54 protein-coding genes and 4 tRNA genes (1 of these 58 cut by a window edge) are annotated in these 57,671 nt (G+C 39.1%); 18 read left to right on the plus strand and 40 right to left on the minus strand.

Annotated elements, in window-relative coordinates; translation table 11 throughout:
• Positions 1 to 368: 368 nt before the first annotated feature.
• From JET18_RS11820 to JET18_RS11840, 5 genes are all read right to left on the minus strand, one after another.
• Positions 369 to 1,784 (minus strand): aminotransferase-like domain-containing protein, encoded by a 1,416-nt coding sequence (locus JET18_RS11820; protein ID WP_202091282.1) that lies wholly within the window; start codon positions 1,782 to 1,784, stop codon positions 369 to 371.
• A gap of 41 nt (positions 1,785 to 1,825) precedes the next feature.
• Entirely contained in the window at positions 1,826 to 2,191 is a 366-nt protein-coding gene (locus JET18_RS11825; protein ID WP_202091284.1) for a hypothetical protein, read from the minus strand.
• Positions 2,192 to 2,621: 430 nt separating this feature from the next.
• Complete coding sequence (locus tag JET18_RS11830) at positions 2,622 to 4,385, minus strand: outer membrane protein assembly factor BamD (protein WP_202091285.1); 1,764 nt, start codon at positions 4,383 to 4,385, stop codon at positions 2,622 to 2,624.
• Between the two features lie 169 nt (positions 4,386 to 4,554).
• Positions 4,555 to 5,310 carry a helix-turn-helix transcriptional regulator gene (locus tag JET18_RS11835; protein WP_202091286.1) on the minus strand — a complete coding sequence of 252 codons (756 nt, stop codon included), beginning with the start codon at positions 5,308 to 5,310 and terminating at the stop codon, positions 4,555 to 4,557.
• A gap of 56 nt (positions 5,311 to 5,366) precedes the next feature.
• Entirely contained in the window at positions 5,367 to 6,314 is a 948-nt protein-coding gene (locus tag JET18_RS11840) for a tetratricopeptide repeat protein (RefSeq protein WP_202091287.1), read from the minus strand.
• Between the two features lie 449 nt (positions 6,315 to 6,763).
• Between JET18_RS11840 and JET18_RS11845 the strand changes: the two genes are divergently transcribed.
• From JET18_RS11845 to JET18_RS11875, 7 genes are all read left to right on the plus strand, one after another.
• Positions 6,764 to 11,515: a beta strand repeat-containing protein gene (locus tag JET18_RS11845; RefSeq protein ID WP_202091288.1), complete on the plus strand. Its 4,752-nt coding sequence runs from the start codon at positions 6,764 to 6,766 to the stop codon at positions 11,513 to 11,515.
• 121 nt (positions 11,516 to 11,636) lie between these two features.
• Positions 11,637 to 12,077, plus strand: a complete 441-nt coding sequence (locus JET18_RS11850; protein ID WP_202091289.1) for a transposase — start codon at positions 11,637 to 11,639, stop codon at positions 12,075 to 12,077.
• A gap of 169 nt (positions 12,078 to 12,246) precedes the next feature.
• Positions 12,247 to 12,468 carry a hypothetical protein gene (locus JET18_RS11855; RefSeq protein WP_202091290.1) on the plus strand — a complete coding sequence of 74 codons (222 nt, stop codon included), beginning with the start codon at positions 12,247 to 12,249 and terminating at the stop codon, positions 12,466 to 12,468.
• Positions 12,440 to 12,757: a helix-turn-helix domain-containing protein gene (locus tag JET18_RS11860; protein WP_202091291.1), complete on the plus strand. Its 318-nt coding sequence runs from the start codon at positions 12,440 to 12,442 to the stop codon at positions 12,755 to 12,757. Before JET18_RS11855 ends, JET18_RS11860 begins: the two co-directional genes overlap by 29 nt.
• A gap of 615 nt (positions 12,758 to 13,372) precedes the next feature.
• Positions 13,373 to 16,651 carry a tail fiber domain-containing protein gene (locus tag JET18_RS11865; RefSeq protein ID WP_202091292.1) on the plus strand — a complete coding sequence of 1,093 codons (3,279 nt, stop codon included), beginning with the start codon at positions 13,373 to 13,375 and terminating at the stop codon, positions 16,649 to 16,651.
• Between the two features lie 190 nt (positions 16,652 to 16,841).
• Positions 16,842 to 17,057, plus strand: coding sequence for a hypothetical protein (locus JET18_RS11870; RefSeq protein WP_202091294.1), 216 nt, complete (start codon positions 16,842 to 16,844; stop codon positions 17,055 to 17,057).
• A 322-nt stretch (positions 17,058 to 17,379) separates the two neighbouring features.
• The gene (locus JET18_RS11875; RefSeq protein ID WP_202091295.1) at positions 17,380 to 17,814 is read left to right on the plus strand and encodes a hypothetical protein; all 435 of its coding nucleotides are present in this window, start codon (positions 17,380 to 17,382) and stop codon (positions 17,812 to 17,814) included.
• 296 nt (positions 17,815 to 18,110) lie between these two features.
• Here the strand turns inward: JET18_RS11875 and JET18_RS11880 are convergent.
• The 4 genes from JET18_RS11880 to JET18_RS11895 all read right to left on the minus strand — a co-directional run bounded on the left by JET18_RS11880 (position 18,111) and on the right by JET18_RS11895 (position 18,605).
• A tRNA-Leu gene (locus JET18_RS11880) sits at positions 18,111 to 18,192 on the minus strand.
• A gap of 162 nt (positions 18,193 to 18,354) precedes the next feature.
• Positions 18,355 to 18,438 (minus strand) — tRNA-Leu (locus JET18_RS11885).
• A 5-nt stretch (positions 18,439 to 18,443) separates the two neighbouring features.
• Positions 18,444 to 18,519 (minus strand) — tRNA-Gly (locus JET18_RS11890).
• Between the two features lie 4 nt (positions 18,520 to 18,523).
• Positions 18,524 to 18,605: transfer RNA gene (locus JET18_RS11895), tRNA-Leu, on the minus strand.
• A gap of 174 nt (positions 18,606 to 18,779) precedes the next feature.
• Between JET18_RS11895 and JET18_RS11900 the strand changes: the two genes are divergently transcribed.
• From JET18_RS11900 to JET18_RS11910, 3 genes are read left to right on the plus strand one after another with little or no spacing between them, the layout of a single operon-like run.
• Positions 18,780 to 19,157, plus strand: a complete 378-nt coding sequence (locus tag JET18_RS11900) for a DUF3127 domain-containing protein (RefSeq protein WP_202091297.1) — start codon at positions 18,780 to 18,782, stop codon at positions 19,155 to 19,157.
• Positions 19,158 to 19,217: 60 nt separating this feature from the next.
• Positions 19,218 to 19,871, plus strand: coding sequence for a leucyl/phenylalanyl-tRNA--protein transferase (aat, locus tag JET18_RS11905; RefSeq protein WP_202091299.1), 654 nt, complete (start codon positions 19,218 to 19,220; stop codon positions 19,869 to 19,871).
• Positions 19,858 to 20,748, plus strand: coding sequence for a DMT family transporter (locus JET18_RS11910; protein WP_202091300.1), 891 nt, complete (start codon positions 19,858 to 19,860; stop codon positions 20,746 to 20,748). The genes aat and JET18_RS11910 overlap by 14 nt, the downstream gene beginning before the upstream one ends.
• Positions 20,749 to 21,209: 461 nt before the next feature.
• Here the strand turns inward: JET18_RS11910 and JET18_RS11915 are convergent, their stop codons facing one another.
• The 8 genes from JET18_RS11915 to JET18_RS11950 form a co-directional block, all read right to left on the minus strand.
• Positions 21,210 to 21,614, minus strand: a complete 405-nt coding sequence (locus JET18_RS11915) for a GNAT family N-acetyltransferase (protein ID WP_202091302.1) — start codon at positions 21,612 to 21,614, stop codon at positions 21,210 to 21,212.
• A gap of 64 nt (positions 21,615 to 21,678) precedes the next feature.
• Entirely contained in the window at positions 21,679 to 23,061 is a 1,383-nt protein-coding gene (locus JET18_RS11920) for a tetratricopeptide repeat protein (RefSeq protein ID WP_202091304.1), read from the minus strand.
• Positions 23,062 to 23,564: 503 nt separating this feature from the next.
• The gene (gene glmM / locus JET18_RS11925) at positions 23,565 to 24,947 is read right to left on the minus strand and encodes a phosphoglucosamine mutase (RefSeq protein ID WP_202091306.1); all 1,383 of its coding nucleotides are present in this window, start codon (positions 24,945 to 24,947) and stop codon (positions 23,565 to 23,567) included.
• Between the two features lie 270 nt (positions 24,948 to 25,217).
• A complete protein-coding gene (locus tag JET18_RS11930) occupies positions 25,218 to 26,246 on the minus strand; it encodes a DUF4421 family protein (RefSeq protein ID WP_202091307.1) in 1,029 nt (342 codons plus the stop codon).
• Positions 26,247 to 26,314: 68 nt separating this feature from the next.
• Positions 26,315 to 26,467 (minus strand): hypothetical protein, encoded by a 153-nt coding sequence (locus JET18_RS11935; protein WP_202091308.1) that lies wholly within the window; start codon positions 26,465 to 26,467, stop codon positions 26,315 to 26,317.
• Complete coding sequence (gene feoB, locus JET18_RS11940; protein WP_202091309.1) at positions 26,467 to 28,500, minus strand: ferrous iron transport protein B; 2,034 nt, start codon at positions 28,498 to 28,500, stop codon at positions 26,467 to 26,469. Before feoB ends, JET18_RS11935 begins: the two co-directional genes overlap by 1 nt.
• On the minus strand, positions 28,500 to 28,754 hold the full coding sequence (locus tag JET18_RS11945) for a FeoA family protein (RefSeq protein WP_202091310.1): 255 nt from the start codon (positions 28,752 to 28,754) through the stop codon (positions 28,500 to 28,502). Before JET18_RS11945 ends, feoB begins: the two co-directional genes overlap by 1 nt.
• 134 nt (positions 28,755 to 28,888) lie before the next feature.
• Positions 28,889 to 29,803, minus strand: a complete 915-nt coding sequence (locus JET18_RS11950; RefSeq protein WP_202091312.1) for a GLPGLI family protein — start codon at positions 29,801 to 29,803, stop codon at positions 28,889 to 28,891.
• Positions 29,804 to 30,112: 309 nt separating this feature from the next.
• On the opposite strand from JET18_RS11950, the gene JET18_RS11955 reads away from it, so the two are divergent.
• Positions 30,113 to 30,610 carry a DinB family protein gene (locus tag JET18_RS11955; RefSeq protein WP_202091314.1) on the plus strand — a complete coding sequence of 166 codons (498 nt, stop codon included), beginning with the start codon at positions 30,113 to 30,115 and terminating at the stop codon, positions 30,608 to 30,610.
• A gap of 56 nt (positions 30,611 to 30,666) precedes the next feature.
• On the opposite strand, the gene JET18_RS11960 is transcribed toward JET18_RS11955, so the two are convergent.
• Positions 30,667 to 33,342 (minus strand): Plug and carboxypeptidase regulatory-like domain-containing protein, encoded by a 2,676-nt coding sequence (locus tag JET18_RS11960; RefSeq protein WP_202091316.1) that lies wholly within the window; start codon positions 33,340 to 33,342, stop codon positions 30,667 to 30,669.
• A gap of 496 nt (positions 33,343 to 33,838) precedes the next feature.
• Between JET18_RS11960 and JET18_RS11965 the strand changes: the two genes are divergently transcribed.
• The gene (locus JET18_RS11965; protein ID WP_202091319.1) at positions 33,839 to 34,720 is read left to right on the plus strand and encodes a cupin-like domain-containing protein; all 882 of its coding nucleotides are present in this window, start codon (positions 33,839 to 33,841) and stop codon (positions 34,718 to 34,720) included.
• A 32-nt stretch (positions 34,721 to 34,752) separates the two neighbouring features.
• Here the strand turns inward: JET18_RS11965 and JET18_RS11970 are convergent, their stop codons facing one another.
• From JET18_RS11970 to JET18_RS12050, 17 genes are all read right to left on the minus strand, one after another.
• Positions 34,753 to 35,163, minus strand: coding sequence for a hypothetical protein (locus tag JET18_RS11970; protein ID WP_202091321.1), 411 nt, complete (start codon positions 35,161 to 35,163; stop codon positions 34,753 to 34,755).
• On the minus strand, positions 35,153 to 35,434 hold the full coding sequence (locus tag JET18_RS11975) for a hypothetical protein (protein ID WP_202091323.1): 282 nt from the start codon (positions 35,432 to 35,434) through the stop codon (positions 35,153 to 35,155). Before JET18_RS11975 ends, JET18_RS11970 begins: the two co-directional genes overlap by 11 nt.
• A 383-nt stretch (positions 35,435 to 35,817) precedes the next feature.
• On the minus strand, positions 35,818 to 37,542 hold the full coding sequence (locus JET18_RS11980) for a M14 family metallopeptidase (protein WP_202091325.1): 1,725 nt from the start codon (positions 37,540 to 37,542) through the stop codon (positions 35,818 to 35,820).
• Between the two features lie 324 nt (positions 37,543 to 37,866).
• A complete protein-coding gene (locus JET18_RS11985; RefSeq protein WP_202091327.1) occupies positions 37,867 to 38,622 on the minus strand; it encodes a metallophosphoesterase in 756 nt (251 codons plus the stop codon).
• 2 nt (positions 38,623 to 38,624) lie between these two features.
• Positions 38,625 to 39,167, minus strand: a complete 543-nt coding sequence (locus JET18_RS11990; protein WP_202092556.1) for an RNA 2'-phosphotransferase — start codon at positions 39,165 to 39,167, stop codon at positions 38,625 to 38,627.
• A 17-nt stretch (positions 39,168 to 39,184) separates the two neighbouring features.
• Positions 39,185 to 39,985 carry a DUF2971 domain-containing protein gene (locus tag JET18_RS11995; protein WP_202091328.1) on the minus strand — a complete coding sequence of 267 codons (801 nt, stop codon included), beginning with the start codon at positions 39,983 to 39,985 and terminating at the stop codon, positions 39,185 to 39,187.
• A gap of 51 nt (positions 39,986 to 40,036) precedes the next feature.
• On the minus strand, positions 40,037 to 40,723 hold the full coding sequence (locus JET18_RS12000) for an SIR2 family NAD-dependent protein deacylase (RefSeq protein ID WP_202091329.1): 687 nt from the start codon (positions 40,721 to 40,723) through the stop codon (positions 40,037 to 40,039).
• Complete coding sequence (locus tag JET18_RS12005) at positions 40,720 to 41,757, minus strand: DUF2971 domain-containing protein (RefSeq protein ID WP_202091330.1); 1,038 nt, start codon at positions 41,755 to 41,757, stop codon at positions 40,720 to 40,722. Before JET18_RS12005 ends, JET18_RS12000 begins: the two co-directional genes overlap by 4 nt.
• A gap of 20 nt (positions 41,758 to 41,777) precedes the next feature.
• Positions 41,778 to 42,596 (minus strand): TIGR02452 family protein, encoded by an 819-nt coding sequence (locus tag JET18_RS12010; protein WP_202091331.1) that lies wholly within the window; start codon positions 42,594 to 42,596, stop codon positions 41,778 to 41,780.
• A 14-nt stretch (positions 42,597 to 42,610) separates the two neighbouring features.
• Positions 42,611 to 43,084 (minus strand): macro domain-containing protein, encoded by a 474-nt coding sequence (locus JET18_RS12015; protein ID WP_202091332.1) that lies wholly within the window; start codon positions 43,082 to 43,084, stop codon positions 42,611 to 42,613.
• Entirely contained in the window at positions 43,081 to 43,500 is a 420-nt protein-coding gene (locus JET18_RS12020; protein ID WP_228728542.1) for an ADP-ribosylation/crystallin J1, read from the minus strand. Before JET18_RS12020 ends, JET18_RS12015 begins: the two co-directional genes overlap by 4 nt.
• A gap of 53 nt (positions 43,501 to 43,553) precedes the next feature.
• On the minus strand, positions 43,554 to 44,624 hold the full coding sequence (locus JET18_RS12025) for an adenylosuccinate synthetase (RefSeq protein WP_202091333.1): 1,071 nt from the start codon (positions 44,622 to 44,624) through the stop codon (positions 43,554 to 43,556).
• Positions 44,625 to 44,627: 3 nt separating this feature from the next.
• A complete protein-coding gene (locus tag JET18_RS12030; protein ID WP_202091334.1) occupies positions 44,628 to 45,482 on the minus strand; it encodes a hypothetical protein in 855 nt (284 codons plus the stop codon).
• Between the two features lie 2 nt (positions 45,483 to 45,484).
• Positions 45,485 to 45,820 carry a hypothetical protein gene (locus JET18_RS12035; protein ID WP_202091337.1) on the minus strand — a complete coding sequence of 112 codons (336 nt, stop codon included), beginning with the start codon at positions 45,818 to 45,820 and terminating at the stop codon, positions 45,485 to 45,487.
• A 75-nt stretch (positions 45,821 to 45,895) separates the two neighbouring features.
• Positions 45,896 to 46,444 carry a prolyl hydroxylase family protein gene (locus JET18_RS12040; protein ID WP_202091338.1) on the minus strand — a complete coding sequence of 183 codons (549 nt, stop codon included), beginning with the start codon at positions 46,442 to 46,444 and terminating at the stop codon, positions 45,896 to 45,898.
• Between the two features lie 29 nt (positions 46,445 to 46,473).
• The gene (locus JET18_RS12045) at positions 46,474 to 47,016 is read right to left on the minus strand and encodes an NADAR family protein (RefSeq protein WP_202091339.1); all 543 of its coding nucleotides are present in this window, start codon (positions 47,014 to 47,016) and stop codon (positions 46,474 to 46,476) included.
• A 355-nt stretch (positions 47,017 to 47,371) separates the two neighbouring features.
• Positions 47,372 to 48,049: an NUDIX hydrolase gene (locus JET18_RS12050; RefSeq protein WP_202092560.1), complete on the minus strand. Its 678-nt coding sequence runs from the start codon at positions 48,047 to 48,049 to the stop codon at positions 47,372 to 47,374.
• Between the two features lie 141 nt (positions 48,050 to 48,190).
• Here JET18_RS12050 and JET18_RS12055 point away from each other — a divergent pair, with 141 nt between their 5' ends.
• Both JET18_RS12055 and JET18_RS12060 read left to right on the plus strand, forming a co-directional pair.
• Entirely contained in the window at positions 48,191 to 48,823 is a 633-nt protein-coding gene (locus tag JET18_RS12055; RefSeq protein ID WP_202091340.1) for a DUF1579 domain-containing protein, read from the plus strand.
• A gap of 98 nt (positions 48,824 to 48,921) precedes the next feature.
• Positions 48,922 to 49,131 carry a hypothetical protein gene (locus JET18_RS12060; protein ID WP_202091341.1) on the plus strand — a complete coding sequence of 70 codons (210 nt, stop codon included), beginning with the start codon at positions 48,922 to 48,924 and terminating at the stop codon, positions 49,129 to 49,131.
• 38 nt (positions 49,132 to 49,169) lie between these two features.
• Here the strand turns inward: JET18_RS12060 and lepA are convergent, their stop codons facing one another.
• From lepA to JET18_RS12085, 5 genes are all read right to left on the minus strand, one after another.
• Positions 49,170 to 50,966, minus strand: a complete 1,797-nt coding sequence (lepA, locus tag JET18_RS12065) for a translation elongation factor 4 (protein WP_202091343.1) — start codon at positions 50,964 to 50,966, stop codon at positions 49,170 to 49,172.
• A gap of 71 nt (positions 50,967 to 51,037) precedes the next feature.
• A complete protein-coding gene (locus tag JET18_RS12070; protein WP_202091345.1) occupies positions 51,038 to 52,075 on the minus strand; it encodes a hypothetical protein in 1,038 nt (345 codons plus the stop codon).
• Positions 52,076 to 52,170: 95 nt separating this feature from the next.
• Positions 52,171 to 52,698 carry a hypothetical protein gene (locus JET18_RS12075; protein ID WP_202091347.1) on the minus strand — a complete coding sequence of 176 codons (528 nt, stop codon included), beginning with the start codon at positions 52,696 to 52,698 and terminating at the stop codon, positions 52,171 to 52,173.
• 6 nt (positions 52,699 to 52,704) lie between these two features.
• Positions 52,705 to 53,238: a hypothetical protein gene (locus tag JET18_RS12080; RefSeq protein ID WP_202091349.1), complete on the minus strand. Its 534-nt coding sequence runs from the start codon at positions 53,236 to 53,238 to the stop codon at positions 52,705 to 52,707.
• A gap of 18 nt (positions 53,239 to 53,256) precedes the next feature.
• Entirely contained in the window at positions 53,257 to 53,808 is a 552-nt protein-coding gene (locus JET18_RS12085) for an RNA polymerase sigma factor (RefSeq protein WP_034724476.1), read from the minus strand.
• Positions 53,809 to 53,999: 191 nt separating this feature from the next.
• On the opposite strand from JET18_RS12085, the gene JET18_RS12090 reads away from it, so the two are divergent.
• The 4 genes from JET18_RS12090 to porW all read left to right on the plus strand — a co-directional run.
• Positions 54,000 to 54,749: a Rossmann-like and DUF2520 domain-containing protein gene (locus JET18_RS12090; RefSeq protein ID WP_202091351.1), complete on the plus strand. Its 750-nt coding sequence runs from the start codon at positions 54,000 to 54,002 to the stop codon at positions 54,747 to 54,749.
• Complete coding sequence (locus tag JET18_RS12095; protein WP_202091353.1) at positions 54,739 to 55,257, plus strand: KdsC family phosphatase; 519 nt, start codon at positions 54,739 to 54,741, stop codon at positions 55,255 to 55,257. Before JET18_RS12090 ends, JET18_RS12095 begins: the two co-directional genes overlap by 11 nt.
• 8 nt (positions 55,258 to 55,265) lie before the next feature.
• Complete coding sequence (locus tag JET18_RS12100; protein WP_202091354.1) at positions 55,266 to 55,820, plus strand: Maf family protein; 555 nt, start codon at positions 55,266 to 55,268, stop codon at positions 55,818 to 55,820.
• Positions 55,821 to 55,905: 85 nt separating this feature from the next.
• On the plus strand, positions 55,906 to 57,671 hold the 5' portion of the coding sequence (gene porW, locus JET18_RS12105; RefSeq protein WP_202091355.1) for a type IX secretion system periplasmic lipoprotein PorW/SprE. It continues 796 nt past the right edge of the window; 1,766 of the gene's 2,562 nt are visible here — the first part of the coding sequence; the start codon lies at positions 55,906 to 55,908; the stop codon falls past the right edge of the window.

Genomic DNA, 57,671 nt, shown 5'->3' on the forward strand with positions numbered 1-57,671 from the left:
ACTTTTGTGGTTGATTATTTTTTTAAACCACAGATTTCGCAGATTTTCGCAGATGATTGCGCATAGTTTTGAAACATTAAGATTTGTGAAGGAGGTAAGGATAGTTAAGGGAAAATCTAAAGATTTTTTTAGCTCTATACCTTAAAAGCGAAGCTCTCTTAATAATCTTAAAAACTTAATCTTACTTAATGGTTCAAATAGTATCCATAAAAATCTTTGATTTTTTTAAAAGCTTATGTGCACTTCTTATGCTCACTGCTTTTAACTTAAGTGTTTAAAAACTTTTGTGACTTTTGTGGTTTATAAATTTTTTTAAACCACAGATTTCGCAGATTGCCACAGATGATTGAGGATATTTTTTGGTTTTATTAAATTCTTTTTTTCACCATTTTGGATAATTTTTCCAGATCACTTTCCACTCTGTCCGTCCATTCCAGGGCATAGTTCAGGCGCATACAGTTCTGGTACTGATTGTATTGCGAGAACATTCTTCCTGGGGCAAAATTTATTTTCTGACTCATGGCTTCATCAAATAGGTCTTCTGTACAGATCTTTTTATCCAGTTCCAGCCAAAGCATAAAGCCGCCTTTCGGTTCTGAGATTTTGGTATTGTCTGGAAAATATTCTGTTACCGACTTCTGGATCTGAAGATAATTCGCGTATAATTTTTTTCGAAAGGTTCTCAGATGATGGTCATACCGTCCGTGTTCCAGGAAATCTGCAATCACATCCGGATAGATGGACGGGCTGCATACCGTCTGCACCAGTTTCTGCCGGATCACCTGTTCTTTAAATTGTCCGGGAGCCACCCAGCCGACCCGATACCCCGGAGCAAGCGTCTTGGAAACCGATCCTATCCACATTACAAGTCCTGCCTCATCATAAAATTTACACGGTTTGGGCCTTTCTGCCCCAAAATACAGGTTTCCGTAGATATCATCTTCAATCAATGGAACATTATATTCTGTGATCATCCTTACCAGTTCTTTTTTGTTCTCATCAGGCATCTGGAAGCCTAACGGATTGTTGAAATTGGTTACAAAACAGCAGGCAGAAAGCGTGGGAATCACTTTTTTCAGCGCATCCAGATCCACTCCGTAAATTGGATGGGTCGGAATTTCCACTACTTTTAGTCCCAACTGTTTGATAGCCTGAAGAACTCCGAAATAAACGGGGCTTTCCACCGCTACAGAATCGCCGGGCTTCGTTACCGCCATAAGGCAGGTATACACCGCATTCATCGCTCCCGAGGTGATCACCAGATCATCTTCCGAGATTTTTCCTTCCAGCACAAGAGCCCATTTGGCCGATTCCCTGCGCAGATATTCGTTGCCCTGTACCGGTTCATAATCTGTTCCGCTGTCCGCTTTTCTGTTAATCACATTGATCATGGATTTCTTCAGTTTGGCCAAGGGAAGAAAGCTTTTCCCTGGGATTCCCAATGCAAACTGCGTAACATCCGTCCCGTCAATGGTTCCAAAGACTTTATCGATAAGAACCTCAGCGGTATTTTCCCGTTCTGCCAGTTTCATAGGCGCTACAGAAGGCAGGGCCAGTTTTCTTTGGGAAGTCTGGCTCACAAAATAGCCGTATTTCGGGCGTGATTCTACCAGCGAACGGCTTTCCAGTTCCATATAAGCCTGCTTTACCGTATTCAGGCTGACATTATACAATTTCTGGGCACTTCTGAGCGAAGGCAGTCTGTCGCCGAACTGCAGCGTATCACTTTTAATCTGCTCGGTGACAGATTTTGCTATTTTAAGGTAGAGAACGTCTTTGGACATGCAATCTGGGTTTTAAGTAAATGTACAAATTTCCTTCCGTGTTATCCAATCTCCAGCCAGCCTATCATTCTGCTGATGCTGCTTTTCAGCTGCTCAGGATTGCGGAAATTCGGGGTGTTGTTTTTCTTGAAATAGTTTTCTGCACGCTGGGTAAAATCTCTTTTCTCAGCATTGGAAAGACTGTTTTCATAGATCTTAAAAGCAATTTGTCCTTTTTCATTCATCACAAGACTGGCAAATGCGGCTATTTCTTCCTTTTTTTTAGCCAAAAGAAAAGGAACTCCGAAATTAGGATTCAGCTTTTTGAGGGTCTGCGTCTGCAAAAAAATATTTTTCAGAGACGTCATATCTGAAATATAGGCTTCAGCATAAACAAGCTGAGCTTTATTCTGAACGAAGGTTTCCATAATACTCTGTTTTAGTATAGCAAAATTATGGAGTATTTAAGTCTGGATACAGATACAGAAGTTACTATTATCTTGGGTACAGATTATGAAAAAGATGGAAAGGATGGAGGTTATTGTTGCTACCCATATCCTTGTCAAGGTTTTGAACCTTGACAAGGATTCCCGAATATAGCGACTTAAAGCGGAGCCCCTTAATGATCTTAAAAACTTAATCTTACTTAATGGTTCAAGTATTACCCCTAAAAATCTCTGATTTTTTTTAAAGCTTAAGTGCACTTTTATGCTCAACGCTTTTAACTTAAAAAGAACTAACGTGTTTAAAACTTTTGTGACTTTTGTGGTTTGTATTTTTTAAACCGCAGATTTCGCAGATTTTCACAGATGATTGTGGATATTTTTTTCTAACCACAGGTCCTGATCTCCTGCCCAATTAAATCGTTTTCAGGAAAGCATTCAGGTCAGTATCTTTTCCTATATCCATTTTAGTTTTTATTTTGGTTTTGTAGACCCGGGCACTGCCTTCGGTAATATTTTCGAGCAGGGAAATTTCTTTAGAAGAGAGTTCTAGCTTAAAATAGACACAGTATTTCAGGTCCTGCTGGGTAAGCATGGGAAATCTGGCAGAAAGCTTATCTACAAATTGTTTGTTTTCCAGAGAGCTTTCGTTGATCAGGTCATAATTTTTCCTGTCGATCTGGATCAGGTTATTGATTTTAAAAAAAAGATCACTGATAGTCTGTTCCGCGTCAGCATTTTTGGATCTTTTTACTTTTTTGATGTGTTCCAGGAACTCTTTTTCGGTTTCTATTTTAAGATTCAGATTCAGGTGGAGGCTGCTGATTTTATCTTCCTGAAGCTTGATGTTATTCTCAAGAATGGTTTTCGTCTTCTGCAGGATTATTTTTTCTTTGCCGGCCAGCTCCTTATCTTTTCTGTATTTGTTTCTGATGGTGACAAAAACAAAGCAGAATATAATGACCAGTAAGAGGATGACAATAAACATGAACTGGTTTCTTAATTTCTGGTCTTCCAGCTTATGCGCATACCTCTGGTTGATATTTTTAATGATATAGTCATTGAGGGCATTGGAGACCCGGGTAAATTTCGTTTCAGATTCTTCATCCTGTTTTTCGTGCAGACCCATAAGTTTAAAAGACAGTTCCTTTACCTTAGTATCATTCCCTACATAGGCGTAATAGGACTGTATAATCTCATCCACTTCAATCTGGTTCGCAATGTCCTTTAATCCTGGTTCTATGGTATTGATCACACTTAAAACTCCCTGAATCTTATCCAGCTGGTTGTTATCTTTATAAATATTGAACAAGTACCGGAGACATACAATGGTTTCATACTGGAGTTCAGGGTGCTTTCTGTAAAACCTAAGCTGTTCCAATAAAATGTTTTCCGCTTCAGCATATTCCTTAAGCTTGTAATGATAGTAAGCTTTATCTACTTTTACCTGCGCCAGGAAATAGATCACTTCAAGCTTTGGTCTGGGAATATTTTCAAGAATTTTCACTACAATATCCACTTCCTGTACAGCCTTTTGCCGCTGATTCATTTTATCATAGCACATAGCAAAATTATTATGCATGGAAGCGATATAGAGCTGATCTTTTTTCGGATCATGTGTTTTCAATGCTTTATCAAAGTAAACCATGGCATTTTTATAATCTTCCGCATTGTAATACAGTCTTCCTTTAAAATGATAAAGATGGGGCAGAAAATACCTTCCCCCGGATCTTACTTCGGCAGCTATGGCCTTATCCAGAAACTGCATCGCAAGCTTTGGAGAGTTTTTTTCAAATTTAACGGCCAGATTAAAATTGCATGATGCCGTTACAAAACTGTATTGTCCATTGCTAAGCTTCAGCAGGTCATATACAATAGGGAGCTGGAACAGTCCCAGCTCATCTGATGCATTGCCGGTCTTTTTTAAATCTACAAATGCTTCTGTATATTTGCTGCTGATCAGGAATTTTTTATCTCCGGTCTCTTTATATTTTTTAAGCTCTTCTGCAACGCGGGCTCTGATCTCTGCGGGCTTATCCAATCTGGCTCCTCCCCATTCAGCCAGATTTTTAAAATAATCATAATCATCTTCTCTGGAAGTTGTGCACGACAGAATAAAGGTCAGAAAAAACAATAAAGTCATAATGGGAACAATTCCCCGAAGTATATTCTTTTTCATGTGGGAAGATCAATATACGGTTAATAAAAAATTGCTGCTCTTTTGAAATCAGAAACATCAGCTGCTGCTAACTTCTGTACCCTAAATTGTTATTAATTAATAGCATTAAAAGATAATTATAATCATCTTTATTTTATAAAATTTCTGCAAAAATTAATCTTCTTTCCGGCTAAATCGTTTTCAGGAACGAATTCAGGTCAGTGTCTTTTCCTAAATCCATCTTCGTTTTGATCTTGGTTTTGTATACCCTGGCGCTTCCTTCGGTGATATTTTCAAGCAGCGAAATTTCTTTGGAAGACAATTCAAGCTTAAAATAAACACAGTATTTCAGATCCTGCTGGGTAAGTCCCGGAAACATGGCCGAAAGCTTATCCACAAACTGCTTGTTTTCCAGAGAGCTTTCATTGATCAGATCATAATTTTTCTTGTCGATCTGGATCAGGTTATTGATCTTAAAAAAAAGATCACTGATCGTCTGCTCCGCATCAATATTTTTGGCTCTTTTTACTTTTTTGATGTGTTCCAGGAATTCTTTCTCCGTTTCTATTTTCAGATTTAGATTCAAGTGCAGATTACTTATTTTATCTTCCTGAAGTCTGATGTTGTTCTCCAGAATGGTTTTGCTCTTCTGAAGGATTATTTTTTCTTTTGCCGCCAGCTCTTTACCCTTTCTGTGTTTGATTCTCAGCATGACAAAAATAAAGCAGAACAGGCTCACCAGTAAGAATATTGAAATAAACATCAATCTGTTTCTTACTTTCTGATCTTCCAGCTGATGGGCATACCTCTGATTGATACTTTTGATGACATAACCGTTCAGAACATCAGATACATCCGCAAAATTCTTTTTATTTTCTTCGTCTGCCCTTTCATGCAGTTCCAGTAATTTATAGGATAATTCTTTTATTTTTTCATTATTATTCACATAGGCATAGTAAGACTGTACCGTCTCATTGATATGAATTTTATCATCAATATCCGTTAAATGAGGTTCAAAGTTTTGGATAAAGCCCAGAATGCTTCCATTTTATAAATCTGTCCCGTATCTTTATATATATCAAACAGATAGCGCGAACAGGTAGCCGTCTCATTGCGAAACTTCGGATTGTCTTTATAAAATTCAAATTCCTTTGCAACAATACTTTCTGCAACGGAAAAGTTCTTTAATTTATAATGATAACGTCCAAGATTTACATTCACAGACTGGTAAAACTCATTTTCTGCAATACTGGGATTTTTAATGGTTTTAAGAATACTGACCGCCTTTTCTGCTTCCTGCAGTGCGGATTCATAACGGCCCATTTTATTGTAGCACATCCCGAAATTATTATGCATAGAAGCTGCGTACAGAACATCCTTCTTTTTCAGAGCGGCCAAAGATTTTTTAAAATAAATCAGGGCATTTTTATAGTCTTTTGCATTATAGTATAACCTGCCTTTCAAGTGGTACAGATGGGGAAGAAAATACTGTTTTCCGGGCTTCAGTTCTTCTGTGATTCCCTGATCCACAAACTGCATTGCCAGGTTAGGAGAATTATGCTCAAAGGAAAAAGAAAACCCGTAATTGCATATGATATTGATATACTTGTACTTTCCGTTGTTGATGCTTAAAATCTCATACAGCAGAGGGAGCTGCCTCAAAACAATCTCATCCTGATTTGTGCTGTATTTTGCAAAAATTGAGTATAAATCGGTGTATTTACTGCCGATCAGAAACTTATCATCCCCCGTCTCATGATATTTCTCCAGCTCTTTTCTGCTGATTGTGCTGATTGCCTTAAGGTTGCCCTGTCTGGCTTCTGCCTGCTTAACAAGTCTTTCAAAATAGGCGCTTTCCTCGTCCTGCGAAGCGGTGCACCCCCAAATAAATGGGAGAAGCAATAATAAACAAAGAAAGGGGATCGCAGCCCGGATTATATTTTTTTTCATGAGGGGGAACAAAAATACAAGGTTAATAATTTTTTTTCAAAATATTGTGAATTAAAAATCTACGCTTAAAAAGCACAATAATCAATAAATACCAATTATTATACCACCTCTCTACAAAATATTAACAAATACTTTTCATTTTATGTTTAAAAAGCACAAAACAGATCAATAAAACCTACTTTTTATTTTCATAAAATTTAATTAAAATGTTAAAAAAACGCAAATAAATTATTTTTTACCTAATTTTTTTTATTCATTCTGTCAAATTCGTAAAGTTAACACTTTTTAAAATTTAAAACAATGAAATTCAGCGTATTAACATTTTTAAATATAACAAAATTAATACAAAAAAACAGGGGTAATTAACAACTAGTTAACTAAAATATTGAATAATCCGATGTGCCCGTCTCTACATTTGCCAAAAAACAATTCAAAAAAATACTAAGCAAATGAAAAAGATTATTTTACCCATTGTCGCTGCCGTGTCTTCTATTGCACTGCACGTTCATGCACAGGTAGGTGTAAATACCGAACAGCCCGCCTCTACTTTTGATATTACCGCAAAGAATGCTACAGGCACCACAAAGAATGTAGACGGCCTTCTTATTCCAAGAGTAGACCGGGAGAGAGCGCAGAATATGTCTGCCGTTCCTACCTCTACGTTAATCTACATCAACAGTGCTGCTACAGGAACCCAGACCGGAACAGCCATTAACATTGATGCGGCAGGCTACTACTATTACAACGGCACTGCCTGGACGAAACTTACCTCTGCAGGATCCAACAACATCTACAATACCGACGGTACCCTTACCGGAAACAGGATTGTAACCCAGGGGGCCAATACCCTTGCCTTTACCGGGTCTGCCGTGAATGCATTCTCTGTAGATGGTACTACACTTTCTGTGGATGCGGCCAATAACAGAGTCGGGATAGGAACCAACACCCCGACTGCTCAATTACAGCTGGGTAATACAACCGCAAACAGGAAAATAGCACTGTACGACAATTCTAACAATGACAACCAGTTTTACGGTTTTGGAGTCAATGATTTCTTATTACGTTACCAGACGGATGGTGCAGGAGCGGATCACGGATTCTTTTCCGGAATCAATGCTACTTCTTCCAAAGAGCTTATGAGGATCAAAGGAAACGGAAATGTAGGGATCGGAACTTCTACTCCTCAAAAAATGTTTCATGTGACCGGAGCCTCACAATTTGGTAATGAAATTAACGTGGGAGGCACTGCAACTACAGCGGGAAGCCCGGGTACAGCAGGACAGATACTTACCTCTGCAGGAGCAGGAGCTGCCCCTACATGGACCACTCCGGCAGCCGTAACCAGCACCAATATCTATAATGCAGACGGTACCCTTACCGGAAACCGGATTGTAACGCAAGGGGCTAATACTTTGGCTTTTAATGGTACAGCCGTCAATGCATTCTCCGTAGACGGAGGCACACTTTCTGTGGATGCGGCCAATGACAGAGTGGGGATAGGAAAAACGGCGCCCCAATTCTTATTGGATTTAGGAAATCAGGAGGGTAAAAAGATCTCTCTTTATAATGACAGCGGCTCCAATTTCTGGGGATTCGGACTGGGAAACAACGCGTTGGATTTATACACCGCTAATAATAAGCTGATGACCCTTGGAACAACCAACTTAGGGATAGGAACCAGTACTCCACAGAAAAAGCTTCATGTAGACGGAGATCTGCAGATTACCAAAGAACTGAATGTAGGAGGAAGCGGAACCGTGGCAGGAAGTGCCGGTACTGCAGGACAAATCCTTACCTCTGCAGGAGCAGGAGCTGCCCCTACATGGACTACTCCGGCAGTGACAACCAGTACCAATATCTACAATGCAGACGGTACCCTTACCGGAAACAGAACTGTAACCCAGGGAACTAATACCCTTGCCTTCTCTGGGACTGGAAATGTAGGATTAGGAGTGGCTAATCCTGCGCAGAAACTGAGTGTGATAGACGGAACAAACGACAACCAATACTCCGGCATTGCTTCTTTCCTTCCTGCCAATTCCACCCAGGGAATAGGAATTGGATGGGCTGGGATCAGAAAAATAGGAACCCAAACTAATTCTGATTTTAATATAGATGCCGCGGGAACCGGAAATATTGCCCTTCAAACGCAGGCCACAGGAAATGTGGGGATAGGAACCGCAGCGCCTTCTGCTAAACTTCATGTGAACGGAACTGCCCAGTTTAATAATGAGATTAAAGTAGGCGGAGCCGGAAACGCAGGTACAGCAGGACAAATCCTTACCTCATCAGGAGCCGGAGCAGCGCCTACATGGACCACTCCGGCAGCCGTAACCAGCACCAATATCTATAATGCAGACGGTACCCTTACCGGAAACAGAATTGTAACGCAAGGGGCCAATACTTTGGCTTTTAATAGTACAGTTGTCAATGCATTCTCTGTAGACGGAGGTACACTTTCTGTGGATGCAGCCAATGACAGAGTGGGCATTGGAACTTCTACTCCCGGAAATAAATTAGTCGTAAGAGGAACCAACTCACAGCCCGCAGCCGGCGTTCCAACCAATAATGCTCCGTTAAGAATAGACGGCGGAACAGATCATGGTCTGGACATAGGGCCTTTTTCACAGTCTCCATGGGGATCGTTCATTAATTCTGTACAGCTTTCTAATGGGAACGGAATGCCTTTAGTGTTAAACTCAGTGGGAGGAAATGTAGGCGTAGGAACCACAGCCCCACAGAAAAAGCTTCACGTAGACGGAGATCTTCAGGTTACCAAAGAACTTAACGTTGGAGGAACAGGATCTACAGCGGGAAGCGCAGGAACTGCAGGCCAGGTACTTACCTCTTCCGGAGCAGGAGCAGCGCCAACATGGACAACACCGGCAGTGCCAACCAGCACCAATATCTATAATGCAGACGGTACCCTTACCGGAAACAGAATTGTAACCCAAGGCGCTAATACCCTTGCCTTCTCTGGGACTGGAAATGTAGGATTAGGAGTGGCTAACCCTGCGCAGAAACTGAGTGTAATAGACGGAACAAACGACAACCAATACTCCGGCATTGCTTCTTTCCTTCCTGCCAATTCCACCCAGGGAATAGGAATTGGATGGGCTGGGATCAGAAAAATAGGAACCCAAACTAATTCTGATTTTAATATAGATGCCGCGGGAACCGGAAATATTGCCCTTCAAACGCAAGCTACAGGAAATGTAGGGATAGGAACCACAACCCCTTCTGCTAAACTTCATGTGAACGGAACTGCCCAGTTTAACAATGAGATTAAAGTAGGCGGAGCCGGAAACGCTGGTACTGCAGGACAAATCCTTACCTCTGCAGGAGCAGGAGCAGCGCCTACATGGACAACACCGGCAGTGGCAGCCAGCACCAATATCTATAATGCAGACGGTACCCTTACCGGAAACAGAATTGTAACGCAAGGGGCTAATACTTTGGCCTTTAATGGCACCGCTGTCAATGCATTTTCTGTAGACGGAACTACGCTTTCTGTGGATGCTCTTAATAATAAGGTCGGAATAGGAACTACAACGCCTCACGGGCAGCTGCAGTTTGCCAGTGTACTTGACAATAGAAAAGTCGTTCTCTATGAATCGGCTAATAATGACAATCAATACGCCGGATTTGGAATTGGAGCAAGTCTTCTCCGATATCAGGTGGGAGAAACAGGATCTGATCATGGATTTTTTGCAGGAACAGGCGCAACGACATCCAATGAGTTAATGCGTATCAAAGGAAACGGAAACGTGGGGATAGGAACTTCTACTCCGAATAGTAAACTGACCGTAACCGGTGGTTATACCTCTTCATTAACCGCCGGTACTCCTAATACTAGCGCTGTAACAAAGATGGAAGCAGCATCCGGAGGTCAAAAAATAGATTTTGGATTTCTAAACTATTCTCCTTATGCTGCCTATATCAGCTCTGCCGATGCCAACTCAAATGGCTTACCACTTGCCCTTAACACAACCGGAGGAAATGTCGGGATAGGAACCTCAACCCCATGGAATACCTTACACGTTAACGGATCTATCCAGCTTACCAAAGAACTGAGTTTGGGAGGAACAGCCAACAGTACAGGAAACGCCGGTACTGCAGGACAAATCCTTACCTCTGCAGGAGCTGGAGCAGCGCCCACATGGACAACACCGGCAGTGGTAACCAGCACCAATATCTATAATGCGGATGGTACCCTTACCGGAAACAGAACTGTAAATCAGGGTGCTAATACCCTTGCCTTTACAGGAGGTGGAAATGTAGGAATGGGAACCTCTGCACCAGACCAGAAACTGAGCGTGGTAGGCGGAAACGATGCAACTCCCCAAAGTGGTATTGCTTCATTTCTTCCTTCGAACACCACTCAGGGAGTAGGAATAGGCTGGTCAGGAATTCAAAAGATTGGTTCTATGACTAATGCAGATTTAACTGTGGATGCCAAAGGAACCGGAAATATTTCTATGCAGACGGCCACTGGCGTTACAGGGAATGTAGGGATCGGAACCACAGCTCCTTCTGCTAAACTTCATGTGAACGGAACCGCCCAGTTTAATAATGAGATTAAAGTAGGTACAGCCGGAAACGCAGGAACCACAGGACAGGTCCTTATGTCTAATGGTACAGGGGCTGCTCCAAAATGGGGAACCATTGCTGATGTAACGCCTACCTCTACAGGAAGTGTACTGGTCGTGGATGGTAAGTTTATCATTGCTCAGGAAATATCTGTACAAATGACCGGTGATTTCACCTCTACCGGGGCAGCTCCCGTGGCTATAGGAAACCTGACGAATGAAATTATAGATAACGAAAACAGGTTTAACGGAACCGCCTCAGGCAACTCATTTACAGTAAGTGCAAACGGAACCTACCAGCTCACCATGAACGCATCACTTACCGACGTGACGACTGACCTTAATCCTGTTATAGGGATATTTGATGATACCGCAAACCAATGGGTTGCCCGTGTGAATGACCAATACAAATCTACCGGCAGTCCTGGTGTTCCCAAACTGCAGACATACACCCTTATCGTAGCTTTTCCATTGGTAACTTCTCATACCTACTCATTCAGACAGGCCACCCCTACAGGAACAATTACTGTGAAAAGTCATAGTACAGCGTATACAACGCCCGACAATATTACGGCTCCATTTACCCAAATGTCCCTGAAAAGACTGAAGTAATTCATCCGCCGCAGATACGATTTTAAAAACACAAATGATACCATCAGACCTCAGCCGGGCCATTGAAATCCCCTTATTCCAAAGCCCGGCGGGTCTTTTATAAAAAACAAATCTATTTTCCATGCATAATTTTAAAGACATTCATATCGGACAGCTGATTGAGCAGAGAGTGAAAGAGATGGCCACTGATCCGGTACGCATATGTGCTTTTCTAAAATGTACAGAAGAAGATATTAAAGACACCTACCGTTCCGAAAGTCTGGATACCGCTGTCCTGCTCCGCTGGAGCAAGCTGCTGGAATATGATTTTTTCAGAATTTATTCCCATCATCTGATCTTATATTCCCCTTCAGCATCACAGCGTAAGCCACAAAACCGGACTGGGAAAAACACCCCCGTTCTTCCGGAATTCAGGAAAAACATTTATACCATGGAAATCATAGAATTTATCCTGGAACAGATAAGAACCGGCACCAAAACAAAGCAGGACGTGATCCGGGAATACCGGATTCCCAAGACTACGCTGTATAAATGGCTTATTAAGTACAGGAAGGAGGGTTGAGTTGGAGGGTATTAGAGTTGGAGGGTTGGAGGGTGTTAGAGTTTGAGAGTGAGAGTTTAGGTTTTGAAATTGCGGGCAGGGTTTTAAAACTGAGAACAGGCGGCGACGGGATGGTACCCTAAGCTTTTTGACGGATTAAAAAACACGAGACAATTTAAAAAACACAAATATGAAAAAGCCATATGCTGAACTTACCGGTATGACCAAGAATGAGCTGCTGCATGAAATGGGAGATGATTTTAATTTTTATCCCGATCCGGTATGGATCTATCTTCTCCACAAAAATTTTCTGGGCAGGAAAACGTTCCTTATCGTTCATTTCGAAAAAAACATCATTATTAAAACAGCCATAAAAAAAACCTATGGAAACATTGCAAAGACCCGATTATAAGAAAATATATGCAGATCTCCTGAACCTGAAATTCCCGGAAAAAATACCCTCCTGCCAGTCTTTTCTGGCTAAAAAGGAACTTTCCGTACAGGATGTGATCCATATCAACACCATTATATTTCCTAAAAAAACGGCCAAAAACCAGCAGCACCGGTCTTATGACCGGCGTTCAATTCTGGAAATGCTGGATTTTCAGAAAAAAAACAGACTGAACAATACGCAGCTGGCCATTCATTTCCGCCTCAGCAGAAATACGGTCGCCAAATGGAAAAAACTATTCATCGTATAAACAGCTGTACCCTAAAGGATATTAAACTTAGTTTGTGATGTGTTATTGAAGTCAGCAGGAAGGTTTTCAGGTTACTTTTTCACGTTTATTACTCATCTTTTTGTTTAGAAAACTCTTCCTGTCTGATTTTTTATGAAGCCATAAAAACATCATATTTTAACAGCCTGAGCTCATCAACAGGTTACTTTTTTACCATTCTCTGCTTTATAAAAGGATAAAAAACACATTAAAAGCAGACTTTTCAGCATTATTTCCCCTATTCAAGCCCTTATTTTTAAGACAAGCGCTAATACTTAAAACCTGTATTTTTTTTGGATAAAAACATTCTGGTGTAAAAAAATTAAAACAGCACAACGCATACTCAAATTAATATTAAGGTTTTGCGTACAAAGACAAAAAATATTTTTCATCCATAAAATTCCGGGAAAAGAGCAGTGATCCGGTTAACAGAAAACACAAATAAAACACCCTCTATATCAGGTATTTACATTTTAAAAAGTTAACAAATAAACTGCAAAATTCTCCCTTAGGCTAACAAGTATTTAACAGGTTTTGAAAAAAGAAAGAATCACAGGTGTTTACTTTTAGGCCAAAATTCTTTCGAAAAATCAATCTATGAAAAAAATTATTTTACCCCTGGTCATTGCGGTAACCTCTCTTTCTGTACATATGAATGCGCAGGTGGGTGTGAATACCCAAACCCCTGCCTCCACACTGGATGTGCAGGCTAAAACCACCGGCACCTCCGCAGTGGTAGAAGGACTTCTTATTCCCAGAGTAGACCGGCAAAAAGCACAGAGCATGACGGGTGTACCCACCTCTACCATGATCTACATCAACAGCACAGCTACGGGTGCCCAGACGGGAACAGCCGCCAATATCGATGCTGAAGGCTACTATTACTTCAACGGAACAGCCTGGACAAAACTGGCAGGAAACGCACCGCCCGCCAATAATATTTACACTAATGACGGGACACTGGCTGGTAACAGAATCGTAACGCAGGGAGCTAACACTTTAGCTTTTAACAGTACTGCTACGAATGCATTCTCGGTTGATGGAAGCTCTTTCAGTGTAGATGCAGCTAATGACAGAGTGGGTATTGGTACCGGTTCTCCTTTAACAAAGACCCATATAGTGTTAGGTAACAGCACAAACGGTGTTAGTTCTGTTGGCCAGGCTAGCGCATTTAATATGGCACTACGGCTTGAAAACCCCAATAATGGGAAGGCTGTAACGCAACACTTTCTTGCTAAAAACACCAGTGGACAAAACAGAGAATTAATTATGGGTATTAATCCTGAATTGAGTACTTTTGCTTTGAGCCGTGTTGGGCAGGGTGATATCATTTTAGATTTAACCAATGGAAATGTAGGTATTGGTACGGGAACAGCAGGAGGAACCAGACTGGATGTAAATGGAGCCATAACCAATCGCGAAACTAGTTTAGCTGTAGCAAGCAATGCCGCCACGGTGCCGGCCAATACCTCGCAAGTTCAGCTTACCGGAGCTGCCACTGCCGATGTAACAATTACAGCCACTGCCGCACCCAATCCGGGCCAGCGTCTTATTGTTTACAATAATACCACGGGTAACTTTGGTGCAACCCTTAATGGAAACACAGTTCTCAATGGACAGGCGGTTGAATTTATCTATTCAAACGGTGCATGGCGTACTACAGACAATGGTGCCAGTAATCCGACAGCGCCAGTGAGCAACTTTTGGCGTCTTAATGGTAACACCGGCACTAACCCCGCAAACAATTTTATTGGCACTACCGATAATACAGGTTTTGCTATCCGTACCAATAATACGGAAAGAGTAAGGGTTGACCAAACTGGAAATGTAGGTATCGGAACAGCTGCTCCAGGCCAGAAGATGAGTGTAGTAGACGGTACTGATAACAACCAATATAGTGGCATTGCTTCTTTTTTTACCAGAAATCTTACACAGGGAGTAGGAATTGGCTATGCAGGGATACAATCTATTGGATCTAATGGTAATATTGATCTTAACCTTAATCCAAAAGCTGCAGGAAATGTCTTAATGCAAACCAATGGAGCCACAGGAAATGTAGGGATCGGAACTGGTTCTCCACAAAGAAAGCTACATGTAAACGGATCATTACAAATCACCAATGAACTTAATGTAGGAGGAAGCGGAACAGCAGCTGGAAGCGCAGGGACGGCAGGCCAACTGCTTGCCTCTGCAGGAGCGGGAGCTGCCCCTACATGGACCAATGTGACTGATATTAATACGAATATCTACACCAATGACGGATCGTTGAATGGAAACAGAACCGTAGCACAGGCAGCCAATGCATTAGCCTTCACCGGAACAGGAAATGTGGGATTAGGAGTGGCTATCCCGGCGCAGAAACTAAGTGTGGTAGATGGAGTAAATACAAATCAATACAGCGGTATTGCTTCTTTCCTTCCTGCCAATTCTACCCAGGGTGTAGGCATTGGATGGGCTGGAATCAGAAAGGTAGGAACTCAGATTAACTCTGATTTTAATATCGATGCTGCAGGAACCGGAAATATTTTTCTGCAGACACAGGCCACTGGAAATGTAGGGATAGGAACCACAACTCCTGCACAGAAATTTGTTGTAAGAGACGCAGTAAGCAGCAACGTATTCAACGGTATTGCTTCGTTTATCGCTAATGACGGGATAAGAGGAGTAGGAATAGGCTCTGAGGGATTGCAGTCTACAGGAACAGCAACTGACATCAATTTTAACATTAATTCAAAAGGAACCGGAGCTCTCGTACTGCAAACATTTAATGCTGCAGGGAATGTCGGAATCGGAACTTACACTCCACAGAGAAAACTGCATGTAGACGGATCATTACAGCTCACCAATGAACTGAACGTAGGTGGAAGCGGGGCAGCTGCAGGAAGCGCAGGGACGGCAGGACAGCTGCTTGCCTCTGCAGGTGCAGGTGCAGCTCCTAAATGGACCAATGTGACTGACATTAATACCAACATCTATACGAATGACGGATCCCTTAATGGAAACAGAACCGTAGCACAGGCAGCCAATGCATTAGCCTTTACAGGAACAGGAAATGTAGGATTAGGAGTCGCTAACCCGGCGCAGAAGCTAAGTGTAGTAGACGGGACAAATGCCAACCAATACTCCGGCATTGCGTCTTTCCTTCCTGCCAATTCCACCCAGGGAGTAGGTATTGGATGGGCTGGAATCAGAAAGGTAGGAACTCAGGTTAACTCTGATTTTAACATCGATGCTGCAGGAACCGGAAATATTTTTCTGCAGACACAGGCCACAGGAAACGCCATAATTGGAACACGCTTGGGTATAGGAACTGTTACTCCCCATGCTCCCGTGCACATTGGAGGTGGAACTGCTAACCGTAAGATCGTGTTATATGAAGAAGCAGACAATGACAGTCAGTATTTTGGACTGGGGGTGAATAACAGTGTATTCCGTTACCAGACAGGAACTGGCTCTGCCCATGTTTTCTTTGTTACTACTGGTGCCACAACTTCTAATGAACTATTCCGTATCAATGCTAACGGAAATGCCACTTTAGCCGGTTCGCTTACCCAGAATTCTGACATCCGGCTAAAAAAGGATATTGTGGATAATACGTACGGGTTAAGTGAGATTTCAAAACTTCGCACCATTAACTACAGATTTAAGGATGAGCAGAGAGGTACCGACAAAAAGATAGGCTTTATTGCGCAGGAAGTTAAAGCAGCTATGCCTGAACTGGTTTCCACCGCCAATGATGAAATGAAAACACTGTCCGTAAGTTATCCGGAAATGACGGTCGTACTTACGAAAGCAGTACAGGAGCTGCAGGAACTGGTTAAAAACCAGCAGAAACAGATCGATGAACTGAAAGCACAGATCAAGTCTAAACCATAATTTTAGACAATCCATCAAAGGCTTTTATCAACGATTCTAAAACATAAATAGTAGTTTTCCTCGGCTGTGCCTCCTTACTGATCGTTCAGGACACCACAGCTGAGGATTTTTAAAATATCCATACTCCACTTAAAAACGAATATCACAAAAGAGAAATTAAAAATACTATCCAAAAACAACAGATGATGATATGAAAATTCAGTACAGTGATCTTCCGGGAAAGACAAAGAAAGAGGTTATAGACAGATTGGGAGACGAATTTAATTTTTATCCGGACGATATCTGGATCTATCTGCTTCACCGCAATTTTTTAGGAAGAAAAACCTATCTCGTCATTTATTTTGAACATCATATCGTGATCCGGGTCAAAATTAAAAAAACCTACGGCCGCATTAAAAGATCCTGATGGTCAGAAATCATCTATTGCTAATTAAAACACAAATTATTTATACTATGGATCAGCAGGAGGGTTTTCTGTCGTGCTTTAATACATTCATCCCAAGCCCCCTCCTGTCTGATTTTACAGACCCGGAAAAAAGCTCTTGATGCTTACAAAATAAAGTAGAACTGGGAAAAAGCAGAAATTGAGGTGATTTATTTCTGTCTTCTTCAGCTGGGAACTCTTCCTTTACAATCTTCGTTTCTTCCCAGCTGAAGTTTTTATCTCTTTTACCATATAAAACCCGGGTGCTAAGCACCATTTAAATGAAAAACCTTAAAAATTCAATATGATCAGTATCAATAACAAAAACGCCATTCTACTCCGCTATTTTCTGTGGATCTCGCTTCTATTTTTGCCGGTATCAGCAGCAGCCCTGTATTTTTATCAGAGCGAAATCCTGATAATCTGCATTTTCCTGCTATTTGTTATAGGTATCGTCCGGTTTATGTTTACCGGATATGTAGAGATCACCGCCTATCATGAATATATTGCGGTCAAAGAGTATCGGATATCCGGAGGTAAGAACGCGAGGAGCTTTACTCCTATTGCCCTGGAAGATATCAGGGAGTTTTATATCAGGGAAAATACCCTTGTTTTCCATACTGAATTTGAAAGTAAGGTCAGGAATACAAGCTTTTCAGTAAAGTATTTCACGGAAAAACAGAAAAACGAACTCATAACAGCCCTTACAGAACTCATCAGGAAAAGTAAGGCTGCCTGAAAACAAATAGCTGTTCTATGCAAACCCCAGGTTAGGTAAGCCCGAAAGGAATTGTCCTATCAAAATATATTTCAGCAGGAAGGTTTTCTTTCATTTTTCATAAGCCCTATTCTTTTTTTATCTACCGAAAACCCTTCCTGTCTGATTTCTTTAAAGCCGCAGATCCCCGTTTACAGGAAAGAACCTGCAAAGTTTAAATGGAATTGATAACAAATATCTTTAAGGGATTTTCTGCCCGGTATTCAGGCTTAAAAACAAAAAACTCTCTGTACGACGATACAGAGAGTTTTTTTGTGTGCGGATGAAGGGACTCGAACCCCCACGCCTCACAGCACCAGATCCTAAGTCTGGCGTGGCTACCAATTACACCACATCCGCTGATTTTTTGTAGTAAAAGAGCTTGTCTTCTTTTGTGCTACAAATATATAAATTTTTGCCTAAAAACAAAATAAATCTTCGCAAACATGCGATAAATAAACATCTTTTTCAAACCTTCTTAAAAACTAAAAAACTCTCCGTTGAAACAACAGAGAGTTTTAGTACCCCGGGCGGGACTTGAACCCGCACGTTCTTACGAACACAGGATTTTAAGTCCTGCGTGTCTACCAGTTCCACCACCAGGGCTGGTGTGGAGCGAAAAACGGGATTCGAACCCGCGACCCCAACCTTGGCAAGGTTGTGCTCTACCAGCTGAGCTATTTTCGCATAGTGCGGATGAAGGGACTCGAACCCCCACGCCTCACGGCACCAGATCCTAAGTCTGGCGTGGCTACCAATTACACCACATCCGCTGGTTTGTTTGTTTATTTTAAAGAGCTTGCTTCGTTTTTGTGAGTGCAAATATAGGACTTTTTCATTTACCTCCAAACTTTTCAGATAAAAAAATTAAAATTCACATATTTTTTTTCCGCTCCCCCCAATATTACATTTCATTTTCTTACTTTTACAACGTTAATAATTACAATATGGAATTACAAGGAACGGTAAAGAAACTTTTTGATGCTCAGACATTTGCAAGCGGCTTTCAAAAAAGAGAAATGGTTATTTTAACCCAGGAACAGTATCCACAGCCGATAAACATAGAATTTTTGTCTGATAAAATCAGTTTATTAGATAACCTTAAAGAAGGTGAAAATGTAAAAGTGGGAATCAACATCAGAGGAAGAGAATGGGTTTCTCCACAGGGCGAAACGAAATATTTCAACTCTATTACAGGATGGAGAGTAGAAAAAGTTTCAGATATGGCATCTGAGCCTACTCAGGCTTCTCCTTCCCAGTCTGCATCGCCGGTTTCCAATGAGAATCCTTTTGCCGGAGACGATGATGATGATTTGCCTTTCTAATTAAAAGAATAAGATCAAATATAAATCCTGCTTACTCAAGTGGGATTTTTTTTCCAAAATATGGTCCGATTAGACGAAAACGAGATTTCATTCCCCGATCCTGAGCTTTATGACGGGCATGAGGGACTGATTGCTTTTGGAGGTGATCTGTCTATAGAACGTATCTGGTTCGCGTATCAGCTGGGGATTTTTCCATGGTACAATCCGGGAGAAGAGATCTTATGGTGGTCACCCGATCCCAGATTTGTTCTGTATCCTGATGAGCTGAAAGTTTCAAAATCGATGCGGAAGATCCTGAATAAAGGAATTTTCACTTTTTCCGAGAACAAAAGCTTCAGGGAAGTGATCCTGAACTGCCAGCAAGCCAGCAGAAAGGGACAGACGGGAACGTGGCTTTCTGACGAGCTGATGGAATCTTTTATCAAGCTCCATGAATACGGCCTGGCCAAAAGCATTGAAGTGTGGCAGAACGGTGAACTGGTCGGCGGTTTTTACGGCCTTCAGATCGGAAGTGTTTTCTGCGGCGAAAGTATGTTTGCGAAGGTAAGCAACGCTTCGAAAGCCGGATTCATCAATTTTGTAGAGCGCACGAAAGAAAACCTTGACCTCATTGACTGCCAGTCACATACAGAGCACCTAGAAAGCTTAGGTGCGAAAATGATTCCTAAAAAAGAATTTTTAAAAATCTTACACAAAAACAATGAACGCGGATAAAGAAAAATGGATCCTTCTGATTGTACTGACGGTTATCTGGGGATCATCATTTATTTTAATCAAAAAATCGCTGGAGCATTTCAATCCGTATCAGGTGGGAGCCTTAAGGGTTCTGATTGCCGGGATTATTTTAATGCCGATCGCGATTTCGAAATATAAACTGTTTCCGAAAGAGCATTTAAAATGGCTTATTCTGGCAGCATTTACCGGAAATTTCATTCCGATGTTCCTGTTTCCTATCGCGGAAACGGAAGTGAGCAGCAGTATTGCGGGAATTATCAACTCGATGATGCCTATTTTTGTGATTATTGTGGGCGCGCTGGTCTGGAAATTTGATACGACGAAAAAACAGATCATAGGGACCCTGATAAGCTTTGCCGGGGTCTGCCTGCTTGCCTTCGGCGGTGATGGCGAAGGCGGGAAGTTCAAGCTGGTTCCGATCCTGCTTTTACTGCTGGCCACCTTATGCTACGCGATGAGCACTACAACGGTAAAATCTAAGCTTATGGGAGTTTCTTCCACGATTTTATCGGCGTTTGTGTTTTCTTTTGTTCTATTTTTCCCTTCCGTTATTTCTTTGGCATTTACGGGTTTCTTTTCGACATTCACTTTTAATGAAGACAATATGACGGGGCTGATGTTTGTAGGTCTTTTATCCGTTTTTGGAACGGGACTGGCCATGACTTTGAATTACCGTCTTCTGAAGGTGTCTACGCCTTTATTTGCCTCTACGGTAACTCTGCTGATGCCTATTGTTGCTATTATCTGGGGCTTTCTGGATGGTGAAAAACTGAGCGTATTACAGTTTGCAGGAGCAGCCGTTATTATTGGTGGATTAATATTTTTAAGGTCTAAATCCGGCATTGTAAAAAAGTAAGCCTGGCTTTTTTATACTTTCTGCGGATCTGTTTTGACACTAAGCTTTTACTTTAGATGTTGCTAAATGTAAAGGAAAGCGAAGAGTTCTACTACGTCGCTGATGAAGCGAATGACCTTGCGCTTATTAAAACACTAATTTCACAAATGTTTTTCACGAATGACACAATGTCTTTGACATAATGGTAATATTTGTGGTTGTACTTGTGGTAAAAAATAAGAGCTCATTTGACGCAAAGTTTATGAATGATGCTTTTTAGTTTGAGAGAAGCAAAGGGTGGCGATTTCATCGCTGACTAAGCTTGTGGGTAGTGTGGACGCTTCAAGCAAAGTTTGTTATTTCTGTAAACTTTAATGCTTAGCAATATTTAACATCGCATTGTTTTGTTTTAAACATAAAAATCCTGCATCGCTGCAGGATTTGTTATTTTATTTAGTTATTAAGACATACCTATTCCAATATTACTTTTCCCTTTTTATAATAAATGCTGAATCTATTTGTTCCATCCCAATATTTGAATAAAAATTCATGGCATTTGGTGAGGAATGAAGGATTAATTTGCATTCATTACCAGCCAGTTCTTTTGTAATTTTCACCAGCTCTTTCCCGATGCCTTTTTGCTTATATTCATTTCTTACACATAAATCGGAAAGGTAGCAGCAATAACAGAAGTCCGAAATGGATCTTGCCAATCCAACTAATTTGTCTTTAGCCCAAGCTGTTACAACAATATCAGCATTATCGTGCATCTTTTTTATTCTATCTGTGTCTTCCCTATCAGCAATTGGAAAATAATCAGAACAGTTATATAAGTCTATGATCTCTTTAATATCAGGTATACTATCTGTTTTATAAATAATTTTCACTTTTATACTTGTTTTTATGAACTTGATAATAGTTTTCCTGTTATTTATCACAGAACCCGTCTTCCTAAGAATTCTTCTTTTTTACCTTCGCTTTGACTTTTTTTACCTCATCCTTAATGAATGGATATTTCTTCTGCATATCCGTGGCCAGAGATGAATCGATGCTTAAAGCTTTCTGAAGGGATTCGGTTCCTTTATCCGGGTTTCTCAGGTTGAAATAGCAGTTGCTCAGCTGGTAATACAGCTCTGCCCTGTCATGCACCTTAATGGCTTTGTCCAGAATAGTCACCGCTTCTTCATATTCTCCGAGAAGCATCAATACTTCCGAATAGGCATACCAGTTGTAAAATCTTGAAGGTTCAGCATCTACCAGCTTTTTCAGGCAGGCAAGGCTTTCTTCAAATTTCCCGGAATCTATGAAGAGAAACGCCAGTCTTTTCTGATAGTCAAGATTGCTGTCATTAAGCTGGGTAGCTTCTTTTGCAAAATGCAGAGCTTCTTTCATACCGCCCATTTCTTCATACAGATAAGACTGCTCCATCATCGCCAGATAAAACTGAGGGTCTTCTCTCAGCGATTTCTGAAATGCATTGAGTGCCATAATGGACTGTTTCTGTGCTTTGTAGCACAATCCTATCTTATAAAATGTGAATGCTTTGGTATATTCAAGCTCAAGCATTTCCTCATATACTTCCACCGCCTTCTGGTACTGTCCCAGGGCTTCGTAGCAGGCAGCTTTATTGGCATATACTCCTACCGAACTGGAATTGATCGCCAGCAGATAATCATATCCTTTAATGGCTTCTTCGAAGTTCTTTCTGTTGAAGTAAAACTGTCCGTATTCGAACCATGCGGTTTCGGAATAGGCAAATTCATCTAAATATTCATTAAGAAAGGCAATAGCCTCATCGCTCTTATTCAGATCGCTGAAACAGATCATGCAGTTTTCAAGTGAATACTCGTCTGTAGGATCTTCTTTCAGTGCTTTTCTGTAGTGTTTAAGAGCGTTAAAGGGATCTCCCAGGTTTACAAATTCGTCCGCAATAAAGTTGTGAAGGAAGTTCTCTTCTTCTTTCAGTTCTAATGCTTTTTTGCAGATGTCAATGGCTTTTCTGGGGTTTCCCAGGTTCGAATAATACTTCGCATAGCAGACCAGAAAGTCTGTATTTTCCATGGAAGAACCTTTCAGTTCATCTATGAGTTCTTTTGCGGTATTATAGTCTTCCCATTCCAGAAGAATCTCAAGTCTTTTGATCTTGATATCCAATGAATTGGGATGGAGCTTTAGTCCATAATTAACAGCATTGTCTGCGTAGTTAAAATCACCCAGCTCCAGATAATAAACAATGATGTCTTCCAGCTCTTCGGTGTCGAAGTAGAATTCATCATTATTTTCCATCATTTCCTCGAACTTCTTTACAAGTTCATTTCCAAAATACTCTTCCAATAGTGTCGTCTTTGTCAGCCTGATGTCTGAATATGCTTTACAAACCCCGGCAAACTTTTAATTAATAATAACCTCTGAAACTGAAATTCAAATGTTTATGCAAAGTTGCAACTTTTTTTTGAATTAATTTTTCATAAATTTCTATATTAAAGATAGTAAAAAAAGAAAACAGATAAAAGGATTGTGGATAAAAACCGGAAAATGTGATTAAATAACCTGAGTTCGGGGGAAAAAGTTAAGACTAAAAGGCCAGGAAGCTGGAGGATGGAAGAGGGAAGTTACTATTAGACAATGATTTAATCATTTCCTTTTAAATTGATTGATGGAGTTTAAGAAAATTGAATAAAACCACACGGTATTTCTGTTTTGGCTTCAATAACTTCCCTCTTCCATCCTCCAGCTTCCTGACCCTATACCCGAACCCAGATTAAATAATTATGAACTTTTTTCTATCCGTTTTCCACAAAAAAAGAACGGAGCATTTCTGTTCCGTTCCTATTGATTTAAATTAAGCTTTTAATTTTAGCAATGATGTCATCACCCAGCTTATCTGCTTCTTCCTGTGAATGGGCTTCAGTATAGATCCTGATAATAGGTTCCGTATTGGATTTCCTAAGGTGAACCCAGTTCTTTTCGAAATCTATTTTCACTCCGTCAATGGTGGAAACCTGCTCGTTCTGGTATTCCTTTTCCATTTTGGCTAAAATATCATCCACATCGATCTCCGGGGTCAGTTCTATTTTCTTTTTCCCCATAAAGTATTCCGGATATCCGGCTCTTAATTCGGAAACTGTTTTGTTTTCTTTGGCGAGATGGGTTAAGAACAAAGCTGCTCCTACTAAAGAATCTCTTCCGTAATGAAGGTCTGGGTAGATAATTCCTCCATTTCCTTCGCCTCCGATTACTGCATTCTTTTCTTTCATTAAATTCACCACATTCACTTCTCCTACAGCACTTGCAAAATATTCTGAGCCATGGTTTTCTGCCACATCCCTCAGGGCACGGCTAGAAGAAAGATTGGAAATTGCGGCTCCTTTTTTATGTTTTAGCAGATAATCTGCCACTGCGACCAAAGTATATTCTTCGCCGAACATTTCTCCTTTTTCGTCAATAAGGGCTAATCTGTCTACATCAGGATCCACTACGATTCCTAGATCTGCATTTTCCTTTTTTACGAGTTCGCAGATATCTCCCAAATGTTCTTTCAAAGGTTCGGGATTATGCGGGAACTGTCCGTTCGGTTCGCAGTATAGTTTTACGGTTTCACAGCCCAGCTTATCAAGAAGCATCGGAATCGCGATTCCTCCTGTAGAGTTCACGGCATCCAGAACCACTTTAAATTTTTTAGCTTTAATGGCTTCCACATCTACCATCGGAAGATCAAGAATCTGCCGGATATGAATATCAAACGCATCCTCTCTGGTTTCATATGTTCCAAGATCGTCTACCTCAGCATAGTTGAAGTCTTCACTTTCAGCAAGAGCCAGTACTTTCGCTCCGTCCTCTCCATTGATAAATTCTCCTTTGCCGTTCAGCAGTTTCAGGGCGTTCCATTGTTTTGGGTTGTGGGAAGCGGTAAGGATAATTCCTCCGTCTGCATTCAGTTCGGGAACCATTATTTCCACCGTTGGCGTTGTGGAAAGTCCCAGATCCACTACATTGATTCCCAATCCCTGCAGGGTAGCGGTCACCAGTGAAGAAACCATTCCGCCGGAAATTCTGGCGTCTCTTCCTATGACAAGGGTTAAATTCTTTTTATTTTGTGTATTCTGAAGCCAGGTTCCGAATGCAGAAGCAAATTTCACCACGTCCAGAGGCGTCAGGTTATCATTTACTTTCCCTCCGATAGTTCCTCTGATCCCGGAAATAGATTTAATTAACGACATTCTATACTATATTTTTAATTGGTTTTATTCGGGGCAAAGATACTTAAAAGACTTATAAGTTAACCTGCGTTCGTGATAAGACCTTTCTGTTTTTATCATAAGGTCAGGAAGCCCGAAGCGCGAAGAAGGAAGTCATATAAGCCAAAACAGAAATACAGTGTGGTTTTATTAATTTTTCTTAAACTGCTTCAACTGGTTAACTTAAAGGCACCCGTTTTATATGATGTCCGCTAGTAACTTCCATCCTCCATCTTCCTGCTTCTACCCTAGCTATAAAATGGGAATCTTTTTCTGAATCCTGTCATAATTCCTCTCCACCACTTTTGGCGGAGGAAAACGGTAACCTATATACAACAGACCGTAAAGGTTATTATTCTGTACGTTCTGATCTTTTGTTTCATTATAAGCTGAAGCATTCATATTGAATTTTCCACCGAACAGAAAACGGTCTGTATTATATCCTATATGAAGTCCCGTAGCAAATCTGAGGGTCAGGTATTGTTTATTTTCTTTATTTGATTTTGAGCCGTCGCTGTTGATATCCCAGTCGCTGGAAAACATTCCTCCGAACCCTAATGCTATATTAGGCGCAATATTCACTCTTTTTTTGCTGCCCAGCACCCAGTTGTAAAAATACCCCATGCTGGCTCCGAAACTGTACTGCGTTCCTTTGCTTTTCCTGCCATCCAGAATATCCCTGAATACAGAAAGGTCATAATCCAGAATCGGCACCCAGCTTCCACGGCTTTCCTTCTGCCATTCTCCTTGGGTATAAATGCTTTTCAGTGAGAAATTATCTTTCAGAACATACGCGGTAGAGCCTCCGAAACTCTGAACCCTGAGATCAGGAAACTGAAGATACGGATCCCTCCCTTCTTTCCATTCCGGATAAAGATCGCTCATATTTTCTATGTAAAACCCTTTTACATTTTTGTAGTAAACGGTCTGGATAAATTTTTTAGGGAAAAGCCTTAATCTCAGGTCTGCGTAAGAACTGCTGCCTTTCAGTGCATCATCATTATTACCCGGCAGAAAGCCTGGCGTAAATGAAATGGTGGCACTGATGATCCTGTAATCAATGGAAAAGGAAGCTCTTGTTTTGTTATTGATGGTAAGGATGGTTTCCAACGGTTTGTCCTCAGGGCCTTCCGTTAAAACATATTTTTCAATATTGGTATCCAGATTGACGCGCACCATCACCTGATCTGCATAAGATTTGATTTTGGCGGTATCTGTCTGGGCTTTTACCAGAACGGCTGCAAGAGAACACAAAAAGACGATGGCTGATTTCGGTCTCAATTGAAATGGTTTTAGTTTTCAGGATATGAAATTACTATAATTTTTTCAATTAAAAGCCTGTTACAGGATTACGAGCATCCGCAGTCTTTGTCGCAGCTGTTTCTTTTGGAGCTGAATTTTTTCGGCGCAAAGTTTTTTCTGAGTACCTTAAATAAAGAGTAGCAGGCAAATGCAACGATCAGTACGATAATCACGTACTGAAAAATCAGTGAAGTATCCATTATTTTAAAATCTGATAAGCTATCAACGACACAAAATATGCCAAACCGGTCATCATCGCTACCTGAAAGCCGGTCCATTTCCAGCTTTTGGTTTCTCTGTAGACTACTGCAAGTGTGGAGACACACTGCATTGCAAATGCATAGAATAAAAGTACGGAAATCCCGGTTGCAAAGCTGAACACTTTGTCACCATTAGGCTTTACGTCTCTTCTCATTTTATCAATTACTTTCACTTCCGGAGCATCATCTTCCAGGCTGTACAGGGTAGACATGGTTCCTACGAAAACTTCTCTCGCTACAAAGCTGGTAAGGATTCCCACCCCCATTTTCCAATCGTAACCCAAAGGTTCAATAAGCGGTTCGATTCCTTTCCCCATTTTAGCAAGATAAGAGTGATCCAGCTCCACATCGGCTGCCACAAACTGATCCGGCTTCTGTTTAGGCCCAAAATAGCTTAAAAACCAGATGATGATACTTACCACAAAAATGATTTTTCCTGCTCCTGTAACGAAATCCCATACTTTACCCAAAACCATTTTCAGATCATACCCGAAAAGAGGTTTTTTATAGGTCGGAAGGTCCATTACCAGATAGGTTTTACCTTCATTTTTGATAAATCTTTTAAGGATTGCTGCTGAAAATAATGCTACAAGGAACCCGAGAAGGTACATTCCCATCAGCACGAGTGCTTTATATTTAATTCCAAGGAAGGTTCCTTCTGAAATAATAAGTCCTATAATAATACTATAAACCGGAAGCCTTGCTGAACAGGTCATAAAAGGCGTTACCAAAATGGTTAAAAACCTTTCTCTTACATTCTCAATATTTCTCGTGGAGATCACAGCCGGAATAGCACACGCTGTTCCTGAAACCAGCGGCACAATACTTTTCCCGTTGAGCCCGAACGGACGGAGAAGTCTGTCCATCAGGAAAACCACTCTTGCCATATAGCCTGAGTCTTCCAGTAAATAAAGGAAGTACAGTAAAATCCCAATTTGCGGGGCAAAAACTACAATCCCGCCAATTCCGGGAACAATCCCATTAGAAATCAAGGAGTTGACAGGTCCTTCCGGCAGATGTTCAGCGGTAAAAGCTGTTAGCCATGAGAAGAAATCATCGATCCAGTTCATCGGATATTCGGCCAGAAAGAATACGCTCTGGAAAATAATCAGCAGGATCATCAGGAAAACCACGTAGCCCCAGAATTTATGAACGAGTATTTTATCTAATTTTTCGGTCAGAAGTTCTTTGAACTGCGGTTTTTTAGAGATAACATCGGCTAATATTTTATCTACGTTCTGATATCTTCTTACGGTTTCCTGAACCTGAAGTCTTTTGGGAACCAGGCTTTTGGAATCCGGTCCGTTCAATTTGTCGTGTATGGATTCTATTCTTCCCAGATCTGATCCTAAAGAAAGGCTCATCCAGGCTTTATATTCGTTATCAATGCCTTTGTGGGCAGCAATTTTCTGAATAAAATCTTTGTGTTCGTTCGGGGTTTCAAAAGAGCTTTTGTCTGCCTTTACAAAGTTGTTTGTCAGGACAGCTTCTTTGATCTCCTCTATACCCAGCTGTTCTTTAGCATTGGTCTGAATAATTTTAATTCCCAAAGCATCAGAAAACTTCTGAATATCAATCGTAATTCCTCTTCTTTCGGCCTGATCAATCTGGTTCACCACCAGAATCATAGGAACACCAAGGTCCTGTATCTGCTGAAACAGAAGCAATCCTCTCTTTAAGCTCAAGGCTTCAAGAATGTAAATCACCCCTGCATAGTTTTTCTGTTCGTCAATAAGAAATTTTGAAAAAATAGCCTCATCTTCTGAGCTTGGATACACGCTGTAGGAACCCGGAAGATCCACTACCTCAACCTCTTCATTTTTATAGCTATAGTTTCCGGAATGGCTCGCAACAGTAACGCCTGCATAATTTCCGGTTTTCTGCTTTTTGTTGCAAAGTGCATTGAAAACCGTAGACTTCCCCACATTAGGATTCCCGACTAAAAGGACCTGTTTTTTCTTATTTTCCTGCATTAATTCAATTCTTCAACAATGATATAATTTCCTTCTTCTTCACGTAAAGCAATGCGGCTTTTTTCTTCTCCAAATTCCACATACATAGGACCATTAAACGGCGCCTGATACAGGATCCTGAAAATGGTTTCCGGCAGAAGCCCCATTTCGATGATCTTGTTTGGCATCTTAAGGTGATCGTTATCATAACCCAAAATTTTTCCCATTTTGTTTTTTGGGAATCCGCTCAATTTATGTAAGTCCTTATCTTTCAAAACCTGCTTTTTTTGTAAAGGCAAATATACGCTATTTAAATTTAATCTAAATAACGGGAGATATGAAAGAAATCAACCCAAATACATTGCTGTACCTGGGTTGATTTTGAATATAATTTAGTTGATATGAATGCTTATTTTTTCTTTTTCTCCTGATTTTGTGCAGATGAAATTTCTATCGGATTATCATTGGCACTGAAGAAGTCTTTGTAACCCTTTTCCTGTTTTTTCATCATATCTCCAACGGTTCCGTCCATTCCCGGAATTGTTTTGGACATCATTTCCTGCGTCATCATTGGTCTTACCGTTGCAAAAGGATCTTTCTTAAAGTCATTAAATGTTTTCTCAAACTTGTCTCTTGGCATTTCTGTCACTTTTAAACCTAAATTTGAAAGTTTTTCCATGTAAGTTACTTCATCCCAATCCGGAACTTTTTTGTTTCCTTTAAGAACCCAAGAATAGTTTTTGCCCTCATCTTCAATCTTTACGATCAAGCCTGGAAGTCCTGAAAATTTATACGGTCCATCCTGGAAAGGAAGGTCTGAGCTGAACCACGCCGTCCATTTTCTTCCACCGAACTCTGTTGTTGCTTTCTGAGCGTTATAAGCCCCTATTTTTGCTTTTTCATCAGAAATTTTCCAATCGAATTTTGCAGGTTCATCGTAGCCAATAGTCATTGGAGAAAATCCGCTTGCAATTCTTTCAATATACCGGATTTCCATATTGGGATAAGTTTTCACAATTTTTTCCGAAAACTTCGGCATCTTGAAAGATTTCGACAGATCTTTAAAGACTCCGGCCTTCTGCATTGCTTCAATTTGAACTTTTAGAATTGAATCTTGTCCAACGGCTGTAAAGTCTCTGTAAACGGATCTGCCCTTAACAATATCAAGAGTCATGACTACATTATCCAGCTTTGCAGAATCTTTTTTCGGTTTAAAAGTCAACTCGTAAAAGAAACGGTTTGCTGTTTCTTTTGATTCTTTGGAATCCTGCGCCGATGCAAAGGCAAAAAGGGCGATAAAGAATACAGAAAATAGTTTTTTCATTGTAATACTGTTTATAGAATTAGTTCCTGATTGATGAAATATGTTACACTTTTTTTTCCGAAAATTTTTCATCTAAAACATAAACAATTGATAATTAAGTAAATAAATGTCTTTTTCTTATAAAGGAATACTGAAAGTTGTTGTGGTTGTCCTTGCCCAGGTTTAAAACCTTGGCAAGGATATTTCGAGGCTTTGTCCCGAGTTTATTAAACAAATTACCTTTCCGGGATTCTTGTTAAAATTATGATTCCGTTAAAACATTTTCCGTTTCAAAAGACTTACCTTTAAAGTACTTAAAAACAAAATATTATGGATACTTTATCACAATTTAAAGATGAACTTGAAACGGAGTACCAGACGACCAGGAAGTTTTTCGAGGCTTATCCGGAAGGACTGAACGACTACGCTCCTCATGAAAGAAGTATGAAAATGATGCACCTTGCCACCCATATTTCGGAAATTTTCGGATGGCCGGACACGATGCTTAAAACATCTGACCTGGATTTTGCAAAAGGTGATTATCAGCCGAAAAAGCTTTCAACAAAAGAAGACCTTCTTCAGGTACTGGATGAGAATTTCAAATCTTCACAGGCCGCTCTTGATCAGGCCAATGAGCAAGATCTCAACGAATTCTGGGCATTAAAAAACAATGGTCATGAAGTGGCAAAATGGTCCAAATACGGCTCCATCCGCCATTCTTTAAACCAGGTTACCCACCACAGAGCCCAACTAGGGGTTTATTACAGATTGAATAACATTCCTCTTCCGGGAAGCTACGGACCTTCTGCAGATCATCAGAGCTTTTAAAAGAACAGAATATATCTCAAACAAAAAACCAATCCCGCGGGATTGGTTTTTATTATTTATTTAAAGTTGAATTTTACGGTAAACATTACCTGGCTTGGGCGGAGTTGATATCTTGTATAGGTAATATTTGTAGTATTAATATCATAGGTCTCAAATACTTTCTTATTGGCAATATTCATCCATTTAAGCTCAAAATCAATTTTCTTTTTTGCCCAGGTAAATTGATAGGATACATCATAGAATCCATTGCGGTATTTTTGATCTGCGGCATTTGTATTTACCTGATCCCAGTTGAACCCAATCGTATGGTCTTCAACAGGATAGAAAAACACGCCCAGATTATGTGTAAATCCTGTTCTGATGGCGCTGGAGTTTATATTCCCTGTACTTTTCTGTTTTGTTCTGGAAATACTTGCATTATAATCTACACTCATCCAGCTGAAATACGTATTGTTGAATTTAATTCCGTAAGACTGGCTGTTGTTGTTATTGGTATAAGAAGCATTATTTAAGAAAGCATCAGATTTGGTTGTATTATTACTGTAGCTAAGGGAAGCATTGGTCTTGAATTTAGGGAAATACTTTCCTACTTCAGCAGTATATCCATTATTTAAAACATGATTATCCTGCTCTATATATTTCATGATGGTATATCCTGGTCCATTGATGGTAGGGTTGGAAATCAGGTTTCTTTTGGCATCAGAAAATCTATAATTAATATTAAAGAACAGATTATTCAGCGGGTTTCTGTACTCTATTCTTGTTCCTGCAGATTTATTATTGTTCTGAGGAATAGGATTATTGATATCCATTGCATTAATACTGCTTGGTGAAGTCATCAGGAATCCTGAATAAGCCGTATTTATTTCTCCAAAATTATTGTTGATATTCGCATTTACCGAAGCTTTCCAGAAAGAAGCAAAAGAATACTGAGCAAAAACATTTGGCTCAAAAGTAACTTTATTTACTGTTTTTGAAACGCTTCTCATTGGGTCTTCTGCTTTAATATTATTAGAATTTACAGGAAAGTTGGCATACAACATCCAGGATTCGCTCTTATAATTTACCCCTAAACTTCCATAAGGTGTTGCCGTTGTATATTTCAGATCATTACTGTATGCTGATGGAAGCACGTCTGTTGTAGTAATATTTGATAAATCTGAAACTAAATCTGTTGTTTTAAAATTAAATCCGACTTCCGGAGTAAATGTCCATCCTTTTTTTGAAAAACCAATATTGGCAGAATGGTTCGCTTCAAAACTTTTTAATCTTAAATTCTGGCGAACAAAATTACTTGATGATGGTGTAAATCCAGGAACATCTAAATAAGATGCCGGCGAAATTTCCAGATTCTGCTTATCGGTCTGATAACTCAAAAAAGACAAGACATTCACCATTTTTTCTTTCCATGGAATGATGGTACTCAATGAGTTCTGAAATGATGTTGTAGGAGATTCCAATGCTTCATCTGCATGTCTCAATTTGCCATCCTTAACATCTGTTCTGTCAACAATTCCTCTGTCTGCATTCCAGTATTGGGAAAAGCTTGTCGTGTTTTTAAAGAATCCTTTTTTAGCATTCTTTGTAAATATCAATTCCCCTTTCGCTTTATCCGTATAAAAATTATTAAAAATATTGGTGTAATTAGAGCTTCCTCCAAAGTAATCCGTCTGACTGTAAGATTCTCTTTCAACAGCATTGTTGGTATAGTTGGCATTCGCTTTAAGCTCCCACTCTTTCTTTTTATCAATATTGGTAAGGTAGTTTGCCGACAGGTAATGTACATTGTTCATCAGATATCTTTTTACCGGAAGGTTTGGAGTACTTGCATTTTCTACATTCAGCCAGTCATTTTGAGAAGCATTGATTCTTCTTCCTTCAAATCTGTTTCCGAATGCCAGGATATTTCCTTCATTTTCCACCTGCTCACCCATATTATTGGTTTTATAATTCACTACCCACTGGCTTTTCTGTCCGAAAAACATGGGTGTTAACTTAACATTCCATAGCCATGGCTCTCCAAATCCGGTTCCTACTTCTCCTCTACCGGTCATGGTCACAGAGTTTTTAAGTTTGATATTAATAGCTGCCTGTTCAGACGGCACTTTATCCTGAAGGATTTTTACCGGCTGGTGGTTTTCAAGAACTTCCACTTTCTGTACGGCGTCTTTCGGAAGAGAGTTGTTGATGGTTCCATAGCCTCCTTCCATCAGGTCTTTTCCGTTCACATAGAATTTATTGATCGCGTTGCCCTGATAAAGAATACTTCCGTCTTTATTGACTTCAATACCGGGGATTTTTCTCATCACATCGGCAAGCGTTCTGTCGCCTTTGCTGTCAAAAGCTTTAAGATCATAAGCAATGGTATCGCCTCTCGCTGTGATCATTTTGGTTTTCAGCTGTACTTCTTTTATTTCTGTAGCTTCAGACTGCATTTTGAATGTCAGGGCCTGGTCGCTGTTGCTGATCTGTTTGGTCAGAGGTTTTTGGTTGAAGGCTTTCACTTTCAGGTCTACGTTGGGTTCTGCGGAAGTGAAGGTTACTTTGTATTCCCCTTTAGAATTGGTGATCCCATAGGCCAGAATAGCATCCTTACCCGGTTCTTCTATGGTAACACTGGCACTTGGAATAGCTACCCCGTCTTCATCGGTAATTTTCCCTGACACTGTCTTCTGTGCCAATGTAAGCACTGTAAAAAACAGCATCAGAAATAAGGATATCTTTCTTTTCATAATTTATTATTTGCCTAATTAGTTCGTCGGTTGTATTTTTTGTTACACTTTTTATAAAGATGTATTTTAAAGAAAAAGGTTAAATGTTTTTAACACTATAAAACTAGTGATATTTTTTAAATACCCAAGCCTTTCGAAAAAAATTTAGCATACTTGCCTAAAATAAAGGGTTAAGCGTTCCCTGATTAAGAATTTTCAGGTTTTGAATAGCGATCTGTCAATTTTATTTTATATTTAGGTTTGGTATGCTGATTCTTTAAATTCTGTTTCAGCATTTTGAAAACAGATCATTCAGTTTTTTTACCCGGATGTAAGATTTCCGGATAAAATATGGTCTTATATGAAGTAAAAACCAGAGGGTTTGGCTTAAAGAATCATTTTTAAAATTCTTATTTAGTCTAAATAGTTAAAAATGATTTGAATCATAGATTAAAAAAAAATTAAACCCTGATTCATATATATTTATTTAATAATTTTGTAACATAAAATTTATAGAATGGGAATTATTTTAAAGCCTATAGATGTTGTAGATGATATTACTCAGGAAGAGTTTATGGAAAAATATCTAAAGCCCAGAAGGCCCGTTGTCATTAAAAATATGGCAAGAAAATGGCCTGCCTATCAGAAGTGGACTATGGATTATGTAAAGGAAGTGGTAGGTGATGTGGAAGTTCCTCTTTATGATTCTAAAAAAGCCGATCCTGCCGCTCCCATCAATACACCCACTACAAAAATGAAGTTCGGAGATTATATAGACCTCATCCAGAGAGAACCTACCGATCTTAGAATTTTCTTTTTTGACCCGATAAAACATGCCAATAAGTTAATGGACGATTTTATTGCCCCTAAAGAGCTTATGGGAGGTTTTCTGGACAAATATCCTTCTATGTTTTTTGGTGGAAAAAGTTCTGTAACGTTCCTTCATTTTGATATTGATATGGCACATATATTTCACACGCACTTCAACGGAAGAAAGCATGTGAAGCTGTTTGAATATAAGTGGAAAGAAAGGCTGTACAGGCTTCCATACGCTACCTACGCACTGGAAGATTATGATATTGACAATCCAGATTTTGAAAAATATCCCGCCTTAGACGGCGTAGAAGGAATTGAGTGCTTCCTGGAACACGGGGACACCCTTTTCATGCCTACAGGCTGGTGGCACTGGATGAAATACCTGGACGGAAGTTTCTCCATTTCTCTCAGAGCATGGGACAAATCCTGGGCTGTAAAAGCTCACTCCATTTGGAATCTTACGGTTCAGCGTAAATTTGACGATATTATGAAGTCCAATTTTAAAAATAAATACATGGACTGGAAGGAAAAAGCAGCCGTAAAAACCGCAGAAATGGCCTTGAAAAGAGGCTTACCAAAATAAACAAAAAGACGTTTCAATAAGAAGCGCCTTTTTTATTGTTGAATATTCAGAAGAAGTTCTTCCATATTTCTCGTTACCTCGTTGCAGGAAAAGCAGGCTTCTTTTCCATCCTGAGAAAACCATCTGCACTGCGACCGGATCGGGCAGTATGACAGCTCGGTTTCTTTGTGAATATCTAAATTCTGAACCTTTCGGGAAAGGGAACATTTGGATTCTTCCTTATCCCACTGTGCACAGCCTTTCTCAACACATTTTCCTGTAAACCGGAACCTTTGCTCCAGGCTGTTTTTATCTTTATTCTGTTCCAGAAAATCTTCTGTGACGGTGAGGGGCGTGATAAACTGTACCTTCCCGTCTTTCCCAACAACTCCAAAAAGCTGTGCCCCAACTTTTCCAACATAACTGGGACACATTTTTTTTGAAGCAGAAGAATCAGCCTCCATATCTTTTTATTTGAGACTGAATGTCTTTGATCTGGCTCTGAATATCAATTCCAGGCTTGAAAATAAGGATTCCCCACGGAAACCAGTCTTTTATTTTCATTGGTTTTATCAGTCCTTTGAAGTCTCTGTGAGCTCCGAAAGCCTGTGTATTGTCAATCTTTGAAAGTTCAGAAAGTACTACATTCTGTATTCCCCTGTCGATGTTCTTCAACTGTTCATCGGTAAGATCCACGCCTTCCAATGAAACGAAAAATTGCTTTTTAGTGGCCATAACTATAGTTTTTATTGGTTTTATAAAGCAAAGTTCGGCAGAGTCTGTTCTAAAGTCATCAGGAAAAACACCCTTTCTGCGTAGGTGAAAAACCCGAAAATTAATTACTGATTATCAATATTTTAAATGTTTTTTTCTGTTGGAAAATCGCAAGGACGCAAGTTTTTTTTAAGGGGAACTGTTTTAAGACGCAAGAAAATCAGAGATTTTCAGCAAGGTGGATCATTGGTAAGATTACTTTGTTGCAATGTTAATCAAATAAAATAGCTGATTCATTTTATCGGTGATCGATGTTTTGCTGTAAAACCTTATTTTCAAATATTTGCGTCATTGCAATGTTCCAGCTATACATAAAGATCAAACAGGTTTCATCCATAAAAAGTTTATAAGATTCTGTAAACCGGATACTGTCTGAACGTTTTTCCTTCGAAATAAGGAGAATTTCTGTAAATCCAATCCAGCTGGGCTGTTCCGTCGTCTGCAAATTTTTTATCTGATGCTTTTTTCGCCTCAAAAGCGTCTTTTAACTTTTTATCCGTTCTCAGTAATTCTGAAGCGGTATCTTCAAAAATATAGGCTGAATAATATTCTTTCTGAGCTAAAATTCCATCAAAGAAATTCCAGTTAAAAAATGAGTCTAAAGCCTCAGGTTCAATGGTTTCAATGATGTATTTTACGCCAGGCTGATCTGTAGAAATTAAATAATCTCCGGACAGGAAAGTTTGGCTTCTTTTTGTTGTTTCAACGGTCGTATCGTAATGAAGATAATGTCCTTCGTAAGGATTTTTCACCGTTTTAAAGTCTTTGATTGTATAAGACTCTACTTCTGCCGTACTGTCTTTTTTAAGAGCAGTCATTCTGATGTTATTTCTTTTCAGTTCTTCAATCACCCGGTATTGAGACTGCGGAATGATATAGTATTTTGGAATTGTAATATATCCGGTAGGAACAGCTGTGGTAAAGAGTTTGATCTTCTTGGTAAACGGTTTATTTCTGTCGTAATACAGCCTTGGTTTTCCGGAAATCTCACTCGGTTTATATTTCCCTTCATATCCTTTGAAATCCATGGTCGAAAATTTTGTAGAATCTATTTTCCAACGGATTCCGTACTGCATTCCAGCTTTGTACTGCTTTAAATTTTCGAGGCGAAGCTGTTTTATCTTTCCATAATCTTTATCCAGATTCTGAAGATTTACCAGCATATATTTGTACGTGGCATCTACCCTTTTATTGTAAGGTTTCAGCATATGCGTTTCAGGAACGGTTCCCAATGAGTTGAACAAGGAAGTATATCCGGTAGAGTATCTGGGCGAATCTTCAAAAGCGGCAAATCCTTCGTCCGGAACATCCCCATGGATATTTACATAAGGTGTACTTTCATAGCCTAGTTTTTTCATGTCTTCGAGGTTTTTAGCCTGATAGTCATTGTAGAAGTAGTTTCCCAATGTATTTCCAAGGCGCTCCTTAAAGGTTGAAATGTAGGTAAAAATATACTGATAATCAGCTCCGTTGCTTACATGGTTATCTATAAAAACATCCGGCTGCAGCCACTGATAAATCTCCTGAAAACTTCTGGCATTCTTTGAATCCGCTTTAATGAAATCCCTGTTCAGGTCATAGTTTCTGGCATTTCCTCTGAAACCATACTGTTCCGGACCATTTTGATTGGCTCTTGAGAAAGATCCTCTGTTCAGCATTCCGCTCACATTATAAGCAGAAATGGCCGCAATAATGAAGTTCTGAGGCGTCTTTATTTTCTGGGCCGCCAGATCACGCATCAGCATCATGGTAGCATCTATTCCATCAGGTTCTCCCGGATGAATCCCGTTATTGACAAAGAGAACAGCTTTATCTTTCCGCAGTTTTTCAATATTTTTTTCAGGAAAAGGATTGTAAATGACCACATAAATAGGTTTTCCATTGTCATCTTCCCCTTTTTTAAGGTATTGAATGGTGCTGAATTTTTTAGCCAGATCCTGGTAATAGGCATTCATTTCTTCATAGGTAACCGTTTGGTTTTTATTTCCTTTTTCAAAAGGGGTTTGAAATGAATTCTGAGCTAAAAGAAGGGAAGAGCTTAGGAAAATAAAGAGATATTTCAATTTCATTGGAGCAGTTTTGATTTTCAAAATTACTTAAATTCCTGGGAAAAGGGTTAAAAAGCGGAAGGGTAAAACGGGAAAGTGATAAAAATTGTACGTGGGCTGTTGAAAAGGGTTGGGGAAACGCGAGGGCGCAAAAGGTTTTTATTATGATGCTGTTTTAAGGCGCAAGAAAATCGAAGATTTTCATTTTGAATTAGTATTGAAATCTGTAAGATCTGTTTAATCTGCGGGAGATAAAAATTAATCTTTGGGATTGTTTATTAAAGAAAACCTTATAGGTTTTGGAAACCTATAAGGTTGGGAGTGTTGGAGATTTCTGGTGTATTTTCATAAGGTTTTATTTCCTAAGATATCTTTATTTCTGCCCTTTTCATCGGGGTATAGCGACGGAAGCGGATCGCTCTGCCAGAACTCTTTGGTTTCAATATCCATCATGGATAATGCGCCTGTAAAAGCGGCTCCGGTATCCATATTCCAGATATTGGCTTTATTGGCAGGATGCTTTATGCCTATATCCAATGTCGGGGTATGGCCGATAAATATTTCCTTGTATAAAAGCAGTCTTTTCGGGTAGAGTTCTGAGTTTTTTTCCAGTTTTGTATCCATTGCTACCGCAGTTTCCCACAGGGTTCGGTCCCAACGGTAATTGCTGGAATAGACTTCTTTTTCAGGACCGTGCATAGAAGAATATCCGGCATGGATAAACAGACGGTTTTCATCATCTACATGATAATTTTTCATCCTCTGAAAGAATTCAAGATGAAGATCCAGATCTTCCAGTGAATAGTCATTATAGCTGTCAACCGTGCTTTTTCCTCCATTGAACAGCCACACATCAGGCCCATCTCCCGACGACAGCCAGTCTTCACACCAGGCATCATGATTTCCTTTGATAAAGATACATTCATGCTTTCCGGAAAGCTCTGTTAAAAACTGGATAACCTGAGCAGATTCACTCCATCCATCCACGTAATCTCCCAGAAAGATAAACTGATCAGCAGCAGCAATACCTGCTCTTTCAAAAACCTGTTTCAAAGCTTTCAATCCTCCGTGGATATCGCCAATTACTAATGTTCTTCCCATTTTTATTTTGAAATATATCTGGCATCTACAAAATCCGTCAGCCAGACTCCGTTGGCCGAAAGATAAAAAGGTATTCCGCTTTCGTGCATCTCCCCGGTTCTGATGGTTAGGATCACAGGTTTTCCGTGCCGCATTCCTACTTTCGTGGCAGTTTCCTTATCCGCGCTCAGATGAACATGCTGGCGGCTTCTTTTTTCAATCCCTTTGTCGAGGATAGAAGCAATATTGGCTTCTGCGGTTCCGTGGTACAGGAAATCAGGAGGCTGTGCCGCTTTCAGAGCAAGATCTATGTCAATGGAATGTCCCTGGCTGGCTCTGATCCTGGTTTTATCTTCATTAAAAGCAAAACGTTTTTTATTGTTGGTTTCCACAACTTCTTCCAGATCTTCAAATGTAAAGTGTACTCTGCCCTTTGCAGATTTTGAAATCAGTTCACTGACTTCCGCCCATCCGTTTTCATCCAGTTTCAGCTGAATGGTGTCCGGCTGATGTCTGAGAATAAGGCTTAGAAATTTGCTTATTCTTTTGTTTTGTATTTCGTTCATGGTGTCTGTTATTGTAATCATGTTTTTACACAAATATCATCTTCTTTTAATATTGGAATGTTTCCAATATTTTGCAATATTTCATTTCTTATTTCATTTTCATCCTCTGTATTCATTCTATTACCTAAAATTATATGGTGAAAAACGTCGGCAGGAAGTTTTATTTGCCTATCAGCTATTGTTGCACCATTAATCCAAAATTTCTGAGTTCTATATTCTTTTTCAAATTCCCATTTTTTCTCTTTTTGATAAACCTGTAAAGCTCTTGCGGTATCTATATTCATAAATGGTTGTGGTAAAATTATAGGCATTTTTTCATAATATTCAACTATCCCTCCTCCTCCTAAATAATCAAACAATTTCTCTGAATTATAACCAATGCAAAATCCTTGATGCTTATTTGCATATTTTTCCCACATTTTATCCAAACAATTGTGTTCCGTTAAACTTAAAACACCTAATCTTTTATCATACTCTTCAAAATAAAAAGCAGTATACTCCTCATAATTCTTTATATAAGTCTTTTCTTTTACCCATTTTATAGAATCCCTTCTGTGTCTTTGTCTGTTGAAAGATGGATTTACTCTCTTTGATAGGTTCATGGCAAATACTAGAGCTTCTTTTTCTGTTAATAAATCATATCTAACAGGAAGCTTGCAATCTATCTTATCTTCAAATGAACTTGGAGATGCCATAAAAACTTCTCTATTTGTGATAAATCTTTTATTATTCTTATTATGCCAATCTCTGTATTTATATAGAATTTTAGGAAACTCTATATCTTTTAATGTTCCTACACTCTTATTTATTATATGCATAATTAATTCTATTATTTTTGATCTAAATTCCAGCTTTGACCGCGTTTTCCATTATGCTAAATTGACAAGTTTATCAAACAGCAATTTCATTCCTTTGGTTGCGGATTCTTTCATCACTACGGCTCTTTGTCCGTATCCGAATCCGGTTTCGTTGGGATTGATGACTACCAGCAGACAATCGTCTTTGATCTCGTGGATCAGTCCGGCAGCCGGATATACCTGCAGCGAAGTTCCGATTACCACCAGAATATCTGCCTCTTTTACTTTTTCTCTTGCCGTCTGGTACAGTGGAACATCTTCTCCAAACCATACGATAAAAGGTCTCAGCTGAGCCCCGTCTTCGGCTTTGTCTCCAATCCGGATATCACCTTTCTGCTCATAGATCAGATTTTTATTATTGCAGGAGCAGGATTTGAACAGTTCTCCATGAATGTGCAGGATATTTGTAGATCCGGCTCTTTCATGCAGATCGTCTATATTTTGGGTAATGATCTGAACATCGAAATGCTTTTCCAGTTCTGCCAGCAGCTGATGCGCTTCATTCGGATGTACATCGTGAAGCTGTTTTCTTCTCTGGTTGTAAAATTCCAGAACCAATCCTCTGTCTTTTCTCCATCCTTCCGGGCTGGCAACGTCTGTAATATTATGATTTTCCCAGAGACCATCTCCGTCTCTGAATGTTTTTATTCCGCTTTCGGCACTGATTCCGGCGCCGCTTAATATGGTTAGTTTTTTCATTGTTTATTTATAATTTCATTGTAATGAAAATCTTTATAAGGGTTATTAATTGTTACTTCTTCCCAATCATCACAAACAGTAATTATTGAATCAGCATATTTAATATATTCCTCATCATTTTTGGGATAAACATTTATTAATGATTTAACTTCTTCATTGTTAAAAATATATAAGCTGTTTTCTTTGATACAAAATTCTTCTCTAAATGCTAAAATAAATTCTTTTATTTTAGGTCCATCTATAGAACTTTTATAAAAAATATAATAAGATTCATGAAAAGCATTTTGGTGATGGTCAAGTATATCAAACTCAAACTTATTTACATCTAATTTTAATTTTCTTTTCGTTTCATTAATGAGTTTAAAATCCAATTTAAAATTTGAGGGAAATACTTCATAAAATCTTACATCCATATCTTTGAAAAGTCCATAAAAAGATTCTTTAATTGTTTCTGGAGTTTTAATTCCAAAATAAATCCCTGTAATTGCAGAGGGATGAAATTTTTTCATTCCATACTTATCAAAAATCAACCTTATTTCTTCTTCGTGTTTCCAAGTCGATTTTTTAGTGGCAAACATTTTTTTAATGAACCCATCCTGTAAGTTTATAAGATCATCGATGCCTAAAGTTGGAATATTATCTTTATAGTCAATTTCAAATTTATATTGAAAATCAAAGTTTTGACCTTTATCAATTAATTTATCTAAATCATACTCTATGCAATATCCTGAATAAGAACTTGCATAATAGGCCCATAATTGCTCATTCAAAAAATCTTTACTTAAGCAATAAACTCCAATTTCTTCCTTGAAATTTAAAACCTTTTTAAATTGATTTTCGAAATTATTTAATTCCTTATATGGAAATAGAATTTTCAGTTGATTTATAACTTGAGATATTTCTTCATTAAAATAAATATCAAATGGATCATTCAACATATTATAATTGGATGAATAAAAAGAGTTATTATTAATCGTTTCAAAATCTCTTTTAAAAACATTCTCTTCTATTGATCTGTATTTATAAACTTTCATGATAATTAGTTTTAAGTTTATTAAAAAATAATTTCTGCAAATGGCTTTATCATTTCTTCTTTCTTTGTCAAAACTGCAAATACCACTCTTTTAAATTTATTTTTATATTTCCCGTGAAGATATTTCTTGAATAAACCTGCAATCTCCTTTGGATCATTTCTAAAAACACCACAGCCCCACGCACCTAAAATCAATGTTTCATTTCCTTCATGTAATGCTAAAGCAAACATTTTATCCATTCTAATGTCCATTGCATCATATATTTCATCCGCTCTTTCCGGTTCCTGACGTTTGACAACTCCGGCATTTACTGCTGGTGAAGTAATAAAATTACAGAAAACCGGTTTCAATAATAATTCTCCTTTATCTTTTCTGAAGACAGGAACTTTCGGACTATAAATCATTGTGTCCGTGTAGAAACAGGATTCCATATCTCTATGAATTTTGTAATAGTCCCCGGCCTGGAGCTGCGTTTCATACAAAGCTGAAGTTCTTGCCAGGCTTTCTTCCTGAGCTTCTGCCCCATTGATAAAGCCTCCTCCAGGATTTTTGGCTGATGCGAAATTCAAACACATTATTTTATCCTGATTTTCTTCGTCAGCTAATTTTAGAATTGCTTTTAACGAACTGAAATTCCATACTTCGAATTCAGTTTCAAAATCGGCTTCTGGAAGTTCAGATTTTGATATTTCAGTCAGTTCTTCCGATGAAAACAAAACAGTCCCTTTCTTACAGGTTTCCAATTCCTTTTCTATTGATATTTTTTCGATCTCTTCGTTTATATAATATTTTTTGGCTAAGATTTCCAATGTATCTTTTGCCATTCCTTTATTTGTCATTAGTTTTATTTGTTTTATTCAAAATCATAAACATACACCGAAACATTATTTCGGAGTAATGTCTTTTCGATAATGGGTTCTATATTCTCCCACTTTCCTCCTGCCAATCCACAGCCAATTCTGGGCATATGTACTTCTGCATCAAGCCTTAAAGCTTCATAAGCCAGTTTTTCAAGGCATATTTCTAAGGCATCATATCGGATGGGCGGAACTCCGTTTGAACCGGTCCTAATTTTATGCTGCCCGATCATGTTGCAAACCCAGATATCAGATTCCACCTCAACGATCTGGATTTCTCCAAGATGAAAATTTTCATTGCTTTTAAACCATTCACGATATTCTTTTTCTGGTTGCTTCCATTTTTTAGAAATCGCTACTACAAATCCTTTTCCCCAGCCTCCCATATCGTTGCAGATGTGAGCAATAATTTTATTTTCTTTTGTTAAAGGATTTGTTGCGTCTCCTTTCAAATAGGTTATCTTTTTCATCTGTCCTTCAACTTTACAGCAAGGTTATTAATTTCAATATTTCCAGATTTTCTAAAATCTTTTCCTACAAAAACTTTAATCACTTCAATATCTCCAACAATCGCATCATTAAAACGCTCTAATTCTTCAGATGGAATCCATAGTTCATTATGATTTCGGGCGCCAACATTCTGCTCCGGATATTGATTTACAACTTCTTCCTTTACATTGAACTTAGTCACAAATCCCAGGTAATTTCCGGCCTCGTCTCTGGTGTTCCATTTTTCTGCAATTTCTGAGGCGTAGTTTTCATCCAATACCGGGTAAAAAATAGGCTGCCATTCCAATCTTGGCGGAAATTTTTTATATCCGCTTTCAATAATCAGAATCATTTCCTTTTCTCCAACAGGTCTGAATAAAGTTTTTGTATTCATCATTTTAATTCTTTTCAGCTTTCATTTTATCCCTAAATATAAAGCCAATATTTGGTTTAAAAAATTTGTTTAAAGTCTTTTGAATATGGGGAATAAGATCCGTAAACTTTATCAAATTTTGTTTTTAAATGTTCTGTTTTAAAGGTCTCATCAGTCTGATCCAGACATGTAACCACGAGGTTCTTTTGAGTAGCTGAAACATAGGCTCCATCCAAAAGAAGGGCATAATTCAACAGATCATAATCAAGATCTCCAAACCGGAGTTCTTTCTGATATTCATTAAAAACACAGGTCTCCTCTTCATTGTTTTTCAGCTTCAGAGCCTTTTCATTGCTCATCCAGCCGCTTCCGTGGCGCGTGGAGTACATTCTGGTCACATAATACATTTCAATATCCTCTATTTTCAGCATTCTGCAGATTTCGTAAGCATTTTTTGAGGTTGTATTCGCGTACGTTACATTCGGGAATATCCCGTGATCCATATCCAGCAGAATTCCCTGGCTTCCCTCGAAAATGAGGTTTTCAAATGAATTCAGATAGGTATAGTCTTCTATTTTCCAATCCATCTCGTCTACCGCGTTCAGAAAATCCGTTAGAGCTTCTTCTACCTGTTTTTCATCCATAAAGCCATAATAATACGCGATTCCTTTCAGTTTTTCGATCAGCATTCCTCTTGGCGCGATTAAATCGGCAGCAAACAGTTTATAAGGACTTTCGTGTCTTTTCATCGTGGCTCCGATGCCTTTTCCGCAGGTTCCGTGTTCCAGATTTCTTGCGTTCGTCCTGTTTTGCCATACATCAAATGGAGTGGTGACTTTGGCCAGGGGATGGATGAACAATTCCGTATTTCCATTTTTCTCCATTAGTTCCTTTCTCTCATTCAATAAAAATACGGGATGAATAGTGCAGTGTTCCGTAAAATAAGACGGCAGTCCCCGCAAAGCCCCACTTGCAAAACTGGAATGGACGTGTTTTTTATCCCCAATCATCACGGTATGTGCCGCCTGCTGCCCTCCGGAAAACCTGATGACCACAGATTCCGGGTTTTGATGCGCCAGGAAATCTGTTGTAATTCCCTTTCCTTCATCACCAAAACCCAGTCCTATAACTATCTGTGCCTTTTTCATGAATTAAAACATTTGAATATTGTCAAATCCTCTGCTCCCTGCTGTTCCTAAGGTTTTATTTTTATAGGTATTGCAGATAACGTTTTTAATTACTTCCGGAATTTCCCTGTGGTCTTTAATATTTAAACAATTTTGTCCCAGCAGTTCGATCCAGCCCATACTCGCTCTTTTTGCCTGATCTGAATGTAAAACGTTGATGTGATACACCTCATAACGCTTTTGTGCTTCCTCCAGTAAATCAAAGTGGCTGTATGTCCGTTCACCTTTCCCCATAATTTCCATGATTGCTGATGCAGGAAGTGTTCTCAGAAAAGGTTCATCGCCTACGGTAAACAGAATTCCTTTCTCATTTCTTTTCTCAAACGCATCTGTTCTGGTGTGAAAAGCGGCAAAATACCAGGCCAGAAGGTAGCTTTCGCCTGCATTTCCTCCGCCTCCGGATTCAATATAAGTGCGCGTAAGCCACATATCCAGTTCTTCGTCTCCGGATTCAAACTGTCCTACCTGCAAAGGATAACGGTCACATTCATGGTCTCCTATCCCGAGGAAGAGAAGAGCCGGATCCGGAACACCGCCCTGGATAATCCCGCCCATTAATTTAGGAAGCCCTTCTTTAATAAGTTCGTGAGGAATATGCCCCATACTGCCCGTTACATCCAATCCTAAAATAATGGGAACAGAGTTCGGATGTACCTCAGAGTCCCTGGATTCCCTGAAAGAAATTCCATTGGGATTCATGGATTCATGGGCCATCCCTTTTGCATTCTGGGTGAAAATCTCCCCTGCGGATTTGAAACCGTAACCTTCTTTTCTTGCTCTGTCAAAACGAGCGTCTATATCGTATCTTGTACTTCCCATAACTAAAATGTTTTACCGAATAAATATTCAAATCTCTTTACAGCGACTTCCAACTGAATATTCAGATTTCTGATTGTTAATGATAATTCTATGTCTTTCTGCACAAACGCTTCCGGCTGAAAATCTGCAAACGTAAGGCTGTTCCTGTCCAAAGGACTGATATCGATAAGCCCGTCCTGCTCTCTTTCCAGTCTCTTTATTTTAAGCTCGATGTCTTCTACCCTGCGCCTGTAGATCAACTCGGAATCTGCTCCGATGGTGCGGGCACGGTCTTCTCTGATCTGGTCATTGTTTCTTTGCAACGACTCGATAAATCTTGGTTTTAATCCGTCTTCCATCTTTTTTTATTTTAATGTTTGTGTTGTTTTTACGCTAATTAGAAATCACATAGCAATGCCTTTTCCTTTAAAGATTTACTTCCTGGAATACATCACATCGGTTCTTAAAACATATTTCAATCCGCTGATCAGGGTCTTTCCTTCATGCCTTAACGGATGATAAAATACGAGTGCAGAACCTTTTTTCGGAGCTACGGTGAATAAGTTTTCGAATTCTGTTTCTCCTCCTTCAAAATCGTCGTTCAGATAGATCAGAAAAGTGTAGAAACTTTTTTCATTTTCATTCCGGATATAGCTCCCGTCTCTGTGCATTTTAAAGCGCTGTCCCGGAGAATATTTATAAACCCTGAACATTTCATTAAAATCCTTTAGTTTATAATCTTCATGATGCAGAGGAAGAAATTCTGCTGCTTTATTGAAAAGATCTTCCGCCAGGTCATTATCAAAAACCATCAGACGGTCGTTATTTCTGATTCCTTTACTCATCAGCTGCTTTCCGTGCATATTGATTTTCGCTTCTTCAAATACTTTTCCCTGGGCCATCGCTATGTATTCATCGCAGGCATCCGGTGAAAGGAACTCTTCGATCAGAAATATCTGTGGGTGTAGTTCTGTCTTTTCCATGATTAGTATTGTGTTTGGTGATTGTGTTCTTACCTTCTTAATTCATCTCTTACTTCCATCAAAGCAAAGCCCAGCAGGTTTTCTCCATCCCATAAAAGAGGATTATGTGCCCGGGGATCAGATTCCAGCATACCAATTCCCCAGATTTTGTCATAAGGACTTGCCTCAACCAGGATCTTATCATTGGTTGCCAACAGAAATTCTTCAAATTTTGGATTTTGAGAAAACTTTAAAAGGTTAGCTTTCTTTACAATATCATATTTGTACTCATCCCAAAGTTTCGGATCAAAATTCTTCACTTTTCTTCCTAAACTTTTAGCATCATTAGGCGTTTCAGAGCATAAGACTTTTTCCAGAATCTCATCATCATTAAATAATCTGGCTTTTCCTGCCATCATATAATGTTCTGCTGTTTTATAAACAATTCCGTTTTCTTCAAATCTGATGGGAAACCATTGGCTGAAACATGATTTGGTGATCTCATCCTTTACCGTATGTCCCCAGAAGAACAGAAAATCAAGACTCTCTTTTCTCTGAAATTTTTCTATACTATTTTGTAATGTGTATTTCATGATTGTGTTATTCTTACACAAATGTAAAACAATATCATTTTACAGCCAAAATATATTTGCGTTATTTTAACACTAAATAATTAACTTATTGATTTTCAACTATAAAAAAAATGAATCTTTTGAAATTTATTTAAAACACAAATGACACTAATGTTTTCACAAATAGCACAAATTGATTAAAACTTAAATTTTAGTTTAATTTTTTGAATAGAATAATAATCGGGAAATCTGAGGCCCGAAGAGAGAAGTTATTGAAGTTCATAGAGAGAAATACTCCTTCAATAGGTTTCAAGGCATCTGTTTACTATTTAGCACCAATACTAACTCCCTTCCTCATTCTTCCCGCTTCCAGCATTTACTTAATTTCGAAATAGAAGCCTTCTTTTTCCAGCTCCTCATATTTTTCCTGATTGAAGGTAAAGAGTTTTCCGGGCCTGCCGCTGCCTTCTTTTTTTACATTATTGGTTTCGTTCAAAAGGTCGTAGCTCATGATTTTTTTACGGAAATTTCTACGGTCTATTTCGCGGCCTACAATGGTTCTGTACAAATTCTCAAGGTCTGAAAAAGGAAATTCTTCGTTAAGGAGATTAAAACCAATCGGCTGATACTGGATCTTGGTACGAAGTCTGTTTAACGCAATATCGATAATATTTTTATGGTCAAAAGCTAATGACGGCAGCTTATTTACACTGAACCATTGTGCATCTTCGGCATCAGAGTCGGCAAAGAGTTCATGATAGGAAGGGTTCACAAGGCCCAGATAAGCCACAGAAACCACTCTGTTTCGTGGATCACGGCCTACGTTACCAAAAGTGTAGAGTTGTTCCAAAAAATCAGGCTTTATGCCCGCCTCTTCATGAAGTTCTCTTTTCACGGCATCATCCAGGTTTTCGTCATCCAGCACAAGGCCTCCCGGAAGGGCCCAGCCTCCTTTGAACGGATCAATCTTTCTTTTGATTAAAAGAAGCTGAAGATCCTGCTTATCAAAGTAGCCGAAAATAACGGCATCTACGGCAACTTTTATATCCTGAATTTTTTTTGGAGACCCCATAATTTTAGTTTGCGTTACGAATACACAAAGGTACGGTTTATAAATGAAATCAAAAAAACAATTGAGTGCATAATAAAATTGACTAACTTTATTTCACATTAACCCACTTAAAATTAACTAATTATGAAAAATCTATTGCTATTATTCTCAATTGCTTTTCTGCTGACCGCTTGTGAAAAAGGAAAGCCTGCCGCAGAAAAAGAATCCGCTAAAACAGATTCAGCCACATGGCAGCCTGTAGATTCAGCCGCTGCAATGAAAGCCTGGATGGAATATGCCACTCCGGGAGAGCTGCACAAAACACTGGCAGCCTACGACGGAAACTGGACGGGAGCAACAACAACATGGATGGAAAATAACGGGAAACCTGTAACCAGCCAGTCTGAATGCACGAATAAAATGATCTTTGGAGGAAGATACCAGCACAGCACCTATAAAGGAAACTTCATGGGAATGCCATTCGAAGGGATGAGTATTATGGGGTACGATAATGCCAAGAAAAAATTTGTAAGCACCTGGATCGATAATATGGGGACTGGGATTATGCATGCGGAAGGAGACTGGAATCCATCTAAAAAATCCATTGAATTAAAAGGGAAAATGACTGATCCGGCAAGACCCGGCAAAGACTGTGATTTCCGTGAAGTGTATACTTTCACTGATGCCAATAATCACGTGATGGAAATGTACGGCCCAGATTCCAAAACAGGTAAGGAATATAAAACGATGGAAATAAAGTTCACGAAAAAGAAATAAAACAAGTGAAATCACCACGTCAGAAACAGTGGTTTTCCTTATCATTTTCATGACGGATATGCTCAACTTTGGGATAAGAAATAAAAAATTATACCATCATGAAAACATTATTAAGAGCCTTTATTGTGGTCATTATCATCATAGGAGGAGTTTTGATCATCGTCGTGGGAAAAAAACCATTCCCTGAACCTGAATGCATCGTATGCGGGATCAATCTGATAAGAACACTGGGAATTGCTGAAGTGGTTCTCGGCCTCGGAGCCCTGGTGATCCAGGCTAATCTGACGGAGAAGCAGCGTAATTTCTGAAAAATAAAAGACCGGTAAAATTACCGGTCTTTTTTATATTAATCGTTTAGTTTCAATACTGCCATGAATGCAGACTGAGGGACTTCTACCCTTCCGATCTGCTTCATTTTTTTCTTACCTTCTTTCTGCTTTTCAAGAAGCTTACGTTTTCTGGAGATATCTCCTCCGTAACATTTTGCGGTAACGTCTTTTCTTAATGCTTTGATGGTTTCTCTGGCGATCACTTTCGCTCCCAATGCTGCCTGAACTGCGATATCAAACTGCTGTCTCGGGATCAGTTCACGAAGCTTTTCACACATTTTTTTACCGATATAATAGGCATTACTGTCGTGAATCAATGAGGAAAGGGCATCTACCATATCCCCGTTGATCAGGATGTCCATTTTAACCAATTTGGAAGAACGCATTCCTATCGGAGAATAGTCGAATGACGCATATCCTTTAGAAATAGATTTCAGACGGTCGTAGAAGTCAAAAACAACTTCAGCCAAAGGCATATTGAATGTTAATTCCACTCTGTCTGCCGTTAAATAGCTCTGGTTAACAATCTCCCCTCTTTTTTCAATACAAAGTGTCATTACAGCACCCACGAAATCGGATTTGGTAATGATGGAAGCTTTTATATAAGGTTCTTCAACTCTATCCAAAAGATTGGGATCAATCATTTCTGACGGGTTGTTGATCAAAATTGCAGTTTCAGGATCTTTTTTAGAATATCCATGGTATGAAACGTTGGGAACCGTAGTAATAACGTTCATATCAAATTCTCTTTCAAGACGTTCCTGTACGATTTCCATGTGAAGCATTCCCAGGAATCCGCAACGGAATCCAAAACCAAGTGCTGCAGAACTTTCCGGCTCGAAAACCAGAGAAGCGTCATTCAGTCTTAATTTCTCCAATGAAAATCTCAGTTCTTCAAAATCTTCGGATTCAATAGGATAAATTCCGGCAAAAACCATTGGTTTTACTTCTTCAAAACCGTCGATAGCAGCCGCAGCAGGATTCACAAAAGAGGTAATGGTATCTCCTACTTTTACTTCTCTTGCATCTTTAATCCCTGAAATAATATATCCTACATCACCACACTCAATGGTCTTTTTCGGAACCTGTTTTAGTTTCAGTGTTCCTACTTCATCAGCACCATATTCTTTTCCTGTCGCGAAAAATTTAATTTTCTCGTTTTTAGAAATACTTCCGTTTACGACTTTGAAATAGGCTTCAATCCCTCTGAACGGGTTGTAAACAGAGTCAAAGATCAATGCCTGCAAAGGAGCAGTGGGATCTCCTACCGGAGCAGGAATTCTATTCACAATCTGCTCAAGCAAATCATGAACCCCCTCACCTGTTTTTCCTGAAACTCTAAGAACATCTTCATATTTGCATCCTAAAAGTCCCATGATCTCGTCGGTAACTTCTTCAGGATTTGCTGATGGAAGATCTATTTTATTCAGAATTGGAATAATTTCCAAATCGTTTTCTAATGCCAGATAAAGGTTACTGATGGTCTGTGCCTGGATACTCTGTGCTGCATCTACAATAAGAAGCGCACCTTCACAGGCAGCAATGGAACGGGAAACTTCGTAAGAAAAGTCTACGTGTCCCGGGGTATCAATAAGGTTTAAGATATATTTTTCTCCTTTATACTCATAATCCATCTGGATCGCGTGAGACTTGATGGTAATCCCACGTTCTTTCTCCAAATCCATATCATCCAGGGTCTGAGACTGCAGTTCTCTTTGAGTAACAGTGTTGGTATACTCCAAAAGACGGTCTGCCAAAGTACTTTTACCGTGGTCAATATGAGCGATTATGCAAAAATTTCGTATGTTTTTCATTTAAGAACGTTGTAATTTGCAAAGATAAAAAAAAGCGAGACAATATCTCTGTTTAATTTTCAGGAGGGAATTTATTTTTCAAAGACATAAGCCCCTGTTAAAGAGTCTATATAAACATTGGATTCCAGATTGGATTTAAAACCAATTCCATGCATAGCTCCGGCATTGGAATTGGATCCGGATTCGATGGCGGCTCCAATCAGTGCCCCCACAATTCCTCCGGCTACTGCTCCTATAAAAACGCCTCCGGTTTTAGCTTCCGCAAACAGATTTGCTCTGGAAGTATACATATAAAACCCTATTGCATCTTTCTGGAGGACTTCAAAACCAACGGGTGTAAGCTTATAAACCTTTCCTTCCTCTACATAGCAGTACATGTCGGATAAAGGCGCCTGAAGATCTCCCTTCATCAATCTCACAACTTTTCCTTTTTTATTTTTTTCAATAGAATAACCGGAATTTGGCCTCTGATTAAGAAATTCTTTAAAATTGGTATAGACCCCATCTTTAAGCTCAGGATTAAGAAATACTTTGAAATTATTTCTCAGATATTCATCATAATTATTAATTTCATTTTCAGGAATAAATGATCCGGAAACCACACCGGAATAAGAGTTTTTAATGAGCTCAGTCATAATATCTGAAATCACCGTAGCCAGAAATCTTTGGGCATGGGCCGTTCTTTTGGGATCGCAGACAATAACATTGCTAAAACGATTAATAAAATAATATCTGTCACTTCTTTTCAGAAAAGTGCTCATTTTTATTTTTGCTTTGGCATAAGGATACTGTTTATTTTCGTCCTGTTCATCATATATTTTTAATTCTTCCAACATCAGAACAACATCCATATTCCCTAATTTCTTATTGTCCTCCAAAAACCGGTTTTCAAAATACGTTTTCAAATCCTCAGCCTCAAATTTTATTTCAGCAGTTTCTTTTTTATCGGCAATTGTACCAATTATTTTATCTGCCCTGTTGTCTATTAAGGTTAATGATCTGGCAAGCCCATTCCTGTCTTTAATACTTTGGTTCAGCCTGATAAGTTCTGTTCTCTGGGCAAAGCATAAAACTGAAAACATTAAAAATAAAAGTGTTTTTTTCATCATTGAGATTTTCGCAAAACTAAGCATTCATTTTAAAACTAAACGGCTCTCACAAACAATTGTCTGTAAGAGCCGTCCAACATTAAAAAAATAAACTATTATGGGTTCTGTTTGGGTTTTGCCATGCCGCTATTGTGACTGTGAGGCTTTCTTTCATTCATCTTATCCCTCATCATCCCCTCCGTGTGGAATAGCTTTAATACTTTCTGGCATGGAATCACCTGCTGCATTTTATCAGCATATTTCTTTCTGTTATCCAACAATTTCTGTCCCAATTCAAAACTCTGCTGAAGTTTAGCTTTAGCTTCATCATCAGACAATGTCTCAGGGTTAAAATCCGAGCTGGATTTAAACTGATTCATGATTTGTTTCTGGCTGTCCAGATACTCGTTATAGACCTCTATGAATTCTTTTTTATCACTGGTATCTATATCGAGGTTTTCGATCACCATATTATTCCTGAAATTCTTAAGAAGCTCTTTTCTTTCTTCAGGAGAAAGGTTATTGATCACTTCTTTTCTCTGCTTAGGATCCATCTTTTTCCAGTCGTAATCAGTAATCTGCGTGTTTTGTGCATTCAAACCAAAACCGTAAATAATAAAAAGCGTAAATAATATCTTTTTCATTTTCTTTTAATTATATAGATCCAAATAAACATCCTGCGTAGAATTGCTTGCTAATTCTGCTATTTCCGAATTAGAAAACGAATCCAGATATTCATTCATTTTAGTTTCTTCTTTTTTAGCGGTCGTTTTTACCGGCTGTGCATTTACCGTTTTTTTACTCTCGTTATCCGGAGTATATGAAACGGTTTTACTGTTTTGATCTGCAACTGTTTGATTGTTTATTTCAACCGAAGTTAAATCTGCTTCCAGGGTTTCGTAAGCACGCTGGCTTTCTGTTTTGGGCTCCTGTCCTTTCGCGGCATAAGCTTTGGAATTCAACACATCTTTTGCCGGATCGTTATCAGAATTAAAAACATATGTTGCTCCGAATATCAAAGCCAGTGATGCCGCAGCGGCATACATCCAATTCAGTTTGAAAATGGGTGCTTTTTTATTCGCTTTCACTTCGTTCATTACATTGTTCTGGATATTCTGGAACAAATCATCCGGAACTTTGTAAATATTCTTGCGTTCTAGTTTTTCTAGGTCGAACTCTTTCATCTCTGTTGGGTCAAAAAATTATCTCTCGTAATTTTCTTTAATAAATTCTTCTATTTTTTGTTTGGCATAATGATAATTGGTCTTTAAAGTCCCTACAGACATATCTACAATTTTAGATATCTCTTCATAGGGCAGATCATCATAATACCGCATCATAAATACCAGTTTCTGCTTTTCGGGCAGGCTTTGTATGGCGTTCTGGAGCAGCAGCTGTATTTCTTCTGCATCTCCCTCTGTATTGTCGGCCACCAGGTTCTGCATATAATACTCCGGATCTTCATCCGTTTTCTGCATTTTCTTCATCTTGTTTACCTGCTGCAATGCTTCGTTGGTAGCAATCCTGTACAACCAGGTGTACAGCTGGCTGTCATTTTTGAACTGGTGAAAATTCTGATAGGCTTTAATAAAAGTCTCCTGCAGCGTGTCCTGAGCCAAATCTCCATCTACAATAATTCTCCTGATATGCCAGTACAATCTGCTTTGATAAGCATCCATCAAGGCACGGACACCTTTTTCCTGGGTCCGTGGATTCTGCATCAACGAAATAATTTCCGCGTCCTTAATCTTCATAAGATGCTTTCACTGTTTTGGATTACAAAAATAGCCGAAAGTTAAATTACTTATTCAATTTTCAGTCCAAATATTTAAAATAATATCAGATCGTTATGCGGTGAGCCTTAAGGACAAGGCTATAAAGGCGTTCGTGATAAAACTTCCGGCTTCCTGTTTTTCGGCTTCCTTTAAAATCTTATCTTTGTTAGATGCAAATTGTAATTATAGGTTCCGGAAATGTAGCTTACCATATGGCAAAAGTTTTCAGTCTGAAAAAAATTCCGCTGATGCAGATTTTCGGAAGGAACGGTGAAGAATTGAAGAAAATTTCTGAAGAACTGCATATTCCTTATTCTACGGAACAGCTGGCTGATGCAGATGTGTACATCATTTGTGTAAGTGATAATTCTGTAGAAGGTGTTTCCAAAATGATCACAAAAAAAGACTGTCTGGTTGCCCATACTTCGGGATCTCTTCCCAAAGAAATCCTGGCAGGGGAGTACAGAAAATCAAGCTTTTATCCTTTACAGACTTTTTCTAAATCAAAAAAGCTGGAGTACGAAAAAATCCCGTTCTTCATTGAAACCGAAACAGAGACCGATAAAAAAATCCTTTTCGATCTGGCTTCCCGGATTTCAGAACATGTTATGGAAAGTGATCATGAAAAGAGAAAATACATTCACCTTACGGCTGTTTTTGCCTGCAATTTTGTGAACCATCTTTTTGCGAGGGCTAAAGAAATCTCGGATTCGCAGGAAATTCCTTTTGATTATTTTCTCCCTTTGATCGATGAAACGGTGAAAAAGATTTATGAAATTGAACCTAAAGCAGCGCAAACCGGACCGGCAGTAAGAAATGACGTAAGGGTGCTGGAATTACACGAGAAATTGCTAAAAGACGAGAGTCTTGACATTTATAAGACAATGAATCATTCTATTCAGAAAATGTATGAGCTATAAAGAGAAATTAAAAGATATTAAGGCGTTTGTATTTGATGTAGACGGGGTTTTTACTGACGGAAGTGTTTATCTGATGCCTGGCGGAAATATGTGCAGGGTCATGAATGTCCTGGATGGCTATGCCGTTGTTAAAGCTTTAAAAAACAATTATTTAATCGGGGTCATTACCGGCGGAAACGATGAAATGGTAAAACACAGGATCAATTATCTTGGAATAGAGGATTACTACCCGAAATCGCACAACAAAATGACTGATTTTGAAGATTTTAAAAAGAAATACAATCTTAAAAACGAAGAAATTCTGACCATGGGAGATGATCTTCCTGATATCCACATCATGGAAAACTCTGCTATTGCCGCCTGTCCGGAAAATGCGGTTCCTGAAGTCAAGGGAATATCTGACTATATTTCCACAAAAAAAGGAGGCAGTGGTGCTGTGCGTGATGTCATAGAGCAGGTGATGAAAGTTCAGGGGAACTGGCATGATGATAATACCCAATCTGTATAAAACGGTTTATGAAATTACTTTTAGCATCCCAGTCACCGAGAAGAAAAGAGCTTCTGACCAGTTTAGGTTTTGATTTTAATGTGGTCAAAATAGACTGTGAAGAAATTCTTCCTGAAAATATCAAAATTGAAGAAGCTGCAGCTTATCTGTCAGAATTAAAGGCAGACGCGTTCAGGGAATTAACCGATGATGAAGTCCTCCTGACCGCAGATACTGTGGTTGCGATAGATCATCAGATCCTTGGAAAACCCGGGGATGAGAACGAAGCCAGAGCTATGCTTAAAACATTGTCGGGGAAAACGCATCAGGTGTATACGGGAATTACTATAAAATCCGTTGATAAATCCTATACGGAAACCGATGTGGCAGACGTAGAATTCGATGAAATTACAGATGATGAAATAGAATATTATATTCAACACTACAAACCTTTCGATAAAGCAGGCAGCTATGGCATCCAGGAATGGCTGGGTATGGCCAAGATCAGGAAGATGAGTGGAAGTTTTTACACCATCATGGGGCTTCCTACCCATTTGGTTTACAAAATTTTGAACGAAATATAAATATTATTCATTATAAAATTTTATTATTTTTACAAAATCATCAACTGCTGATAATAAAAAGCAGATAAGAGAGTTATATTGAATAATGAAAAAGAATATTTTATTCCTTTTAATCATGTGTATCGTTGCTTCCTGTGCTACCAAAGTAAAGAAGCCGGAGCAGCGTTCCAAGTTCCTGAAAGGATTTAACACCTACTATAATACCCTTTTTAATGCAAAAGATGCGTTAAACAGTGAATTTACGAGCAGAGACAAGGGACATAAGGACAATTTCTATGCGCCTTATATTCCTATCCTCACCTTTGAAGATCAGCCTTTGGGAAGTGATCTGGGGCAGTCTGCCGCTTTCGCTGAAAACTCTATGAAAATGGCTGAAGTAAACAAGCCTACCGGAAGAGGAATTCCTGGAATGCCGCCCGGAACGCCTGGTGGTGAGGGAACGCCCGGCGCGCCAGATGATCTTCAGAATAAAGGAGCGACGACTTTAGAAATCGCGGAAGCAAAAGCTCAAAAAGCGATCAACAAATACTCTGTGATCAGAAGCGGGGAAGAAAAGAATAAAAAGATCTTTGATGCCTATATGATCCTTGTACAGTCCAGGATTTATCAGAATAAAGCGGTACAGGCTCTGGATGCCCTGAACTATGTTTTCACGCATATGAAGGAAGATAAAAGGCTTCCATTGGCAAGAATTTATCAAGGGGTAGCTTATGCGAAGATCAATGATTTTCATAAGGCCAACGAAACTTTCGCCAAACTACAGGGAGAAAAGATCAATAAAACCTACGCCAAACTCCTGAGTATTTATCATGCCGAAGCACTTTTGGATGCCGGAAAATTACAGGAAGCAGAAACTGAACTGGACAGAGCGTTTGAACTGAATTCGAACAGAAAACTGAAAAGCAGAATCGCTTATCTGAGAGGACAGGTTTCTGAAAATCTGGGGCAGAATGAAAAGGCCCGAGAAAGCTTTACACAGGCTTATAAATATGCCAATGACTTTGAATTTGAGGTAAAATCGCAGATCGCCATTGCTAAAACATTCAACGGAAAAGGAGATTATAACGGCGCTAAAAATTATCTGGAAGGAATCAGTAAAAAAGGAACTTACACATCCAGAAAGAATGAATTTTATTATGCTCTTGGACTGATGGCGAACAAAGCAGGGAAAAAAGATGAAGCCCAGCAGTTCTTCAAAAAATCCCTGTTTGAGAAGGTTTCTGATCCGCAGGTGAGAGGTCTTACTTACTACGAAATAGGGAAGAGCTACCTGGAAAAAAATGATTATATCGGGGCAGGAACTTACTATGATTCCGCACTTACCGTTATGACTTATGAGCCTTCCAAGGTCCTTTTAAAAGACCAGTCCGAATACATCAAAAAGATCTCAAAAAATTATTACCTGATCAAAAAAAATGACAGTATTCTTTCTCTGGCGAAGATGAGCGATGCTCAGAAAACCGACTTTTTCACCAAATACATTGCGAAACTGAAAGCCAAAGAAGAAAAAGAAGAGCAGGAGAGAATCCGTGCAGAAAGAAGCAAAGGCTTTGACACCGGAGATTACAACGCGAATTCAATATTTGCCAATAATGCCAATTCTTTTGAAGATTTCGGGGTGACTACGAAAGGTTTTTATTTCAGCAATACCGGAACAATAAGCAAAGGAACTTCTTCATTTAAGCAGATCTGGGGCGACAGAGCATTGGCCGATAACTGGCGTTATTCCAAGAAAATGGCTTCCATTGAAGATATGAAAAATGAAGCATTAGGCGTAACTTCAGCACCCAACCCAAGACGTTTTGAACCGACCTTCTATATTGAGCAGATCCCTACAGATCAGGCAAAACT

Source organism: Chryseobacterium endalhagicum, assembly GCF_016745235.1.
In the GTDB taxonomy this organism is placed as follows: Bacteria; Bacteroidota; Bacteroidia; order Flavobacteriales; family Weeksellaceae; genus Chryseobacterium; species Chryseobacterium endalhagicum.

Excerpts from the sequence above, each read along its gene's own strand:
- JET18_RS12005 (WP_202091330.1), bottom strand. The coding sequence starts at position 41,757 with ATGAAAGTTTATAAATACAGATCAATAGAAGAGAATGTTTTTAAAAGA.
- JET18_RS11845 (WP_202091288.1), top strand. The coding sequence starts at position 6,764 with ATGAAAAAGATTATTTTACCCATTGTCGCTGCCGTGTCTTCTATTGCA.
- lepA (WP_202091343.1), bottom strand. The coding sequence starts at position 50,966 with ATGAAAAACATACGAAATTTTTGCATAATCGCTCATATTGACCACGGT.
- JET18_RS11830 (WP_202091285.1), bottom strand. The coding sequence starts at position 4,385 with ATGAAAAAGAATATACTTCGGGGAATTGTTCCCATTATGACTTTATTG.
- JET18_RS12100 (WP_202091354.1), top strand. The coding sequence starts at position 55,266 with ATGAAATTACTTTTAGCATCCCAGTCACCGAGAAGAAAAGAGCTTCTG.
- JET18_RS11910 (WP_202091300.1), top strand. The coding sequence starts at position 19,858 with ATGAACGCGGATAAAGAAAAATGGATCCTTCTGATTGTACTGACGGTT.
- JET18_RS12030 (WP_202091334.1), bottom strand. The coding sequence starts at position 45,482 with ATGGGAAGTACAAGATACGATATAGACGCTCGTTTTGACAGAGCAAGA.
- JET18_RS12035 (WP_202091337.1), bottom strand. The coding sequence starts at position 45,820 with ATGGAAGACGGATTAAAACCAAGATTTATCGAGTCGTTGCAAAGAAAC.
- JET18_RS11860 (WP_202091291.1), top strand. The coding sequence starts at position 12,440 with ATGGAAACATTGCAAAGACCCGATTATAAGAAAATATATGCAGATCTC.
- JET18_RS11955 (WP_202091314.1), top strand. The coding sequence starts at position 30,113 with ATGGATACTTTATCACAATTTAAAGATGAACTTGAAACGGAGTACCAG.
- JET18_RS11840 (WP_202091287.1), bottom strand. The coding sequence starts at position 6,314 with ATGAAAAAAAATATAATCCGGGCTGCGATCCCCTTTCTTTGTTTATTA.
- JET18_RS12045 (WP_202091339.1), bottom strand. The coding sequence starts at position 47,016 with ATGAAATACACATTACAAAATAGTATAGAAAAATTTCAGAGAAAAGAG.
- JET18_RS12090 (WP_202091351.1), top strand. The coding sequence starts at position 54,000 with ATGCAAATTGTAATTATAGGTTCCGGAAATGTAGCTTACCATATGGCA.
- aat (WP_202091299.1), top strand. The coding sequence starts at position 19,218 with ATGGTCCGATTAGACGAAAACGAGATTTCATTCCCCGATCCTGAGCTT.
- JET18_RS12055 (WP_202091340.1), top strand. The coding sequence starts at position 48,191 with ATGAAAAATCTATTGCTATTATTCTCAATTGCTTTTCTGCTGACCGCT.
- JET18_RS12060 (WP_202091341.1), top strand. The coding sequence starts at position 48,922 with ATGAAAACATTATTAAGAGCCTTTATTGTGGTCATTATCATCATAGGA.
- JET18_RS11975 (WP_202091323.1), bottom strand. The coding sequence starts at position 35,434 with ATGGCCACTAAAAAGCAATTTTTCGTTTCATTGGAAGGCGTGGATCTT.
- JET18_RS12015 (WP_202091332.1), bottom strand. The coding sequence starts at position 43,084 with ATGAAAAAGATAACCTATTTGAAAGGAGACGCAACAAATCCTTTAACA.
- JET18_RS11825 (WP_202091284.1), bottom strand. The coding sequence starts at position 2,191 with ATGGAAACCTTCGTTCAGAATAAAGCTCAGCTTGTTTATGCTGAAGCC.
- JET18_RS11985 (WP_202091327.1), bottom strand. The coding sequence starts at position 38,622 with ATGGGAAGAACATTAGTAATTGGCGATATCCACGGAGGATTGAAAGCT.
- JET18_RS12085 (WP_034724476.1), bottom strand. The coding sequence starts at position 53,808 with ATGAAGATTAAGGACGCGGAAATTATTTCGTTGATGCAGAATCCACGG.
- JET18_RS12010 (WP_202091331.1), bottom strand. The coding sequence starts at position 42,596 with ATGACAAATAAAGGAATGGCAAAAGATACATTGGAAATCTTAGCCAAA.
- JET18_RS11950 (WP_202091312.1), bottom strand. The coding sequence starts at position 29,803 with ATGAAAAAACTATTTTCTGTATTCTTTATCGCCCTTTTTGCCTTTGCA.
- JET18_RS12095 (WP_202091353.1), top strand. The coding sequence starts at position 54,739 with ATGAGCTATAAAGAGAAATTAAAAGATATTAAGGCGTTTGTATTTGAT.
- JET18_RS11965 (WP_202091319.1), top strand. The coding sequence starts at position 33,839 with ATGGGAATTATTTTAAAGCCTATAGATGTTGTAGATGATATTACTCAG.
- JET18_RS11935 (WP_202091308.1), bottom strand. The coding sequence starts at position 26,467 with ATGGATACTTCACTGATTTTTCAGTACGTGATTATCGTACTGATCGTT.
- JET18_RS11820 (WP_202091282.1), bottom strand. The coding sequence starts at position 1,784 with ATGTCCAAAGACGTTCTCTACCTTAAAATAGCAAAATCTGTCACCGAG.
- JET18_RS11995 (WP_202091328.1), bottom strand. The coding sequence starts at position 39,985 with ATGCATATAATAAATAAGAGTGTAGGAACATTAAAAGATATAGAGTTT.
- JET18_RS11855 (WP_202091290.1), top strand. The coding sequence starts at position 12,247 with ATGAAAAAGCCATATGCTGAACTTACCGGTATGACCAAGAATGAGCTG.
- glmM (WP_202091306.1), bottom strand. The coding sequence starts at position 24,947 with ATGTCGTTAATTAAATCTATTTCCGGGATCAGAGGAACTATCGGAGGG.
- JET18_RS11875 (WP_202091295.1), top strand. The coding sequence starts at position 17,380 with ATGATCAGTATCAATAACAAAAACGCCATTCTACTCCGCTATTTTCTG.
- JET18_RS11865 (WP_202091292.1), top strand. The coding sequence starts at position 13,373 with ATGAAAAAAATTATTTTACCCCTGGTCATTGCGGTAACCTCTCTTTCT.
- JET18_RS12020 (WP_228728542.1), bottom strand. The coding sequence starts at position 43,500 with ATGATGAATACAAAAACTTTATTCAGACCTGTTGGAGAAAAGGAAATG.
- JET18_RS12075 (WP_202091347.1), bottom strand. The coding sequence starts at position 52,698 with ATGAAAAAGATATTATTTACGCTTTTTATTATTTACGGTTTTGGTTTG.
- JET18_RS11990 (WP_202092556.1), bottom strand. The coding sequence starts at position 39,167 with ATGAACGAAATACAAAACAAAAGAATAAGCAAATTTCTAAGCCTTATT.
- JET18_RS11870 (WP_202091294.1), top strand. The coding sequence starts at position 16,842 with ATGAAAATTCAGTACAGTGATCTTCCGGGAAAGACAAAGAAAGAGGTT.
- JET18_RS12080 (WP_202091349.1), bottom strand. The coding sequence starts at position 53,238 with ATGAAAGAGTTCGACCTAGAAAAACTAGAACGCAAGAATATTTACAAA.
- JET18_RS12025 (WP_202091333.1), bottom strand. The coding sequence starts at position 44,624 with ATGAAAAAGGCACAGATAGTTATAGGACTGGGTTTTGGTGATGAAGGA.
- JET18_RS11960 (WP_202091316.1), bottom strand. The coding sequence starts at position 33,342 with ATGAAAAGAAAGATATCCTTATTTCTGATGCTGTTTTTTACAGTGCTT.
- feoB (WP_202091309.1), bottom strand. The coding sequence starts at position 28,500 with ATGCAGGAAAATAAGAAAAAACAGGTCCTTTTAGTCGGGAATCCTAAT.
- JET18_RS11850 (WP_202091289.1), top strand. The coding sequence starts at position 11,637 with ATGCATAATTTTAAAGACATTCATATCGGACAGCTGATTGAGCAGAGA.
- JET18_RS12040 (WP_202091338.1), bottom strand. The coding sequence starts at position 46,444 with ATGGAAAAGACAGAACTACACCCACAGATATTTCTGATCGAAGAGTTC.
- JET18_RS12000 (WP_202091329.1), bottom strand. The coding sequence starts at position 40,723 with ATGAAAAAACTAACCATATTAAGCGGCGCCGGAATCAGTGCCGAAAGC.
- JET18_RS11980 (WP_202091325.1), bottom strand. The coding sequence starts at position 37,542 with ATGAAATTGAAATATCTCTTTATTTTCCTAAGCTCTTCCCTTCTTTTA.
- JET18_RS12070 (WP_202091345.1), bottom strand. The coding sequence starts at position 52,075 with ATGATGAAAAAAACACTTTTATTTTTAATGTTTTCAGTTTTATGCTTT.
- JET18_RS11900 (WP_202091297.1), top strand. The coding sequence starts at position 18,780 with ATGGAATTACAAGGAACGGTAAAGAAACTTTTTGATGCTCAGACATTT.
- JET18_RS11970 (WP_202091321.1), bottom strand. The coding sequence starts at position 35,163 with ATGGAGGCTGATTCTTCTGCTTCAAAAAAAATGTGTCCCAGTTATGTT.